The sequence below is a fragment of the Streptomyces sp. NPDC054956 genome (assembly GCF_053609185.1).
The window spans coordinates 50344-91754 of sequence record NZ_JBSGXB010000004.1 but is presented as its reverse complement, the minus strand read 5'-3'; the positions used below and the strand labels follow the sequence as shown (position 1 = coordinate 91754).

The 41411-nt window shown below is 69.6% G+C and carries 53 protein-coding genes and 1 tRNA gene; 13 read left to right on the top strand and 41 right to left on the bottom strand.

Annotated elements, in window-relative coordinates; genetic code table 11:
- Positions 1–82: 82 nt before the first annotated feature.
- Complete coding sequence (locus ACWGDE_RS01945; protein WP_453387003.1) at positions 83–391, top strand: tetratricopeptide repeat protein; 309 nt, start codon at positions 83–85, stop codon at positions 389–391.
- Between the two features lie 42 nt (positions 392–433).
- Here the strand turns inward: ACWGDE_RS01945 and ACWGDE_RS01940 are convergent, their stop codons facing one another.
- Entirely contained in the window at positions 434–1258 is an 825-nt protein-coding gene (locus ACWGDE_RS01940; protein WP_453387001.1) for an IclR family transcriptional regulator, read from the bottom strand.
- Between the two features lie 90 nt (positions 1259–1348).
- On the opposite strand from ACWGDE_RS01940, the gene ACWGDE_RS01935 reads away from it, so the two are divergent.
- Positions 1349–1993, top strand: coding sequence for a bifunctional 4-hydroxy-2-oxoglutarate aldolase/2-dehydro-3-deoxy-phosphogluconate aldolase (locus ACWGDE_RS01935; RefSeq protein WP_453387000.1), 645 nt, complete (start codon positions 1349–1351; stop codon positions 1991–1993).
- Complete coding sequence (locus ACWGDE_RS01930; protein ID WP_453386999.1) at positions 1990–3042, top strand: sugar kinase; 1053 nt, start codon at positions 1990–1992, stop codon at positions 3040–3042. The genes ACWGDE_RS01935 and ACWGDE_RS01930 overlap by 4 nt, the downstream gene beginning before the upstream one ends.
- A gap of 12 nt (positions 3043–3054) precedes the next feature.
- Here ACWGDE_RS01930 and ACWGDE_RS01925 read toward each other — a convergent pair whose 3' ends face one another.
- The 5 genes from ACWGDE_RS01925 to ACWGDE_RS01905 form a co-directional block, all read right to left on the bottom strand.
- Complete coding sequence (locus tag ACWGDE_RS01925; RefSeq protein ID WP_453386998.1) at positions 3055–3969, bottom strand: aldo/keto reductase; 915 nt, start codon at positions 3967–3969, stop codon at positions 3055–3057.
- On the bottom strand, positions 3966–5159 hold the full coding sequence (locus ACWGDE_RS01920; protein ID WP_453386997.1) for a serpin family protein: 1194 nt from the start codon (positions 5157–5159) through the stop codon (positions 3966–3968). The genes ACWGDE_RS01925 and ACWGDE_RS01920 overlap by 4 nt, the downstream gene beginning before the upstream one ends.
- A 38-nt stretch (positions 5160–5197) precedes the next feature.
- Entirely contained in the window at positions 5198–6448 is a 1251-nt protein-coding gene (locus tag ACWGDE_RS01915; protein WP_453386996.1) for a serpin family protein, read from the bottom strand.
- Between the two features lie 99 nt (positions 6449–6547).
- Positions 6548–7879: a glycoside hydrolase family 18 protein gene (locus tag ACWGDE_RS01910; RefSeq protein WP_453386995.1), complete on the bottom strand. Its 1332-nt coding sequence runs from the start codon at positions 7877–7879 to the stop codon at positions 6548–6550.
- A 151-nt stretch (positions 7880–8030) separates the two neighbouring features.
- Positions 8031–8543, bottom strand: coding sequence for a DUF4352 domain-containing protein (locus ACWGDE_RS01905; protein ID WP_453386994.1), 513 nt, complete (start codon positions 8541–8543; stop codon positions 8031–8033).
- Positions 8544–8570: 27 nt separating this feature from the next.
- On the opposite strand from ACWGDE_RS01905, the gene ACWGDE_RS01900 reads away from it, so the two are divergent.
- The 3 genes from ACWGDE_RS01900 (at position 8571) to ACWGDE_RS01890 (ending at position 9473) form a co-directional block, all read left to right on the top strand.
- A complete protein-coding gene (locus ACWGDE_RS01900) occupies positions 8571–8705 on the top strand; it encodes a hypothetical protein (RefSeq protein ID WP_453386993.1) in 135 nt (44 codons plus the stop codon).
- A gap of 54 nt (positions 8706–8759) precedes the next feature.
- A tRNA-Trp gene (locus ACWGDE_RS01895) sits at positions 8760–8833 on the top strand.
- A gap of 400 nt (positions 8834–9233) precedes the next feature.
- Entirely contained in the window at positions 9234–9473 is a 240-nt protein-coding gene (locus tag ACWGDE_RS01890; RefSeq protein WP_453386992.1) for a helix-turn-helix domain-containing protein, read from the top strand.
- Between the two features lie 248 nt (positions 9474–9721).
- Here ACWGDE_RS01890 and ACWGDE_RS01885 read toward each other — a convergent pair whose 3' ends face one another.
- Positions 9722–9892 carry a hypothetical protein gene (locus tag ACWGDE_RS01885; RefSeq protein ID WP_453386991.1) on the bottom strand — a complete coding sequence of 57 codons (171 nt, stop codon included), beginning with the start codon at positions 9890–9892 and terminating at the stop codon, positions 9722–9724.
- The gene (locus tag ACWGDE_RS01880; RefSeq protein ID WP_453386990.1) at positions 9889–10110 is read right to left on the bottom strand and encodes a hypothetical protein; all 222 of its coding nucleotides are present in this window, start codon (positions 10108–10110) and stop codon (positions 9889–9891) included. The genes ACWGDE_RS01885 and ACWGDE_RS01880 overlap by 4 nt, the downstream gene beginning before the upstream one ends.
- A gap of 191 nt (positions 10111–10301) precedes the next feature.
- On the opposite strand from ACWGDE_RS01880, the gene ACWGDE_RS01875 reads away from it, so the two are divergent.
- Positions 10302–11522, top strand: coding sequence for a transcriptional regulator (locus ACWGDE_RS01875; protein ID WP_453386989.1), 1221 nt, complete (start codon positions 10302–10304; stop codon positions 11520–11522).
- On the opposite strand, the gene ACWGDE_RS01870 is transcribed toward ACWGDE_RS01875, so the two are convergent.
- Positions 11503–12165 (bottom strand): HAD family hydrolase, encoded by a 663-nt coding sequence (locus ACWGDE_RS01870; RefSeq protein ID WP_453386988.1) that lies wholly within the window; start codon positions 12163–12165, stop codon positions 11503–11505. The genes ACWGDE_RS01875 and ACWGDE_RS01870 overlap by 20 nt on opposite strands.
- 47 nt (positions 12166–12212) lie before the next feature.
- Here ACWGDE_RS01870 and ACWGDE_RS01865 point away from each other — a divergent pair, with 47 nt between their 5' ends.
- On the top strand, positions 12213–12368 hold the full coding sequence (locus ACWGDE_RS01865; protein WP_453386987.1) for a hypothetical protein: 156 nt from the start codon (positions 12213–12215) through the stop codon (positions 12366–12368).
- Positions 12369–12378: 10 nt separating this feature from the next.
- Positions 12379–12603 carry a hypothetical protein gene (locus ACWGDE_RS01860; protein ID WP_453386986.1) on the top strand — a complete coding sequence of 75 codons (225 nt, stop codon included), beginning with the start codon at positions 12379–12381 and terminating at the stop codon, positions 12601–12603.
- A 431-nt stretch (positions 12604–13034) separates the two neighbouring features.
- On the opposite strand, the gene ACWGDE_RS01855 is transcribed toward ACWGDE_RS01860, so the two are convergent.
- The 28 genes from ACWGDE_RS01855 to ACWGDE_RS01720 form a co-directional block, all read right to left on the bottom strand.
- Entirely contained in the window at positions 13035–13520 is a 486-nt protein-coding gene (locus tag ACWGDE_RS01855; RefSeq protein WP_453386985.1) for an endonuclease domain-containing protein, read from the bottom strand.
- Between the two features lie 86 nt (positions 13521–13606).
- The gene (locus ACWGDE_RS01850; protein WP_453386984.1) at positions 13607–13711 is read right to left on the bottom strand and encodes a helix-turn-helix domain-containing protein; all 105 of its coding nucleotides are present in this window, start codon (positions 13709–13711) and stop codon (positions 13607–13609) included.
- Between the two features lie 22 nt (positions 13712–13733).
- On the bottom strand, positions 13734–14441 hold the full coding sequence (locus tag ACWGDE_RS01845; RefSeq protein ID WP_453386983.1) for a recombinase family protein: 708 nt from the start codon (positions 14439–14441) through the stop codon (positions 13734–13736).
- Positions 14442–14565: 124 nt separating this feature from the next.
- Positions 14566–14898 carry a hypothetical protein gene (locus ACWGDE_RS01840; RefSeq protein WP_453386982.1) on the bottom strand — a complete coding sequence of 111 codons (333 nt, stop codon included), beginning with the start codon at positions 14896–14898 and terminating at the stop codon, positions 14566–14568.
- A gap of 424 nt (positions 14899–15322) precedes the next feature.
- Complete coding sequence (locus ACWGDE_RS01835; protein WP_453386981.1) at positions 15323–15706, bottom strand: hypothetical protein; 384 nt, start codon at positions 15704–15706, stop codon at positions 15323–15325.
- 2 nt (positions 15707–15708) lie between these two features.
- Entirely contained in the window at positions 15709–16566 is an 858-nt protein-coding gene (locus ACWGDE_RS01830; RefSeq protein ID WP_453386980.1) for a glycoside hydrolase family 25 protein, read from the bottom strand.
- A 129-nt stretch (positions 16567–16695) separates the two neighbouring features.
- Positions 16696–17025, bottom strand: a complete 330-nt coding sequence (locus ACWGDE_RS01825) for a hypothetical protein (protein ID WP_453386979.1) — start codon at positions 17023–17025, stop codon at positions 16696–16698.
- A 9-nt stretch (positions 17026–17034) separates the two neighbouring features.
- Positions 17035–17613, bottom strand: a complete 579-nt coding sequence (locus ACWGDE_RS01820) for a hypothetical protein (protein ID WP_453386978.1) — start codon at positions 17611–17613, stop codon at positions 17035–17037.
- Positions 17613–18695 carry a hypothetical protein gene (locus tag ACWGDE_RS01815; RefSeq protein ID WP_453386977.1) on the bottom strand — a complete coding sequence of 361 codons (1083 nt, stop codon included), beginning with the start codon at positions 18693–18695 and terminating at the stop codon, positions 17613–17615. Before ACWGDE_RS01815 ends, ACWGDE_RS01820 begins: the two co-directional genes overlap by 1 nt.
- Complete coding sequence (locus tag ACWGDE_RS01810; RefSeq protein WP_453386976.1) at positions 18695–19747, bottom strand: hypothetical protein; 1053 nt, start codon at positions 19745–19747, stop codon at positions 18695–18697. Before ACWGDE_RS01810 ends, ACWGDE_RS01815 begins: the two co-directional genes overlap by 1 nt.
- A 10-nt stretch (positions 19748–19757) precedes the next feature.
- A complete protein-coding gene (locus ACWGDE_RS01805) occupies positions 19758–20621 on the bottom strand; it encodes a phage distal tail protein (RefSeq protein ID WP_453386975.1) in 864 nt (287 codons plus the stop codon).
- A 17-nt stretch (positions 20622–20638) separates the two neighbouring features.
- Entirely contained in the window at positions 20639–23974 is a 3336-nt protein-coding gene (locus tag ACWGDE_RS01800; protein ID WP_453386974.1) for a phage tail tape measure protein, read from the bottom strand.
- 308 nt (positions 23975–24282) lie between these two features.
- Positions 24283–24801, bottom strand: a complete 519-nt coding sequence (locus ACWGDE_RS01795; RefSeq protein ID WP_453386973.1) for a hypothetical protein — start codon at positions 24799–24801, stop codon at positions 24283–24285.
- On the bottom strand, positions 24801–25280 hold the full coding sequence (locus tag ACWGDE_RS01790; RefSeq protein WP_453386972.1) for a phage tail tube protein: 480 nt from the start codon (positions 25278–25280) through the stop codon (positions 24801–24803). Before ACWGDE_RS01790 ends, ACWGDE_RS01795 begins: the two co-directional genes overlap by 1 nt.
- Positions 25281–25341: 61 nt before the next feature.
- Positions 25342–25674, bottom strand: coding sequence for a hypothetical protein (locus tag ACWGDE_RS01785; protein ID WP_453386971.1), 333 nt, complete (start codon positions 25672–25674; stop codon positions 25342–25344).
- 12 nt (positions 25675–25686) lie between these two features.
- The gene (locus ACWGDE_RS01780; protein ID WP_453386970.1) at positions 25687–26094 is read right to left on the bottom strand and encodes a hypothetical protein; all 408 of its coding nucleotides are present in this window, start codon (positions 26092–26094) and stop codon (positions 25687–25689) included.
- Positions 26094–26480, bottom strand: a complete 387-nt coding sequence (locus ACWGDE_RS01775) for a hypothetical protein (RefSeq protein ID WP_453386969.1) — start codon at positions 26478–26480, stop codon at positions 26094–26096. Before ACWGDE_RS01775 ends, ACWGDE_RS01780 begins: the two co-directional genes overlap by 1 nt.
- On the bottom strand, positions 26477–26884 hold the full coding sequence (locus ACWGDE_RS01770; protein WP_453386968.1) for a DUF6093 family protein: 408 nt from the start codon (positions 26882–26884) through the stop codon (positions 26477–26479). Before ACWGDE_RS01770 ends, ACWGDE_RS01775 begins: the two co-directional genes overlap by 4 nt.
- On the bottom strand, positions 26881–27435 hold the full coding sequence (locus tag ACWGDE_RS01765) for a hypothetical protein (RefSeq protein WP_453386967.1): 555 nt from the start codon (positions 27433–27435) through the stop codon (positions 26881–26883). Before ACWGDE_RS01765 ends, ACWGDE_RS01770 begins: the two co-directional genes overlap by 4 nt.
- 81 nt (positions 27436–27516) lie before the next feature.
- Complete coding sequence (locus ACWGDE_RS01760) at positions 27517–27909, bottom strand: hypothetical protein (RefSeq protein ID WP_453386966.1); 393 nt, start codon at positions 27907–27909, stop codon at positions 27517–27519.
- Between the two features lie 51 nt (positions 27910–27960).
- Positions 27961–29256, bottom strand: coding sequence for a hypothetical protein (locus ACWGDE_RS01755; RefSeq protein WP_453386965.1), 1296 nt, complete (start codon positions 29254–29256; stop codon positions 27961–27963).
- Between the two features lie 2 nt (positions 29257–29258).
- Positions 29259–29447 (bottom strand): ribosomal-processing cysteine protease Prp, encoded by a 189-nt coding sequence (locus ACWGDE_RS01750; protein ID WP_453386964.1) that lies wholly within the window; start codon positions 29445–29447, stop codon positions 29259–29261.
- Positions 29444–30115 carry a hypothetical protein gene (locus tag ACWGDE_RS01745; protein WP_453386963.1) on the bottom strand — a complete coding sequence of 224 codons (672 nt, stop codon included), beginning with the start codon at positions 30113–30115 and terminating at the stop codon, positions 29444–29446. The genes ACWGDE_RS01750 and ACWGDE_RS01745 overlap by 4 nt, the downstream gene beginning before the upstream one ends.
- A 58-nt stretch (positions 30116–30173) precedes the next feature.
- Positions 30174–31199, bottom strand: a complete 1026-nt coding sequence (locus ACWGDE_RS01740; protein ID WP_453386962.1) for a hypothetical protein — start codon at positions 31197–31199, stop codon at positions 30174–30176.
- Positions 31199–32620: a phage portal protein gene (locus ACWGDE_RS01735; RefSeq protein ID WP_453386961.1), complete on the bottom strand. Its 1422-nt coding sequence runs from the start codon at positions 32618–32620 to the stop codon at positions 31199–31201. The genes ACWGDE_RS01740 and ACWGDE_RS01735 overlap by 1 nt, the downstream gene beginning before the upstream one ends.
- An 8-nt stretch (positions 32621–32628) precedes the next feature.
- Positions 32629–34245, bottom strand: coding sequence for a hypothetical protein (locus ACWGDE_RS01730; RefSeq protein WP_453386960.1), 1617 nt, complete (start codon positions 34243–34245; stop codon positions 32629–32631).
- Positions 34235–34705: a hypothetical protein gene (locus ACWGDE_RS01725; protein ID WP_453386959.1), complete on the bottom strand. Its 471-nt coding sequence runs from the start codon at positions 34703–34705 to the stop codon at positions 34235–34237. The genes ACWGDE_RS01730 and ACWGDE_RS01725 overlap by 11 nt, the downstream gene beginning before the upstream one ends.
- 199 nt (positions 34706–34904) lie before the next feature.
- On the bottom strand, positions 34905–35162 hold the full coding sequence (locus tag ACWGDE_RS01720; protein ID WP_453386958.1) for an HNH endonuclease: 258 nt from the start codon (positions 35160–35162) through the stop codon (positions 34905–34907).
- Between the two features lie 799 nt (positions 35163–35961).
- On the opposite strand from ACWGDE_RS01720, the gene ACWGDE_RS01715 reads away from it, so the two are divergent.
- Together ACWGDE_RS01715 and ACWGDE_RS01710 are read left to right on the top strand one after the other, a co-directional pair.
- The gene (locus ACWGDE_RS01715; RefSeq protein WP_453386957.1) at positions 35962–36195 is read left to right on the top strand and encodes a hypothetical protein; all 234 of its coding nucleotides are present in this window, start codon (positions 35962–35964) and stop codon (positions 36193–36195) included.
- Positions 36196–36217: 22 nt separating this feature from the next.
- Positions 36218–36544 (top strand): hypothetical protein, encoded by a 327-nt coding sequence (locus tag ACWGDE_RS01710; protein ID WP_453386956.1) that lies wholly within the window; start codon positions 36218–36220, stop codon positions 36542–36544.
- Positions 36545–36592: 48 nt separating this feature from the next.
- On the opposite strand, the gene ACWGDE_RS01705 is transcribed toward ACWGDE_RS01710, so the two are convergent.
- Together ACWGDE_RS01705 and ACWGDE_RS01700 are read right to left on the bottom strand one after the other, a co-directional pair.
- A complete protein-coding gene (locus ACWGDE_RS01705; RefSeq protein WP_453386955.1) occupies positions 36593–39214 on the bottom strand; it encodes a hypothetical protein in 2622 nt (873 codons plus the stop codon).
- Positions 39215–39232: 18 nt separating this feature from the next.
- Positions 39233–39478, bottom strand: a complete 246-nt coding sequence (locus ACWGDE_RS01700) for a hypothetical protein (RefSeq protein ID WP_453386954.1) — start codon at positions 39476–39478, stop codon at positions 39233–39235.
- 139 nt (positions 39479–39617) lie between these two features.
- Between ACWGDE_RS01700 and ACWGDE_RS01695 the strand changes: the two genes are divergently transcribed.
- Entirely contained in the window at positions 39618–40127 is a 510-nt protein-coding gene (locus tag ACWGDE_RS01695) for a DUF6221 family protein (RefSeq protein ID WP_453386953.1), read from the top strand.
- 51 nt (positions 40128–40178) lie between these two features.
- A complete protein-coding gene (locus tag ACWGDE_RS01690; RefSeq protein WP_453386952.1) occupies positions 40179–40382 on the top strand; it encodes a hypothetical protein in 204 nt (67 codons plus the stop codon).
- On the opposite strand, the gene ACWGDE_RS01685 is transcribed toward ACWGDE_RS01690, so the two are convergent.
- Both ACWGDE_RS01685 and ACWGDE_RS01680 read right to left on the bottom strand, forming a co-directional pair.
- Entirely contained in the window at positions 40383–40844 is a 462-nt protein-coding gene (locus ACWGDE_RS01685; protein WP_453386951.1) for a DUF6197 family protein, read from the bottom strand. It abuts the gene before it with no gap.
- Complete coding sequence (locus ACWGDE_RS01680; RefSeq protein ID WP_453386950.1) at positions 40841–41287, bottom strand: hypothetical protein; 447 nt, start codon at positions 41285–41287, stop codon at positions 40841–40843. Before ACWGDE_RS01680 ends, ACWGDE_RS01685 begins: the two co-directional genes overlap by 4 nt.
- Positions 41288–41411: the final 124 nt, after the last annotated feature.

Genomic DNA, 41411 nt, shown 5'->3' with positions numbered 1-41411 from the left:
TACCGAGCGGGTTGTGGCGGGGCTGCTCGCGGAGGCGGAGGCCACCGCGGGGATGGGGCCCGACTAACCGCACACCCTCGCCATCGGGGGGTGCTGGGGGGCGCTGGCCGCCCGCGCCGGGCGCACCGCCGAGGCGGCCGAGGCCTGGGCCGCGCTGACCGCCGACCGGACCAGGGTGCTCGGCGCGGACCACCCGCACGTCTTCTACTCCCGGCTGGAGTGGGCCCGGGCCCTGACCGCCCAAGGCCGTACCGCCGAGGCCCGGGCGCTGCTGACCGGCGCGCTCGTGCGGGCCCGGAGCGTCCTGGAACCCGGGCACCGGCACCTGCGGACCGCCCGCGAGCTGCTGGCCCGGCTCGCCGAGGAGCCGGCCGGGCGCGAGGACCCGTAGGGCATCACCGGTGGCCTCCCCGGCGGTTGCCGGCCCGGCGGCTCAGAGCAGCGGGGTCAGTGCCAGCGTGGCCGCGCGCAGGGCGGGCGCGTAGGTTTCGATCTCCTCGCGGGAGACCAGGAAGGTGACGGTGGTGACGCTGACGCCGCCGATCGGGCGGCCCGTCGGCCCGAGGACCGGGGCGCCGATACAGCGGATGGTGGACTCGTTCTCCTCGTCGTCCAGCGCGAACCCCCGCGCCCGCACCGCCGCCAGCTCGGCCTCCAGGGCGTCCGCGGTGGTGATCGTGTTCGGTGTCCGGCGCGGCAGCCCCGTGGCGGCGACCAGCCGGCGGACCTCGGCCTCGGGCAGGTGGGCCAGGATGCTCTTGCCGATCGCGGTCGTGTGCAGGGGCATCCGCATGCCGATGCGCGAGGCGGTCCGGAACGGCTGGTCGCTCTCGAGCTTCCGGATGTAGGTGATGGTCTCCCCGCTGTGCAGGGCCAGGTGGACGGCCTGCCCCGTGGCCTTCTGGAGCTCGCGCAGGATCTGCTCGACACCGGCCGGCTCCCCGCCGCTGACCAGCGCGGACAGCGCGCGCAGCCGGGGGCCCGCGCCGTAGCGGCTCTCGCCCTCGGAGCGTACGAAGCCCTGCTCGATCAGCGAGGCCAGGATGCGGAAGGTGCTCGACTTGGGCACCGCGGCCGTCGTGGCCACGTCGGTGAGGCGGTGCGGGCCGCCGGGTGCGGCGACCGCCTCCAGGATGCGCATCGACTTCTCCAGGGCCGTGCCCGCCGCCGAGGTCCGTCCGCCGCGCGTGCCGCTCGCGGCATCCGAGCGCAGGGCCTCCGGGTCTCCCGGCTCCGCGTTCAGGTGCTTCTCGGGCATGGCCACGTGATCTCCGTCTGGGTAAGGTCTGCACCACGAGTTCCGGTACACGATACCAAGTTCCACTACGTGGAACAACGGGAGGGTTCTGTGTCCTGCCATCCGTACGCGGTCATCACCGCGCAGTGCCTGTTGCCGGTCCTGCGCGACGCCGACGCCGACGAGGCCGTCCGGCACACCACCGCCCTGCTCGCCGCCGGCTGCCGCGCCGTCGAACTCACCACCTCCACGCCCGGCTGGGCCGAAGCCGTCGCCCGCACCGCGCCGCTCGCCGACGCGCACGGCCGCCCCGCGCTCATCGGCGTCGGCACCGTCACCACCGCCGAGGACGCGGAGACCGCCCTCGGCGCGGGAGCCGCCTTCCTGGTCTCTCCCTACCCGGCTCCCGAGGTCCGCGAGGTCGCCGCGGCACGCGGGGCCGTCTTCATCGAAGGCGGCTTCACCCCCGGCGAGATCGCCCGGGCCGCCCGTTCCGCCGGCGCGGCCAAGGTCTTCCCCGCGCACGTCGGCGGCCCCCGGTTCATCCGCTCCCTCAAGGCCGTCCTCCCCGACGCCCTGATCATCCCGACCGGCGGCATCGCACCGGACGAGGTCCGCGAATGGCTCGCCGCCGGCGCCTCGGCGGTGGGCATAGGAAACGGCCTGCCGGCCGACCCGGCCCAACTGGCCTCCGTCTTCGCCGGCCTGGCCCGCCCGTGCTGCGCCGCCTGCACCGAGCCGGAGGGGCGACCGTGAGCGGGGGGTACGACGTCCTGGTGCTCGGGGAGGTACTGGTCGAGATCCACGCCGACACCGGCCCGCGGGGCGCCGTGGACGGCACGCCCGCCCGGATCTCCTACTCGGGCGACGCCCTCAACGCCGCGGCCGCCGCCGTCGCCGCAGGCGCCCGTACCGCCCTGCTCGCCGTCGTCGGCGAGGACGAGCTGGGCGCCCCGCTGCTGGCCCGCGCGGCCGAGCTGGGCGTGGACGTCTCCCACGTACGCCGCTCCCCGCGCCCCAACGGCGCCTACCTGCTCTCCTCCGACACCGAGGGCGACCGCGCGTTCGTGTACTGGCGCACCGGCAGCGCCGGTTCGACCCTGTCCGTGGAACACGTGGAGTCCTGGCGGGAGTTGCTGACCGGCTGCAAGGCCCTCGTCACCAGTGGCATCACCGGAGCCCTGTCACCGAGCAGCCGGGACGCCGTACTGGCCGCCGCGCGGGCCGTGCACGAGTCCGGCGGACACCTTTCCTACGACCCCAACTTCCGCTCCCGGCTCACCGGTCGGGCCGAGGCCCGCGCACTCCTGGCCGACATCGCCCCGCTGACCGGGCTGCTGAAGACCTCCTGCCCGGCCGACGCGCTGGCGCTGGTGGGCACCGACGACCCGGCCGAGGCCGCCGCCCGCTACCGGGCGCTGGGCGCGCGCAGCGTCGTGGTCACCGCGGGCGCCGGGCAACTGCTCCTGGCCGACGGGAACGCCGGCGGCGCGGACGGCGGCGGGCACGGCGGCTCCGGGGCGAGGTACCTTCCCGTCCCCGTCAATCCGGACCCCGTCGACGCGACCGGCGCCGGAGACTGCTTCACCGGCACCACCACGGCCCGGCTCGCACTGGGCGACAGCCTCGCGGACGCCGTCGCGTACGGAACGGCGGCCGCCTCCCTCTCGGTGTCCGGCCGAGGCGGCACCGGCCGCGTACCCGCCTTCACCGAGACGGCCGCCCTGGCCGCCGCCCACCGCGCCGGGCGGGCGAGCCGTGCCACGCGTGCCGAACGCGGCCCGTCTCCGCGACGGGCGCCCTGACACGGGGCACGGTCACGCCGCTTCGAGCAGCGCGATCTCCTCGGCCGACAGCCGCAGCGACCCGGCGGCGACGTTCTCCACCAGGTGGTCCGGGTTCCCGGTGCCCGGGATGGCCAGTACGTGCGCGCCCCGGCTCAGCGTCCACGCGAGGCGGAGCTGGGCCGGCGACACGCCGTGGGCCCGCGCGAGCTCCCGTACGGCCGCACCGTCCTCGGAGACCACACCGGCCTCCTTGCCCGCGCCCGCGATCGCGAAGAAGGGGACGAAGGCGATCCCCTGCTCCCCGCAGGCGTCCAGGAAGGCGTGTTCCTCGGCCGGGGAGTCGATCCCGTACGCGTTCTGCACGCACACCACGGGCGCGATGGCCCGTGCCTCGGCGAGGTGGTCGGGCCGTACGTTGGACACGCCCAGGTGCCGGATCAGCCCGGCCGTGCGCAGCTCGGCGAGGGCACCGAAGTGCTCGGCGATCGAACCGGTCTCCGCCTGGCGCGGGACCCGCAGGTTGACCACGTCCAGGTGGTCGCGGCCCAGCTGGCGCAGGTTCTCCTCGACCTGCCCGCGCAGCTGCCCGGGCGTGGCCCACCACCAGTCGCCGGACGCGTCGCGGCCCGGACCGACCTTGGTGGTGATCACCAGCTCGTCGGCGTAGGGGGCGAGGGCCCGGTTGATCAGCTCGTTGGCGGAGCGGGTCGGGGAGAAGTAGAACGCGGCGGTGTCGATGTGGTTGACGCCCAGCTCGACCGCCCGCCGGAGCACGCCCGTCACCCGGTCGCGGTCGCTGGGGGAGCCGTCGGCGAGGTGGGTGAGCCGCATCGCGCCGAAGCCGATGCGGCGGACGGCGAGGTCGCCGAGCAGCCAGGTCCCGGAATCGGCCGCGGAGACCCCGTCCGTGCTGCTCCCGGTGGTGGTGATCTTGTCGGATGTCATCGGGTGAGCGTAGCCGGGTCGGTGACCCACCCCGCGAAGAGCACCAGGCCGGAGCTCCGGTCGACGGCGAGGAAGCCGAAGGGCCGGGAGATTTCGAACTCGGCTCGGCGGACGCGGTACGGCAGCTTCCGCGGCGCGCCGCCCCGGAGCATGCCGACGGAGGTGACCGCCGCGCCCTCGAACCCCTCCGCGTGGAAGCGGGCCATGGCCGCCTGGCGGGCCGAACCGACGGCCAGCGGAGCCGCGGAGATGCCGGGGAAGTGCCCGGCCCCGCCCGCCGCGGACCGCAGCCCGAAGAGTTCGGCGTGCTCCAGCAGGTCGTGCTCCGCCTTGATCTCGAAGGCCACCGTGACGATCTGCACCACGGGCTCGGGCCGCGCCGAGTCCACCGTCCGGAGCGACAGCCCGGGCCCCGCGTCGCCGTCGGGGAGCTCGGCCGCGGTCGAGGAGGCCAGGGCGCCGGTGACTTCGGCGATCCCGGTCGTCAGCACCTCCGCCGGGCAGGCCCCGGCCTCACCGAGCAACAGGTGCACGTCCGCACCGCAGGTGCCGGGCGCGCTGGGTACGGCGAGCAGGGTGACCGGGCCGGAGCGCCCCCGGGCCACCCGGACGCGCTCGGGGAAGGCGTGGGTGACGGTCAGCCCGCGCAGCGCCCGCCCGTTCCACGGGCCCCGCAGCGGCCGGACGGGCCGTTCCGTGAACGGCTTCTCCCACTTCAGGCGCAGCGCGAGCGCGGAGGCGAGGACCAGGTCCGTGCTCCGGTCGGTCTTGACCGGCATCCTTCCGATCAGGCCGGCGGTGTGCTCGGCGGCCCAGCCGTCCAGGGCCTCGCGGTCGGTGTCCGCGTCGCCGGTCAGGGTGCCGTGGGCCCCCTCCGGGAGCCCGGCCAGCCACCGCTCCTCCAGGGGGAGGTCCCGCCGCGCCCACAGGCCGGTGGCCGCGCGCAGGCCCCGTACGCCGTCCAGCGCGGCCAGCAGCTCCCGGGCCGCCCCGGCGGCGGTGTCCGCGGGTATCCCGAGGGCCTGCTCCAGCTCGGCGCGGGCCGGTCCGTCCGCGCCGTCTGCGAGAGCGGCCAGCAGCGGCCAGACCCCGGCCGCCGTGAACACCGTGCCCTCGGCCGTGTCCGCCGGCCACTTCGCCGCCCAGCGGGCCGTCAAGCGGTTGACCGCCTCCACCGTCGAGTTCCTCATGGACGGGAGCGTACGGCGTCGATCGGAGCCGGACCGGATCAACTCCGGTCCTCCAGCTCGGCGTTCGCCCAGGCCTCCGCTTCCTCCGCCTCGTGGTCCCATTCCTCCTCCACGTACGGGAGGGGGTCCGCCACCCAGCCCGCGGCGAGGACCAGGCGGGAGGTCCGGTGGACGGCGACGAACCCGAAGGGGCGGTGGAAGGCCACTTGGGCCCGGCGGACGGTGTACCGCAGCCGGGGGATGCCGCAACCGGCAGCCATGCCGAGCGCGGTGACGGCCGCGGCCTCGAACCCCTCCGCGTGGAACCGGGCCATGGCCGACTGGCGGGCCGAGCCGACACACAGGGGATCGGTGCTGATGCCCGGGAAGTGGCCGTGCCGGTCGTCCGAGGCGGTCCGCAGCCCGAACAACTCGGCGCGCTCGAGGAGATCGTGCTCCGCCTTCACCTCGAAGGCCACCGTCTCGATGCGCAGCCAGTGCTCGGGGGACTCCGAGCGGACCCGGTCGATGCGCAGGCCCGGCCCCGGGTTCCCTTCGGGGAGCGCGCTCGCGCCCGTCGAGGGGATCGCCCGGGTGACGGCCGCGATACCGGCCTGGAGGGTCTGGGCCGGTGTGGCCTGCGGCTCGCCGAGGACGAGGTGGACGTCGACGCCGCCGTCGCCCACGACTTCCAGCAGGGTCACCGGGCCGGTAGGCGCCTGCGCCACGCGGACCCGGTCGAGGATGCTCGTATTGCGGCTCAGGCCCAGCACGGGGCCCCCGGACCAGGGGCCTTCCTCGATCCACGTGTCCCAGGAGGCGAACGGGCGGATCCACCGCATGCGCAGAGTCAGCGCGGAGGCGAGCACGAAGCGCGTGTCCTCGTCGATCTCGACCGGCATCTTCTCAATGAGGCCGTCGGTGCGGTCGGATGCCCAACTGTCCAAGGTCTTGCGATCGGTGTCCTCGTCGCCGGTCAGGACGCCCCGGGTGCCTTCGGGAAGCCGGTCCGTCCACCGTTCCTCCAGGGGGAGTTCCCGTCGCGCCCACAGGCCCGTGGCCGCGCGCAGGCCCCGTACGCCGTCCAGTCCGGCCAGCAGGTCCCGTGCTGCCTCTGCGGCTTCGTCGGCGGATATGCCGAGCGCTTCGGCGAGTTCGGTGCGGGCGGGGCCGTCGGCGCCGTCGGCGATCAGGGCCAGCAGCGGCCAGACCCCCGCCGCCGTGAGCACCGTGCCCGTGCCGTCCGTCGCCGCGTGTCCGGCCCAGCGCGTGGTGAGCGAGTTGACCGCCCGTACCGTCGAGATCCTCATGAGCGGGAGATTACGGGTTGGGGCGCCGCCGGGACGGGTCAATTTCCGCGGCCCGGCGGCGCTGTTCGGGGGTTCGGCGTGCGGTGCGTACCGAACCGGTCAGTGACCGCGCAGGCCCTGGTCGACCGCGGTCATCAGCTCGCCGTCGGCGGTGTCCGCGTCCAGGGACCAGAACATCGCGCCGCCGAGGCCCTGTTCGCGGATGTAGCGGGTCTTGGTGCGCAGCACCTGCGGGTCGTCGTACGTCCACAGGGTGGTGCCGTCGAACAGCCAGGCGCTGCCGGCGCGACGGTCCCGGTACACCTTGTAGGTACCCGAATCCGCCAACTTCTTCAGTGCCTTGTAGTCCTCGTACCCGGCCGACCAGGTGGCCGGGGCCGGGCCCGTCGCGGGCTGGCCCATGCCGTCCCCGCCGCCGCTGACACCGGTCCAGCCCTGTCCGTAGAAGGGCATGCCCATCACCAGCTTGTGCGCGGGCGCGCCGCGCCGCTTCCAGGCGTCGACCGTTCCGTCGACGCTGAAGTCGTCGCGGGCGTACAGCGCGGACTGCTGGGCGGTGGTCTTCTCCCCGGAGACGTGGAAGTCGTAGCCCTGGAGGGTCACGAAGTCGAGGTCGCGCATGATCCGGCGGACGTCGAAGCCCGCGTCGATCTTGGCGGGGGCGGTCGGGACGAAGGCGGTCAGCTCGTACGTGGACTTCCGCTTCTGGCTGCGCGCGTAGGCGTCGAGCTGGGTGCGGAACTCACTGACCAGTGCCGCGAAGTTCTTCTTGTCCTCGGGGCGGTAGGTGGTGTCGGAGTCGCCGGCCGAGCCGGGCCACTCCCAGTCCAGGTCGATGCCGTCGAAGATCCCTGCGGCCGAACCCGCGCCGCCGCGGGTGCCGTCCTGCGGGAGGTTGCCCTTGATGTACAGGTCGATGCAGGACGCGACGAGCGCCTTGCGGGAGGCCGGGGTGAGTGCGGCGTCCGAGAAGTGCGTGGACCAGCTCCAACCGCCCAGCGAGAGCAGGACCTTGAGACCCGGGTGCTTGGCCTTGAGCTCGCGCAGCTGGTTGAAGTTGCCGGCGACCGGCTGTTCCCAGTCGTCGGCGACCCCGTCCACGGAGTTCTCCGCGTCCAGCGGGCGGACGTAGTCCGCCCAGGCGTCGGCCTCGCCGGGGATGTTGCCGGTGAAGCACTTTCCGTCCGCGCTGATGTTGCCGAAGGCGTAGTTGATGTGCGTGAGCTTGCTCGCGCTGCCGTTCTTCTCCAGGTCCTGGACCTGGAAGTCGCGCCCGTAGACGCCCCATTGGGTGAAGTAGCCGACCCTCTTGTACGAGCGGTCGTGCCCCTGGCCGTCGTGGCCGGAGTCTTCGTGGGCGGGGGCGAAGGCGGTCAGCAGGGAGAGGGAGCAGGCGGCGACGGCCAGCCTGCCGAGCATGCTGCGGCGCATGGGCTTCCTTTGCGGATGCGGTGAATGGTGCCGGGGCGCGTGCGCTGTGCATGCGGAAACTATTGGTCTGGACCAGAGCGGGTCAAGGGGGCGGGGGAGATCGGCCGGGGGCTGCGGCCGGCCGGGCGGCCCGGTGGGCGGCGGGGAGCGGTCAGGACAGGCTCCAGTGCCCGACGTCGTGGGCGAGGCCGCGGTTCAGCGCGAACTGGACCGCGGCGAGGGCCGCGTCCCGCGGCAGCCGGAAGGTGACGAACCCGTCCGCCGAGTCGCCGGGGTTCAGGGTCACGGTGTCGGGGAAGGCGGCGCCCGCGTCGGTCGACCTGTTGAGGCCGGTGAAGCGCCGGCCCCGGGAGTCCAGCAGATGCGCGGCGGGCGCGGGGTTGTCCTCGTACACGGCGGTCCCGGTGTTCTCCAGGAGCAGCCGTACGGAGACCAGCCGGTCCGTGTCGCCGGGCGCGGGGCCGCTCGCCGGGTCGACCACCTGCGTGAGGGTCACGTCCAGCCGCTCGCCCGGCGCGTCCCCGGAGAGGGAGACGGTCTCGCCTGAGCCGTCCGGTCCCGGCCCCGGGCCCGCGCCCGCTCCCGGCGGGGCGGGGCCGAGGAGCAGGGCCGCCAGGAGGAGGGGAAGGGCGGCCCGGACGCGTGCGGAGGCTCCACGGCTCACACCGCCCACGATCCTCCGCGCGGGCCGGTGCCGCCACCGATACCGACCGCCCTCGGCCTCGCCGTGGACTGGCCCGCGCACCACCCGCGCACCGCCGAGGTGATCCGCACCCTCGCCGTCGCCGCCGACCCGGGCGCGGACGCCGAATTTCCCCACCGTTGACCGCTGAATTGAGTGGATCTTTGGTGCGCGTCATGGCATGGTTGGTCCCACCGAAGGGGTGTAGCTCAGCTGGTCAGAGCGCTGGTCTCCAAAACCAGATGTCGCAGGTTCGAATCCTGCCGCCCCTGCATCGTTGAACAGCGGTTTCGTGGATAACGCCCAGGTGAGAGCCAGTCTCTCGTCTGGGCGTTGTTGTTTGCCTGGAATCTGCTGGTGGTCTGCCGGACTCTGCCGGAGCCTGTTCGGCGAGTCTCATCCCCTAAATATCGCCTATGGAATCCGGCGATACGTGCAGGTCGGCCCAGGTGTGCGACGGCCCCCTCGATGCGTCTCGAGGGGGCCGTCGTGTGCCGGGTCGCGGGCGATGGCCCCACAGCCTCCCGACGCCCGGCACGTTCTTGAGAGGTCCCAGCGGACCCCGTGTGGGTTGATGGACAGGTCGCCCTTTCGCTCGACCGATCCGTATTGATCACAAGATGCTTCAATTCTGCTGCTGACAAGTTGATCTTGTTGAGCTGACCTGGGCTGGTGTCAGGTGATCAAGATCAATGGATTCGTGAAGCTCAGATAGCCCTGGGCGACCGCGTCCGTGTAGCGCGGCTTCAGGAGAACCTGACGCAGGAGCGACTGGCCGAGCGGGCCGGCGTCGACAGGTCCACCATCCAGCGCATCGAGCGCGGCACGACGGACGCAAAGTTCAGCAACCTCATGCGCATCGCCTGCGTCCTCCGCGTCTCGGTGAAGAGTTTGCTGCCGCCAAACACGTAAGTGACCTTTCGGCCACTCGGTGTGATTGCCTCAGTCTGCCTGTCTCATGCACGTGTCGCCAGGGGCTTCGCAGATATATGCATGAGCATCCGTCCCGCGACCTGCGAATACGTCACCAACAGTCAGGCTCTACCGGGTGGTTGAGTCGTGACGGATCGAACAAGTGCCCGAAAGTTTCGCACAGTGAACGTGGCGTGACTGGCTGGTACCCGCCTCTCCCGCTGCCGCCGCGGCAGGAGAGGCGGGAGCTAGGGGCGGCGACGGGGCTTGGCCGTCAGCTTCTTCTCCGGTACCGGGCACTGGCCAACTGGGTGCGCGAAGTCGTTGGGACGTACCCCGCTCGCACTGTGCCGCACGATCTCGTCGTACTCCCCGAAGATGGCCTGCTGGCATTCGCAGCAGATCCGGCCGGCGGTCATGGCGCGGTCCCGTGCTGGGGGCAGGCGCGAGGAAACCAGCGGATGATGCTGCCGCCTCGTTTGGCGGGGCGCTCGCCGAGGTCGATGGCGTTGCCGTTGTCGAGGCGGACGGCGCAGTAGACGCAGGCGGCCCCGCGGACTTGGTCTTCGGAAAGGCCGCCTATGGCGGGAAGGGGCGGCGTCTGGGTGTCGGTGGGCTTGTCTGTGCGGGTTGCCACGGCGGTCTCCCTGCCGGTGTCAGCGGGTGGTGGTGCAAAGCGTGGCCTCTAAGCGGACCCAAGGCGAGGACATCGAGCGGCCTCTTCCTGGCCGCAATGCGGACGTTTGAGGACTCGTGTGGGTGATGCGTGGCCTGGTAGCGGTCCGGCTGCCAGACTTGCCACCGCCCCTACGACGTATGGAGGTTGGGATGTCCCGACCGCAAGGCAATGCGCGCCTCAGGGCGGCGCGGCAAGCAGCCGGGTACCGGTCGCAGCAGGATCTGGCTGACGCTCTCGCAGCTCGAGGCCTGAGCGTCAGCGCTCGCCAGGTGCGGCGCTGGGAGTCCGACGCGCCGCCACTTCCGTACCCAGACCTGCAGCGTGCCCTGGTCGAGATCCTTGGGGTGGCCAGCCTTGAGGAGCTGGGCTTCGCCGGGCCGCCAGCCGCTGCTGATGCTGGCCGTATCCTGCGGACTCCGCCGTCGGCGCCGATGGCCGTGCCGAATGCGGTCCAGCCTGCGAGTGCGGCTTCGGCGTTCGCCGCGGTGACCCGCGCGCACCGGCGCCTGTACTGGACGGTGGCCCCCGCGACGCTGCACCCGTCGGTGGCGGCACATGCTGCGCTGGGTGCCGCGCTGCTGCCGGCGACGTCGGGGGTCATCCGGCGGACTGTCGGGTCGGCGCTCGCCGAAAGCTACCTCCTCGCCGGCCGCATCGAGTTCTTCGACCTCACCGAGCACGGCCGGGCGCGGGACACATGGCTTCGCGCACTGCAGGCGGCCGGGGATGTAGACGACGCGCTGCTCGGGGCGGCGATCCTCGCCCACACCGCGTTTGTCCCGGGCTGGGGCGGCGACCGTGCGGGTGCCGTGGAGCGGATGGCGATGGCCCGGACGTCCGCCCGCCGCGGTCCGGCGTCCGCCGAGCTGCTGGCCTGGCTGGACGCCGTCGAGGCCGAGTGTGAGACCCGATGCGGCAATACGCGGACGGCCCTGAACCTGTACGCGCATGCTGAGGACATCCTGGCTGCGGGCAGCGACAACAACACCCCGGAGTGGATGGACTGGTTCAGCGCCGTCCGCCTGGCCTGCTTCAAGGGGAACACCCAGTTGGTGGCGGGGCATCTGCCGCAGGCTCGGGAGACGCTCCTCGGGGTCCTGGAAGGGCTGCCGGTGGACTCTGACAAGCAGCGGACCGTCGTGCTCGGCGACCTGGCCGCCGTCGAGGCCGCGGCGGGTCAGCCGGAGGCGGCCTGCGAGTACGCGGTCCGCGCCCTGGATCTGCTTGAGGTGCACTGGTACGCGACGGGCATGGAGCGGGTTCGTGAGGTGCGGCGCGAGCTCGCCCCGTGGCAGGGCGAGCCGTGCGTCCGCGCTCTCGATGACCGGCTCTTCAGCTGGGGTGCGATGCTCAGCGCTCTCGCGAATTGAACTCTGCGATCAGCGTAGGGAGCTCGAGGAGGCTGTCGACCCGGAAGGTCGGCAGCTTCTTTGCTTCCTCGGTGTCCCACTGGATGGTGGCCCAGGGGCCGCGGCGGATGAGCGCGGTGTGCATGCCGGCCTGGGCGCCGGGGCGGAGGTCGTTGTCGACGCGGTCGCCGACGTACAGGATCTCGTCGTTGCTGTAGGGGACGACCGCGGCGACACGCTCGAAGAACTCCGGGTCGGGCTTGCTGGCGCCCCAGTCGTCTGAGGTGCCGATCAGGTCGACATCCTTGGTGAAGAGCTGGCGCAAGATCCCGCCCGCCCGCACCGTCTGATTGCCCGCGATGGCGAGCCACAGCCCGTCGGCTCGGAGCTTGGCGAGGGCAGGCCGGACGTCTGGGTACAGGTCGCTCTCGTCGAAGTGCTCGGGCTTGCCGGCGGCGGCGCGCGCCTCGCGTTCGGCGGTCAGGTCGAAGCCCGGCTTGAAGGGCTGGAAGACCTCGCGGTAGTCGCGGCCCTGGGCGATGACGGCGCCGAACATGGCGGCGAAGGTGTGGCGGGGAACGCCGAGCCAGTCGGCCCAAGTGCCGTACTCGCGGGTCTCGTCGACCAGGCACTCACCAACATCGAAAACGACAGCTTGAATCATGGCCACACCCTACGACCGTGTGGGCGCCGCTCGATATCCTGTGCGGCATGTCCCCCTCCCCTGCCGTCCCGGCTGCCGCGCGCTCTGCGGCCGACGTCAACGAGGCGATACGCCAGCTCGTTGCCGGGGGTGGGGCGGGCTCGGACGAGTACCGGGAGCTGCTTGCCGAGTGGCTGCGGGCGAGCGTCGTACCGGCGGCTTAGGATCCGCCGGGTGGCAATCGAACTCACCGACGAACTCATCCAACTCCAGCGCGCGGCCAACGAGGCCCGGAAGCAGGCGACAGCGGGCGCCTACAGTGCGGAGGCGTGGCGACCGTGGCATGAGGCTGTCGACGCGGTCCATGCCGCGGTGACCGAGCACGCGAAGGCGACCAGGCAGAACCGGTATGAGGTGGAGATGGCCGTGAAGCAGGCGGCCCGCGAGGCCGCGGCCTGACGCACGTCTGCCCCGCCGGGCGCTGTTCCGGTGGGGCAGATCCGTGCAGCGAGGCAGCCCGCCTCAACCCTTGAATGGGATTGCTCTGACTGTACGACGGGCCACTGACAATCAGGCCGGACGCGAAGAAGCCCCCACCCGAAGGTGGGGGCCACGTGGCACAGGAGTCATCCACTTGCCCGAAGGCTCGGCGGGCTACCTCTCAAACAGCGCGGAGCATGAGCGCCGGGTCTCGCACCCGGATGCCGCACCCAGTGTGGCACGAGGCGCCGACAACGGGCAGCGTGGTCGGCTTGCGGATTGAGCGCGGCCGGAACCGCAAGGATGTGCTCCTACTTGAAGCCTGCTTGCAGCTTGGAGTCTCCGAATAGGAGCGCCTCCTAACGACCCCCTGAGTTAGGAGGTGGCAGCGCATAACGTTGGGCTACTCGCTACAGGCCGATATCCTCGGACGCAGCGTCGGTCCAGGCGTCAGCTTCCGATAGCGCTGGCTGGGGCTTGGCGTAGTCCTTGGCGAAGGGGTCCCAGTACCGAAGGCGCAGGCCGAGGATGGCCGTCGGATGGCGCTCTCGGTACTTGGCGAACGGTCCTTCCGTTTCCCTCGCGTAAATACCCTCCCTGGTGTTGCAGCTGGTGCACAGGTAGCCGCGGGTCAGGCCAGTGGTGTGATCGTGGTCTTCGACGAGGTAGGCGGCGCGGCCGCATATCGCGCAGCGGTCGGCGTGCCACTCGTACAGGATCTGGGACTGCTCTACCTCGATGGTGGTGATTACGCCGACCGCAGGCCAGCGCCAGCAGGCCGGCTCCTGTTCGAAGAACCACTTCCAGGAGGCTTCGGTTCGCGCTGCGCGATCCCGGACAGCTTCGTCGTACACCTCGCGTTCTGCCGGGGTGAGGTGGGCGAGGCACGAGAGCACGCGTGGAACGCTCTTCGGTATGTCCCAGTAGGCCAGGACGTGTTGCCGACAGATTCCAGCCCGTTTGGTAAGCCTTCCGCACATCTTCACGCCTTCTCCAAGTGGCGGTAGATGGTGGGTCGGCTGACGCCGAACTCGTCGGCGATCTGCTGAACGGTGTGCTTGCGCAGTGATGAGGTGTCGTACTTCATGCCGCTCCTTCGGACTGAGAGCTCAGTTAAGGCCGGCGCGCTGGCACACGGCGCGCACGACCATGGGGTGCCACCGGTCTGCACGGCGCGGGCTATGCCCTGCGCCGTGGAGCGCCTCGCAGATCTGACGATACGACTTCCCTGCCCGGCGGAGGCTGAGCATCAGGGCGTGGGCGGCCTCCTCGTCCGGGTTGAGTCCCGCGTCGCGCTCGCGGCCTTCGCCGACGCCGTGGGTGCCGTAGGCGTATGCACCGACATGCTTCTTACCCGCGAGGCCCTTGGCCGCCCGCCCGTCGCGGAGCCGCTTAACGACCATGCGGCGGTCAAGTTCGGCAAACACGCCCACGACCTGACGCATTGCCGTGCGCATGGGGTCGTCCGGATCGTCTCGGACGATCTCGCCGGCGTCCGCAGCGAAGATGCGGCCACCGTCTCGCCAGACGATCGCAAGGGTTGCTTCCTGAACGGTGAGCGCTCGAGCAAGTCGGTCGAGTCGCGGGATGAGGAGTCCATCCACTTCGCGCTCCCGAATCGCTAGCAACGCCTCCGAGAGACCTGGCCGATCCACGGCTTCCGTGGCGCCGCTCACGCCCTCTTCGCGAATGAGGTTCAGGATGCGGTGGCCGTTGACCTTGGCCCACGCCTTGACGGCCTGCTCCTGGACGCCGAGGCCGTATCCGTCGGAGACCTGACCGGCTGTACTCACGCGGACATAAGCGACAAGCTTCACCGGCCAACTCCCCAATCCTGTCAGTCTTTCCGTGGAAAAGCTTACAGTGCAGGTCACGAGGAAGTCAGGGAAACGACAAAGACCCCCACCGCCGTAGCGGTGGGGGCTGCTCGCACTCCAGTTCTCACACGTCGATGTGGTGGAGGTAGTCGCGGACGCGCTCCGACATCGGAGGCGGTGCCGGCGGCTCCATGCCGGCCTTCCGGATGTACGCGACGAGGGAGCGGACGCGCAGCACCAGGTAGTTGAGGGCTTCGGCCTGGTCGCCGACGAGCTGCCGCTGGTCGTCCATCTCGGACTTGAGCTCGTCGATCCGCTCGTTCAGTGCGTCCTTGACGACGGTGAAGTCGTCGCGTTTCTCTTGCCTGGGCGTCCGCCGGGCGGCGCGTGCTGCCCACACGCCGCACAGTCCGGTCGCGACCGATACGCCCACCGACGTCCAGGTCTCAGCACTCATACGGAGGCTCCGCTCGCTTCCGCCGGGGCGGTTCTGCCCACCCCAGCACCACCATGATTGGGACGGTGATTGCCGCCCAAACTGCTGCTGCCGCCCAGCCGCGGGGGTAGACCCCGAGGAGCCAGGAGGCCAGATAGGTCGCCATCCAGGGCACTACGACGAGTACCAGGGAGACGAAGCCAGCAGCGTCACGGCCCGGCGGAGCCCACGCGCTTACCAATGCGATCAGTCCAGCGGCGATCCAGCACCACGCCCACACGGTGAGCGGCATCAAAGCCAGGGCGACATGCAGCCCCCGCTGGTCGGGTTGCGGCTGGACGATCTGCCCCCAGCCGACGAGCAGCCACACGATGCCGTAGCAGGTGAGGATGGTGCCGCGGCGGCCCAGCCTGCGCTTGAGCCGCCGGACCGCACGGCACCGCACCTACACCGCCTGCGGAGCGCGCGGCCCGATGAGGCTGCTCTCCTCGACCGGCAGCCGGGTCACGGGCGCCTCAACCTGACCGTGCGAGACGACGGCGAGGACTGCGGAGACGAGAGACATCCAACCGGCCTGCTCGGTCGCGGACATGTCCAGGCCGAAGCCGACGAAGAGCGCCAGGCCGGCCTGTGACAGCTGAAGGATCGCGGCCCCGGCCGCGCCCGTCTTCAGGACCACGGCGGACGCCACGGCGACGAGGCAGGCGAGGACGGTGTTGATCAGGGTCTGCTGGGCGTCCGAGACGTCCAGGCCGTAGGCGGAGGCCAGCTTCAGGGCGACCGCGATTACAGCGAGGATGTAGACGGGCTCACGTCCGAAGATGCGCATGGTCAGACCGCCTTCGGGGTCTCGACGGTGACCTTCACCTTGAGCGTGCCGTCCGAGATGGCCGCTGCGATCTGCGCCGGAGTGAGCTTGGCGTCGGCGATCGCCCTCAGGGTCTGAGCCTGGAAAACGTCCTGCCAGACGAGCCACCAGAAGGCCGACTTGGAGGAGCCGGTCGGGGATCCGTCCCCGTTGTACTCCGGCAGGTTGTAGTTCCAGACGGCTTCGGCAACGGCCTGGATTTCGGCAGGGGTCACGATGTCCTCCTGTGAGGGCGGGGTGTCGGATGAGAGGGCCCAGTCGCGGAGCGCCGCGCGGCTGGGGAGGTGACAGTAATTCGTGTCGACGGGGCTGGCCTTGTACTGGTGGAAGAGCCAGGGGGCCTTGATCCCGGGGTCGCCTGCAGGGCGGCCGGCGGTGGCGATCCACAGGAAGTCGCCGTAGTTGCCGGTAGTGTCGACGTTCTTCCAGTAGTCGACGTTGCAGTACATGCCGACGCGGTGGCGCGGCATCCGCGTCTTGACGTACTGGAGCCATTCCTCCTTGTAGGCGAGCTGGCGGGCCTTGGAGACGCCCTGGTTGGCGTTGTCGTAGCCCTCCCAGTCGAGGACGATGATGTCGTCGGCCTGCCAGCTGACCTGCCGGAGGAAGAAGTCGGCCTCCTTCGTCGGGTCGTTGGCCATGTGGGGGTAGTGGTAGGCGCCCCACATGAGGCCGGTGCTTTTGGCGTGGTCGCGCTGGCGGGTCCACCTCGGGTTGACGTAATCGAGGCCCTCCGTGACCTTGCCGATGACGAAGTCGATGCCGGCGACGCTGGGTTCGAACGGCTGGTAGGACGCCCAGTCCTGTCCATAGATGCCCATCAGGTGCCTCCAGGCGGCGAGAAAGTGATCATCGGGTCTTCTCCCGGTTCCGGCCCCGGAGCGGGGACGGCTGATGGGAGGCCGGTCCGGCGAACGGAGCCCCGGACAACGCGGTCCGGGGCTGAGTGCTCAGGTGGTGGGGATGAGGGTGGCGAGCCATTCCAGGTGGCCGATCGCAACCACTGCCGCCTGCTCGACGGCGGTCTTCACGATTTGCGGGTTCGGCGTCCACGTGGTACCGGTGTAGGCCGGCAGGGAGACCAGCGCGAGCTGCGCGGTCATGGTCCAGTCGGGGCTCATGACGACGATCTGGGCGTTCACCGTGGGAGTGTCGCGGCGGCTGGGTTCGGCGTCGGCTATCCAGACGGTCACAGACAGGCCCTGCTCGATGACCGGGTCGATGGCGCGGCCCATGTAGTCGAGGGCGATGCCCCACGGCTCGGTCGGGTCGGGGATCACGTGGTCTCCCTAGGATTGGCGGCCCCACAGGCCGTGGGACCAGAGGGTGCACGTACCCGCGCCCGCGGTCCGTTGGACCTGCAGAAACAGCAGCCCGTTCTGGCCAAAGGACAGTCCGTGGGCGACGGCGTCGACCGTGTAGCTGGCGGCCACCTCTGCGGCGGAGGCGGTCAGCGTCGAGCCGAGCTGGACCTGGACGGTTCCTACCTCGAGCATCAGCCGGGCCTGGCACGTCGTCGTCGAGGGCGCCGACAGGGTGTACTCGGCGAAGATCGTGGGGTTCTGGGCGTGCCAGGTGCCGCGGTAGACGCTGGTCCAGCTGGTGGCCGTGAAAGAGATGCTGGGCGTCATGGGAATGGGCAGCCAGGGGCGGCCAAGTCCCCACGTGTTGGCGTCCTCGCTGAGGATCGTGTTGCCCGACCGGTCGTGCCACGCCCAGGTATCGCCGATGGTGGCGGCGGTGGTCCCATCCGACCGGCGCAGTCTGGGCATGAGGTTGGCGGCGCGTTCGGCGAGCTCGCGTCGGACGCCGGCGAGGGTGCGTCCGACGTCGGACAACTGGCTGGGAAACTGGTCCTGCCTGCGCATCAGTCCTCCAGCAGGATCGGCGTGAGCTTGTCGGCGGCGGCATCCAGTTCCCACCCCCAGGCGCGGGCGGTGACAAGGACGCCGGCCGGGTGCCGCGGCGAAACTCCAGCGGCGACGGCGAGGGTGATGGAATCGCCGAGCGCCCAGTCGGTACCCAGACGCGGGGCCGCAGAGGCGGCGGCCTGCAGCGTCCATGCCCGGGAGCCGGTACGCATCAGGGCGAGGCTCGCGGCGGCGTGCGCGTCGAGCTGGGTCTCGTCTGTGACGCCGGCGCCTGGGCTGTAGCGGTACTCCCACAGCGACCAGCCGGCAGCAAGGAGGTCGTCGGCGGTGTGGACGCTGCTGGTGGCCCGGCCGCCTCCTTGGCTGTCGCCTCGGGCGATGACCTGCGTGGCGCCCCGATCATGCTCGTAGCTTTCGGTGAGGCTGTAGTCGGCGACGCAGCCTGGCATGTCAAAGACCGTCGCCGGAATTTCGGGCTGGATGCCGATCTTGGGGTGGATGCGAAGGATCAGCTCGACGCTGGTCTGTCCGGCGTCCGCCCAGGCGGTGTCGACGGTCCATTCGGGGGCGCCGTCCTGGCCGTCCAGCTCCTGAAGCACGGAGAGGACGGACTTATCGTCCTCGTCGGCCACCGCGTAGGCCATCGTTGAGCCGGTGGCGACGTCGTCGATGACGAACGGCGGCCCCTGCGTGAGCAGGACCCCGGCCACGCCGGCCATCACCGTGGACCGATCGACGCCAGTGCCGGTGTATGCGGCGTACCGGCGGCCCAAGTAGCACTCGCTGGATGCGGCGGCGAACGTCACCGTGTTGGAGGAGCCGCCGACGCGCGGCAGCGGGATGCCTGACCACAGCGGTACGGCGGTCGCCCTGTCGATGGCGACGAGCAGGGTACGGGCCGGGTCGGTTGCCGCCTCCCACTCGCGGGGGGCGCCGGCGAGGGCCAGGGACAGGCTGGTGTTGGTGACTGATCCGATCCGCCGGGAAAGGGGCCCCGTGGCCCGCATGGCTGGCAGTTCCTCCGCGATTCGGCCGGTCCGCAGATCGCACGCCAGCCATGTGATCTCGACAGCCGCCATCAGCTGGCTGCCTCATACGTGATGGACCACGTGAGGCTGTTCCCGTTCGCCGCCGCGACAGGTACGAGGTTGGTGACGTTGGAGAAGGCTTTGGCGGCGGTGTCCGTCTTCACGACGAAGGCCAGCCCGGTGGAGCCCACGGTGAGGCTCTGGCCGGCGTAATCGTTGTCGCCCGATTTGAAGTAGCTTGCGGTGCCACGCCATGCCGGGAAGCCCGCGCCTGAAGCCGCCGCGACCGGCAGAGACATCTGCCAGACGCCGGTGCCCCCGTTGGATGTGCTGCCAAGGTCTACCGTTCCCACCCAGGTGACCATGCGGCCAACGCGGGCCCAGCGGGTTGTCAACGTTCCGTTGCCCAACGTGGGGTTGGTGGTGCTCGCCGTCCACGTCGGCGTATATGCGCTCCATATGCCTTGGGGCTGCCAGACGGATCCGGACCAGATCTCCAAGACCCCGCTCACCGTGTTGTAGCGAACCTGGCCGGCGTACAGGCCTGACGCAGCGATGTCCGCGGCCAGCGAGACGGGCAGGATGCCGCCCGGGGCTACGGTCACCTGCCGCACCGCGCTGGAGACCGTAGCCGCACCAGTGCCGCCGCCGCCCGTGGAGGGGACGGTGATCGTGGCGAGGGGGATATAGATCTCGGTGGCGCCCGGCGTCGGAGCGACAGGCGACGCCGAGGCGGTACCCGCGAGATAGACCGTGTCGGCCTTCCGGAGGCCGCTCGAGTCGACAGACGTGTCCCACACGCGCAGATAGACCAAGTCGATGCGGCTGAACGTCGCGTTGGCGGCGGTCAGTGTGCCCGGCGATGTCGCGGCGAGCTGTGCCCGGTACACGGCCTGTGTCGACCGGTAGAGCGTGGCGGTGCCTGCGGTGACGTTGACGGTGGTGCCGGCCAGGCTTACGTCCAGCCCTGGGTCTCCGGGGCGAATACCCGCGCGCGAGCCGAGGGCTGTGCCGTCGGCCATGACCAGCGCCGAGTCCATCTTGCGGAGCTCGGTCTCGTCGTAGGAGAGCGACGGGAGCCAGAGCGGATCGGTGCTGGCCACAGTGGCCTCCTCACATCCAGGCAGAGCGGCAGGTGCCGGTCAGCAGCGCGGTCGGTTCGTAGACAGGGGAGGACCAGGAATAGGTGACGCTGGACCCTGCGGGGACCTCTGGCCAGGTACCGGAGAAGTAGAGGCGCCGGCTGGCGGTGCCGTTTAGGACGACAGTTCGGGCGGCGCTGTCGATGACCAGCACATCGCCCGCCTGCAAGGTGGCGCCGTAGGCGATCTGGGTCACGGCCCCGCCAGGCAGAGCGGCGACGACCGTCGGCGTGACAACCGGGCCGGTGATCGTCAGCGTCGGCCGTGTCGCTATAGACCCGGCGTTGGAGAGGGTGATCGAGCCCGAGACCATCGTCGTGGAGATGGTGATCGGCAAGGTGATCGGCAGCGTCAGGCCGCCGGTCACGGTCGGCAGCGCGGTGGACTGGGACTGCAGAGTGGTGCTGTAGCGGCGCGGGTCTGCGGCCGTGACCAGTAGGGAGTACTGGGCGATCCGATCCGTGATCGGCCGCAGGAGTGGCGAGCCAGATCGCCGCACCGTCGCCCGCTTCGGTGTCGTCTCGTACACGGTGAGCGTGGTGTCCGTGAGGGAGCCGGCCGCTATCAGCTGCTCCATCGCCGTGTCCAGGGCAGTGATGTCGGCGGCTTCGATCTTGCCCGCCAGAGTGATGGGGCGCTGGTTCAGGTAGACCGGAGCGGCCCAGGCGCCGTGGTCAGCCTCGCGAAGCGAGTACTCGGCGCGCTGGTCTGGGCCGTCCCAGCCTTCCAGTGTCTGCAGGTGCCAGGCCACGCCGGCGGCATCGACCATGCCGAGCGAGATGCCGCCGAGGTCGACCCGTCGTCCGCCGAGGCTCGCGCCGGGAATGTACGGCAAGGGTGCTCACCTGCCTCTCAGTTGGTGAAGGCGAGGTGTCGCATGACCTCGGCGACCTGCTCGGCGGAGGACTGCTTCGCGCCGTTGAGCGTCACGTTGTTGGTCTTGTTGTTGGTGACCTGGCTGGCGTTGTGACTGACGCCGTACTGCGCGGCCGGGCGCGCGGTGTAGCCCGCAGTCGATAGCTGTCCAGCGTTGAGCTGGTCGAGCATGGCCACGCCGTACTGGCGCACGCTCGCTGCTCTTACGACGTACTCCCCGTTGCTGATCCGGGCCAGGATGCTGTCCGACGTTCCAGAGCCCGGGCCGCGGACCGCACCGCCCGTGGGGTAGCCGCGGATAGCCCCGCCGCCGGCGTAGCCGACCAGGCCGCCATCTCGGCGAGCCTGGATCAGGTCCGGGATGCCATTGGCGTCCGCGTCGGAAGCGGTTGCCTTCAGATAGACGCCGACGCCGATGGTCCGGCCCTGAAGCGAGTTGATCCGGGCCTGCAGGCCATCCAGGGCCTGTACCGCACCCGACGTGGGCACCGTGATCGTGACCCGGCCGTCCGGCAGCGTCTCGACCTTGTAGCCCAGCTTCGTCAGCTCGCCGATCGCGCCGGCCGTGGGGGCCGTGACGGTCACGGACTTACCTGCCGGGGTGGCGGCGATCTTCTGTCGAAGGGCCTCCATCTCCGCCGTGGCCTGAGTCGCCCCCGGTGCGCCGACCTTCGTTTCCACGTTGGTCGGCATCTTGGCGTAGGAGCTCAGCAGGCCATCGATCGCCTGCTTCGAGAACCCCGACTGCTCCATCTGGCGACGCAGCAGAACGATGTCCTGCTCGAGGACAGCGTTGCCCGCCTGAATGCTGTCCTTCTGTTCGGCGACCGCCTGAGCGTGCGCCATCGCAGCCTGCGCTGCGTCGAGGAAGCTCGACTTGACCTTCCGGCCAGCCTCGCTCGTGATGTCGAGGCTGCGGCCGTTCTCCTTCACCGTGTCCGTGAGATCGGCCAGCGATGCCCGGAAGGAGATCTCCTTCTCCGCCGCGCTGATCGCGACCCCATTGAGGGAGGCGAGGCTGTCCTTCAGCTTGTCGGCTTCCGAGCGGGTGTCCTGCAGCTGGTCGGCGGTCATGCTGGTTGCATCGCCGAGCTGCTTCTGCGAGCCAGCGGCCAGCTTGGCCTGCGTACTGTTCGCCGCGAGGGCGCTGTCGTACTGCGGGAGCAGCGTCATCAGCTTCTCCGCCGACGTCCCGTGCTTTGCAGCCTCGGCGGCCATCCGCTCGAAGTTCTTCGCGGCCTCATCGGTGGCGCCGCCCGATACGAGGCCGGCGAGGGCTTCGTCGAGGGCTTTGATCTTCTCGCGTGCCGCTTCAAGGCTGGGGCCGGCGTCCGCGTTGGGGTCGAACGTGCTGAAGAAGTCCTCGACCCGATCGAGTCCACCCGGGTGGGCGATGCGGGCCACGGCCTCGCCGACCTTGTCGAGATTCTTGCCGAAGAGCCGGGCCATCTCGCCCGACGTGTTGCCCTTCTGGGCGAAGTCCACCAGCGATTCAGCCAGGCGGTTGACGTTGGGCGGGGCCTCCCGGAATCGCTGGGACAGCTTGTCGATTCCGTAGGCGATGGCTCCGAGCGTCGCAAGGATGACCGTGAGGCCTCCGATGCTCATCAGCGCGGCGCGGGTACGGGCGGCCGTGACCCCCAGCGCGACCAGCTCGGCGCGGACCGCCATGATGCGGGGCAGCATCAGAAGCAGGCTGGAGCCGACGAAGCCGAGAACGCCGACAAGCCCCGCGAGGATCGTCACGTTGGACTGCAGGGCGGGTGACAGCTGGTTGTACCAGTTCACCACTCCCGCCAGAGACTGGGCCATCTCGCGCAGGATCTTGTTTCCGGAAGAACCCGAGGTGATCAGGGCGGTCTCGAGGGCGCCCTTGAGGCGTTCCAGGTCGCCGGACAGGTTGTCCGTCATCGTGGCGGCGACGCGGGTGGCGTACCCGGCGTCGTTGACGGCCCCGACCCACTGGTCGATGCCCTTGCCGCCAGCCTCGTAGAGGACCGTCGCGGCACGCACGGCATCGCTGCCGAAAATCGTAGCCATGGCTGCGTTCCGGGCTTCCGGCGTGAGTTTCGAGAAGGAGGTCTTCATCATGTCGGCCAGGGCCGTCAGCCCGATGAAGTTGCCGGAGGCGTCGTAGGCCGAGAAGCCGATCTCGTGCATCATGTTGGCGGCCTCTTTGGACTGCGGCACCAGCCGCTGAAGCATGACCTTCAGCGAGGTACCGGCATCCGAGCCGACGAGGGCATTCTGGGCAAAGAGGCTGAGCGTGCCCACGGTCTGCTCCAGCGACAGCCCGGTCTGCGAGGAGAGCAGGGCTGCCTGCCGGAACGCCAGGCCCATGGCGTGCACGTTCGTCGCAGACTTGCCGGCTCCGGCGGAGATGACGTCGGCGATGTGTCCGACGTCGCCGCCTCGCAATTTGAAGGCGTTCATTGCCTGGGCGCTGATGATCGCGGACTCGCCGAGTTCGAGTTGCCCCGACGCGGCAAGGTCCAGGCTGCCCTTCAGGGCTCCGCCGATGATGTCTGCGGTCGAGATGCCCGCGCGCGCGAGTTCAGCCTCTGCGTTGGCTGCCTGCGTCGCCGAGTAGACCGTTGCCTGGCCGGCGGCCAGAGCGGCCTTCGACAGCGCCTTCATTTCGTCGGCGTTGCCGCCGGTGACCGCGCGGACCTCGCTCATGGCCTTGTCGAAGCGAGCTGCGGCGGCAGCAGCCAGTCCGAAGACCGCCACGAGGCCGAGGGACGCCGCGCGGACGGCCTTCAAGGTCTTGGTGGAGCTGTTGGCGACCTCCACCATGCTCGTGCCGACGGAGTGCGCCGCGAAGCGCATGCCCCCGCCGATCGCCGCGGCCGCCGACGACCAAGCGGATGCCAGCCGGCCTGCGTCAGCAGCTGCGGCAGCACGTGCCGCCGCCGATACCCGCGTGACCGCTCCGCCCGCGCCAGTCCACTGCCGGGCGGTCGTCGCGGCCGCCGCCGTAGCGGCGGACGCCACGGTCGTCATGCTGGCAGCCGCCTGGGCGGCGCCTACGCCGACCTGGTTCAGCGCGGCCGTGCCGTTCGCGCCAACCCGGCGCATCTGCGCCTCGGACACGGCAGCAGCACGGTTCATTGCCCCCGCGGCCCGTGCCCCCTGCGTCTCCGCCGCGCGCGCCATGTTCTGCAGGGCCGCCGACGACGAGTTCGTCGCCGCCCGCATCGACGTCTCGATTTGCCGAGAAGCCACCTGCGTGGCCCGCGCTGCCTGCTGCGTTGCGTTGATGTACGGGGTGGCGGTGCCAGTCAGCAGGACCCGCACGGTGCGAGTGGTCACGGGCTACCCCCGTCTCGTGATCGCAATGTGCAGCCCCTTGGCGTCGCCGCCGGATTCCTGGTGGGCGTGAGCCTTCCGGGCGCCAGCAGCGCAGGCGTGGCAGCGGAGGAGGGCGACGTCGTACTGGAACTCGCTTTCGGCGGCGCTCGCTTCAGACCACGGCTGGCCGCAGTCAGGGCACGAGTCCCGCTCAATCTCGGCGAGGGCCAGAGCCCAAGCCCGGTCCTCGTCGAGCCAGAGCGGCTCGCCAGTCGCCACAGCACGCCCCATGAAGACGGACCGCGGCACACCCCAGGCCCGCGCGGTCTCTACTTCGCGGCGATGATTGAGTCCAGGATTCCGGAGGCGTTCAACGAGAAAGGGATGCCCGTGGCCTCCACGTTTGCGTCGTAGGCACCCTGCCAGAGGACGTCACGCTGCCCGGCGTTGAGCAGCTCGAAGAGCTCGCGGACCTGCTCGACCGACATGACAGGGTCGACCGAACAGGCCGCGATCAGAGCGGGGGCGAACGTCTCCGGGTCCCACGCCTGCCCCTTCTCCTTCGCGGGGTGTGCGGCATGGAGGTCACTCCACTCGCGATCGCCCAGCGCCTGGAACCGGAACTGTGTCTCGCTCGCGCGCACACGCTCCCGCGCGGCGTGAACCTGCTCCGCGAGCTTGGCCCGCGGGTCAGATGCGGCGAGGCTGTCGGGCTGCCAGGCGTCGCCGAGCTTGGCGAGCTGCGCTTCCAGCCCCTCCAGCTCGGCAACCGCGTCCCCCGCCAGGCAGAGGAAGACAGACTTCTGCCGCCGCTTCGCCTTCTTGAGGATCTCTGAGATATCGGGCATCAGGCCACCGTCGCGGCAGTCGACGGCGCCGACGTGACCCGCATCGGAGACATGAACTTCATGACCTCGTTGGCGGCGGGGCTCGAGTTCGCCGGCTCGCCGCAGGTGATCGGGTAGACCTCGCACTTCTGGGAGGCCGCCCAGGCGGTGGCGTAGTCCACGCCGCGGCGCACGATCAGGTAGCCGGATACGCCGTACTTGAGTGTGGTGTACGGGAGATCCTCGCCGCCCGTCGAGCCACGCTTGAAGGTCACCTCGACGTCGAAGCCAACGCGGCCGACAGTCTTGGTGTCGAACGTCGAGGCCAGGCTCGACGTGTCGACGTCCGCCGTGGACGGGTCCAGCTTGAGCCCGTCCGGGGTGATGCGGGTCGTGAAGTCGGAGCCGGCATTCAGCTCGGTCGTGGTCGGTGCAGCGATGTTCGCGATGGACGACGCCCAGACCACCCGGGTCTTGCCGTCGCTGATGAGGTCGGACATGGGCCCTCCAGGGCATGAAAAAGGCCCCGTCCAGACGGGGCGAGCAGGACGCGGGTGAAGGTCAGATGACCAGACTGGCGACGGTGACGCTGGTCGTGCTGGAGTACGTGATCGAGGCACTGACGCCGTCGGCCGCGCTGGCGAAGAGATCGGCGGTGATCGGGCCGATCAGCTTGTCGCCGGTCGTCGCGGGCACCGTGACGACCACGTCCGCCGCGAGCTGGCCGCGGACCCTGGCCGTCGAGGTGAGCGTGACCGTCATGCTGCTGCCGTTGGTGTTCTTGACGTGGAGGAAGGACCGTTCGCCGCACGTCACCGTGGTGGACGCGGCGGCAGCCGAATAGGTCGGGGTCAGGCCGCTCAGAGCGACGACCTGCTGCGCGAGGAGCGCCATGGGAATCTCCGATCAGGACGTGGACTGCAGCCGGTACTGCACCGGCAGGAAGTAGAGCGGCGGCGAGACATCGTCATCGCGCTGGATCGACGGCCCGCCCAGTTCTTCCGGACGCCAGGCCGTGCGGCCAGCCACGGTCAGCGGGGCGTGAAGGGCCATCCGGGTGCGCTGGGCGGCCCACCGGCACTTCTCCGCTGTCGGGCCGACGGTCGTGACCTGAAATGACAGGGCGAAGTTCGTTCGCTGGTCGGCGAGGGACTCGGGGAGGGATTGGCCTGGATCGAAGTAGACCGTCGCGTAGATGCCCGTCGGGGGGATCGATCCGGCAGGAGGAGCGCCGCCGTCCCCCACAACGAGACCCGCGGTGGTCAGGGCGGCTATGACCGCATCGACGTGGGGTTTGATGTCCGGGGCCGCCACTACAGCGCCCCGAGTCGCTCGACGATCGCAGCGACCTGGGCCGCGAATCGCGGCTCCTCGGCGAGCAGGGCGCGCCCGCCATCGTTGTGCGGCCCGTTGTTCACCGAACCGAATTCGAGCAAGTTGCCCAGGGGCCCTTGCGGTTTGTCCTTGTCAGGGCCGATCTCAGCCTGCGCGCCGCCCGGGATCGGGGTGACGTCATAGCTGATCGAATTCGGGTACAGGCGAGCATGACGGCCCGCGCTCGCGCGCGCGTTGGCCCGCCAGTCGTTCTTCACGTTGAGCGCGCCCCGGGTGACCGCCGCAACCATGCCGCGCTCGGCCTCCGGAATGTTGCGCTCGAGGACCACAGCAAGCTGCACCAGCTCGCGCACGTCTGCTGTCATGACCGGTCCTCCGCGGTGATTCGCCAGGCCGTAGCCGTCGAGCTGAACTGGAGACCCGTCACCCACAGACGCCGGCCGACCATCCGGGCGTCCGGAGACGCCGAGACGTCTATGAGGTCGCCCACGGCCGGGAGCTGGTTGACCGTGGTGTCCCACGGGACGGACACCGTGTACTCGCGAAGCGTCACGTTGGCCTCGCCGGCATCGACCTCTTCACCGCGGGACTGAGCCGCCGGCTTCACCCGGGCAGGACCCGTGTACATGACCGTGGCCGGTGCCGGAGTGTCCGTTCCGGTGGTCCAGTTGAAGCCGTCGGCTCCTGGCCGGTACAGCGAGATCGTCTCCCGTTGCAGCTCCAGAGCTGCGAGCCGGCCAGCAGCGAGTGCGGCCTCGAGGGCGCTCACTGCAGCACGACCGAGAATGCAGGCCTGCGATACGAGCGCAGGTCTTCCTTGTGCGACTTGGACAAGCGGGCGCCGCCGATGGACTCGGAGGCGAACACCTGCCGGTAGTCGTCGATGGACACCTCACGCAGGTTGCCGGGGTTCGACAGGTTCATGGTCGCCAGGTCGAGCACCACGTCCACGATGTCATCAGGCACCTCGTCGTAGCCATGCGAGTAGGTCACGCGCACCTTCGGAGTCCACACCCCTTGGGCGCGATTCCAGGGCCAGCCCATCAGCCGAGTGGGCGCCTGCCAGGGGTAACCGCGGGTGAGCTCGTTGCCGAGCCGGGAGTAGTCGCGCCCCTCGATTGCGGTCCACTCGATGCCGCTGAAATCCGCGACCTCGATGACGGTCAACAGGTGGCCGTCGTCCACGACCAGCGGGTACTGCGGAAGACGCAAGACGCGCTCGCCGCCTGACAGCTCGAGGGTGTCGTCGGCCGCGAAGGTGATGTCCTGCCGGGTGTAACGGCGGACCCGGGCTGAGGCCCGCCTCAGCGCCAGATCCATGGCCTCCGCAGACCCTGAGGCGCCAGCGGCAGCGAGGTCGGCCGCCGTGGCCAGCGGGGGAAGTGCCACGACAGCCTCCCCTCACTCGCCGTCGGCGTCGGCGAGCTTCTCGAGCTGCTTGACCAGCGTCGAGCGCGGCTTGTCCTTGGCCAGCTCCGCGGCGAGGGCTGCTGCTGCCCGCTCGGAGTCCTCGCCGACCCAGGCGAGAACGTCGGCTGCAGTGGCATCGATGTCCAGTTCGGCGTCAGACGGGAAGCTGTCCGCGTCGGGGCTCTGGCCATCGTCGGAGTCTCCGTCGTCAGCCTCCCCCAGTTCCTGGCCATGGGCCTTGGCGTCATCGTCGAGTGGTTCGACGTTGGCGCCGGTCTCCAGGAGGTGCAAGGCGAGTCCGCCCTTGACTTCCTCGCCGGCTCCGACCGTCGCGATTCCGTAGTTGTAGTACAGGCTGAGCGCCTCGAGCGCCTTCACGAGCATGGTGTCTCCTTCGAGCAGCCGGGACGGATCGCGTCCGCCCCGGCGGGGCGGTTAGGCGTGCTCGAGGACCACGGCGCGCTTGAAGAGGGCAGCGTCGCTGTTGGCGAGGCTGTCGGACGGGACACCGTAGTCGCCGACCCAGGACCACGAGGTGGACAGGGTCTGCTGCAGGCGGTCCTGCGGCGGGCGAACGATCCGCGCGACCTGGACGCCCGGGGCGGCCTCGATCATCGCGATGTCCGGGACGTCATCCACTCCCGTCCCGCGGAGCAGATCGCCCATCCCCTCGAAGGGGGCTGCGACCAGGGCGCCGGCGCCGCAGACGATCGGCCGGTGCACGGTGACCGTGCCAGCCGAACCACCCAGGAGAGTGGGGCACTCGTTGTTGCGGACCCAGTCGATGCCGCCGAACCGGCCGATGGAGAGATCGGTGTAGATCGGGGAATCGACACGCCCCTGCAGCGCCTGCTTGAAGTCCGAGTCGGAGAACAGCTGCCCCTCCGTGTCGGGATCGATGTGGGCGACGTAGTAGCCGTTGACGGTCGGCACGTTCATCTTCCGCAGGCGCGTGACCGCGCTCCTGAACATGGCGAACGTGACGGTGTTGGAGCCGGTCAGGTCGTAGACGGTGTCACCCGTCGGCCGGATCGTGGTCGGCGCGTTCGCAGCCACGATGTAGTCGCCGGCGACGTCCACTCGCGTCGTGCCCAGCGTCAGCGTGTTGCCGGACACGCCGGTGACCGTGTTGGCGACGCCCTCGATGGTCACGGTCAGCGGGTTGGATGCGGAGACCGCGGTCGGGACGCCGTTGACGAGGACGTGCGTGAAGCCCGCCGAGGACTGCACGATCATCGACGTGTCGGTGGACGCCGCGGTGGTGCACCAGGTTCGGCCGCCCGCGTAGGCGTTGTACAGCTTGTTCCGGGCGATCTGGTTCAGGGACTGCCCCGCGTTGATGCCCAGGGTCTGGACGTCGGCGAGGAACTTGCTGGACAGGGCCATGGCTGATGTCAGCATGTTCGTGTCGACGGCCTGGCCGTACTGGTCCATCGTCACGGACCACTGCTCGATGCCGTAGGTGGCCGCCGAGGTGTCCGATCCGGTGATGGCCGTGGTGACCGGGGTCAGGAGGCCCTTGCGGGTCATGGTCTTGGTGTCACCGAGGCCGCCCTGCCACGGCTCGGGGTCGGCGAGGGCCGGGAAGATGAACTCCGGCCGCAGGGCCTCCAGGAAGACGCGGTCGAGGATGCCGTTCTGCATCATCGCGCGAATCGCGGCGGGGACGGTCGACCGCACATCGTGACGGCCGAGCTGGAACCACGGCCGGGCCGCAGTCAGTGCGTACATGTCTACTCCTGGGTGATTTCGACGGACACGAGGTCCGGGTGCTGAAGGGCGACCTGCTCTAGGCCCAGCAGCGCGGTTTGGGTAATGGCCGACACCGCGGCGCAGACCCGACCGGCCTCCGCGTGCTCCTCGTGGCCGTCGACCTCAATGGAGGTACGGCCGCCGCCCAGGCGGGCCCGGATGCGGATCAACGAAGTCGGAATCCGGGAACGGACTTGGCCAGTTCGGCCTGAAGCTCGTCCCGGGACGCGGTACGGAAGTCGGCGGGCGGATCGTTGGGCCGCGGACCCTGGCCCGGATCGGGCTTGGGCGCGGGCGCCTTGGGCGGCGTGGCCTCCTGGCGGCGCAGGTGGGGCTTCTTCTCCAGGAGGGCGGCAAGGTCGGCGGCGATGGCGTCGGTGTCGATCTCTCCGTCGTCGCTGGAGTAGCCGCTCAGGTCGAGGAAGGCAGCTGCATCGTCCGGGTCCGCGAAGTCGGCGGCTGCCGCCTTGACCTCTGCGGTCACCGCACGGCGGATCGCCCTGGCCTCGCGCTCGGCCGACTTCTGCGCCTTCTCGGTGGCCTTGTCGAGCTCCGTCTTGTCGCGGTCCTCGAACTCAGCGACCTTCTTGGCCAGGTCGTCGGCGCGCTTCTTCTCAGCCGCCGCGACCCTCTTGGCTTCGGCCTTCTCGGCCTTCATCCGGTCGAGGGCCTGCTTGCCCTTGTCGCCGAGCTGATCGGCGCCTTCCGGCTCCGGATCGGCCGGCTCGGGATCTCCCTGAGGCTCCGGCGGGGCGGCCGGCTCGGGGTCGTCGTGGCGGTCCAGCCGGAACCACGCGCCATGGGCAGCGGGCAGCCAGCTCTGTCGGGTGTTCTGCATTGATGTGCTCCCGTTGCGGGACGAGGCCGACGCCTTGCGCGCCAGCCTTGAAGGTCGGCTAGGTCAGATAGCCGAAGCGCCGAAGCATCGCGATGGCTTCATCGCGGCTGCTGGCGAGCTTGTAGATCTCCTCTGGGAGGAGACGTGGGGTGCGGAGCTGGAAGCCCCGCCCGGAGGCGGGCACTCGGCCGCGGGCGATGGCCGCGGCCCGCTCGGCGCGGTAGAAGGCGCCGGCGCGGGTGACGCCTTCGCGAGTCGCGGCCAAAGTCCGCCTGTAGGCGTCGGCGGTGTACATACCGCGCCTGGAGTTGACGACAGACGACATCGAAGAGCCGTCGCGGATGGCGCGCGCCCCGGCCGCAGTGAAGATCCGGTCCTGCTCAGCGGTGGAGAGCCCGCGGAAGTAGGCCTTCGGGTCGAAGGCGCCCGGGTGGTGCCTGCCGCGCTTGATCAGCTTGGCGGGCATGTGGACGCAGTCGCACTTTGGATGCCGCTGAAAGCCTGCGTTCCACCCGAATTCCTTCCCAGCCAGGATGATGCAGCGGGCGCAGGCGGGCGGATTGACCACCCTGATGTACCCGTTGATCGTTCGGCTGGCCGTGATGGCGACGCCCGTCGCGCCGCGGCCAGCGTCTGCGACCTCCGAGGCCGCCATGCGCAGGAGCTGATTCAGCCCCCGCATCATCGACTCGGTCTCGTCGAGGCCAGCAGCGATCGACTCCTTGGTCGTGATCACTGGCAGGTAGAGCAGCGAGTCCAGCGGGCGCCCATCGGCGGCGCGGCCCGCGAAGGCGGCGATGCGGACCTTGCCCGAGACATCCGGGATGTCCCCCTCGGCGGCAGCCACAGCGCTGACGTACTCGTCGGAGCCTGAGGCCGCAGCAGCCTGCCCCAGGGCGACCGTGCGCACGATCTCAGGGCCGACCAAGGACTCCCACGACCCGGTGAGGTCGCGTCGGTCCAGCTCTCGCCACAGAACCTGAACCCTGTCCGCCGTCACGCGAGCCTGCCGCGCCTGGGTCACGTAGTAGGCCTGTGCAAGTTCCTCCGGCGACAGGCGGCGCACCTGCGTGGGCGTACCCATCAGGCCGCCACCGGATCAGGCTCCAGCGCGACGGGATCATCCGGAGGAGGCTTCGGGCCAGCGTCCAGGGCCGCCAGGTCGCCGGCCAGGATCCGCTGCATGGCGTCCTCGGCAGCCTCACGGTCCTGACTCTCCATACGTGCGATCTGGGCCTGCGTGTACCCGAGGTCTTCGCGGGTCTGCCGCAACGGCACGATCTTGGCCGTGAACTTCTTGACCGCGGCGTCCGCGACTTGCGCCACGGTCGGCGTCGAAGCGTCCCGCCACAAGGTCTCAAGGGCACGCGCCCTCGGATCCCACACGCCGTTCCTGATACGGAGCACCTTGCGGTTGACCCGCTCCCAGGTGCCTCCGTCTCCGCGCTGTCGGCGCTCCGCACGCTTCACCAGCCGCGTCTCGGAAGAGCGGATGGCGTCTGCAGAAGCCGGGTTGTCGGTGGCATAGCCCATGAAGTGAGGCGGCATGCCGGTCAGAGACGCGACGAGCGTTGCAAGCTGCTTCAGGGTCTCGTGGAAGTTCGACAGGGACGCCTCGTTGAACTGAATGACGTCCGCGCCGTCTTCCTTCCTGTTCTTCTCGGTCGCCCACATCCGGCCGATGATGCGCGAGAAGGCACTGACCCGACGCCCGTTGGCATCGACGAAGTCTTCCTCACCGAAACCGAAGGCGACACGCCTCGGCGTCGCGTGATACTCGGCGGACACCATCATGTCCGTGGCGATCTTGCAGGCTGCGTCCGATAGCGGGATGACGTCCTGCAGTTCGCTCGCCCCGTCCGGGCACTTCAGCCGCGGCCGGTTCGCGAGCACCTCGACCATGACCTCGCCGATCCCGTGATCGTCCCGGGCATGCTCCGGATCCTCGATCCAGTCGCCTCGTTCCTTCACCCACCAGGACGTTGCGTTCGGCCTGTACAGGGCCACGTGGTCGACCTTGCCGGTCTCGGACTCCTCGCACCAGCGCTTGATCGCCGCAGTGACTTCGCGGGTCTGTGGATCGCGCTCGGCATGCATATCGAGGGGGCTCTCCACCGTGATCAGCGGCGTCTCCTTGTCGTCGGCGCGGCTGCCAACTACCACGTAGGCGCGGCCCATTACGAGCGCATCCAAGTGCCCCTGCTGGGATTGGCCGTCCATGTCATTGGCCTGCCAGATCCGCCACAACTCCGCATCCGCCGACGGCTCGCCAGGGAAGCGGAAACCCTCCACATCAAGACGCTCCTCGAGGGAGTCGACGACCAGACGTGGCCAGTTGATGACGACCTGTCGGACGGTCTCCTGGAGCTCGGCTTGCAACTCGGGTGCCATGTACGACAGCGGCTGAGTGCCTTCGTAGTAGGCGTTCAGGCGCCGGAGCTCCGGCAGTTCCTTGTCGTGGCACTTGATCAGATGGGTGAGCCACTGCAGATCCGTGCGCTCCACGGCTCACCTCATCTCATGATCAGCATCTTGGACTTCTTCCGAGGGCGGGCCTGGCCGGCGGCCACTGCGTCACCGGCGGCCTCATGGGCGAGGATGCTCGGGATAGCGGCGTCGATCTTCTGGGAGGGGCTGGCCTTGCCGAGTACGTACCGGCCGCCCGTCCGTGCCGCTTTGCGCGCATTCCTGACGTGAGCCGCAGTCGTTACGCAGCCGTCGTGCCGGAAGGCCGAGTCGGACTTGTTCACGTCCGTCAGCAGACGCTCGGCCGCGGCGTGCATCTGGACCGTCCGGTACGTGTACCAACGGACCACGCGCTTCTCGCCGTACTTCTCGGCAGCGGTGTCGATCTCGGACTCCCAGTAGGGCGGGTCCGCGTACAGCCGCACCACCTGATACCGGGCAAACACCTCGTCGATCGCCGCCATGACCTCCAGCCGCGGGACCTGACCGCCATAGTCGGCCGGATTCCAGACCGTCGGCAGCTGATCCGGCCCAAACGTCGGAGTGAACTGGTATCCATCGAGGGTCTCAAGCCTCAGGGCCGTCCAGTCGTCGATGTCGGAACCGTCGAAGCCGCCCACGACCGCTGTACCGTCCGGCACCTCGCGCGGCTCCGCCAGGGCGTCCCAGGCGTCGCCGTTCATCCAGGAGCCGGCGCCGTACACGATGCGGTTCCCGAAGAACCTCTCCGCCTGGTCTGGGTCCTTCTCCATCAGCTCTGCCGCTTCGGCCTCGATGGCGTCGAGGTCAACGTGAGTGGAGCCCTGGTAGACGTACCGGTGGATCCGGCGACGCTCGGCCTTGTTCTTGTACGACAGGGATGCCGGCGGGACTCGATGGAAGCGGAAGATGTCCTTGACCTTCGCCTCTGACGTGCGCTGGGCGACGCTGTCCTGCGATGGATCCCAGGCGTTCGTGGTCTCCATCGTCCGGCCGCCCATGCCTGCGGCGCCGCGGCGCTGTGTCGTGGCCACTCGGTCCATCTTGTTCGCGACGGTCCACAACTGCGTCTCGTCCTGCAGGACGAACGTCACTGGATTGCCCAGTCTGGACTGGGCGCTGCTCGTAACGACGTCGATGCGGCCGTCGTTCGGCAGGCGAATGAACTGCTCACCCACCCGCATGAGCTCACCGAGCGGGCCATTTCGGATCATCGACTGGAGCGGCCGGTAGACGTTGTCCGTCTGCTCCTCAGAGAACGCCGTGATCTGCACCAGCGGTGTCGGCCACGGGATGGCCATCGGCTCGCCTGTCGGATACTCGTACTGCCAGCCGCAGCCGCAGCCATAGTCCCGGCAATCGTAGACCTCCCCGCCTTCCGCCCATCCGTCGAAGATGGCAGGACCGACGCCCTCGTTCGCGCAGATCGCCGCGGTCCACGGGCCCTTGCCCGTCTTCTGAGGTGCCACGCACTGCGAGCGCCGGTTATGGAAGGCTGGCGCGAGCTGCCCGACCTGCGCCGTGGGCTTGATCCGGTAGTGGTTCGCGGTGCACCACAGCTGCCAGTCGTACATCTCGAACGGATCGCCCTTGCGGAAGCCGTCCGGGACCCGGCAATGCGCCTCGATCCAGTCGCAGGCAACCCAGAGGGTCGGGAAGTCGACGACGAACTCGTTACTCTCCATCGCCCGGAATGACCTTCAGCCTGGACCTCGACGACCGCACGGCAGGACGGCGCCCCGTTGCCGGAGGCCGGACCGGCTCATCAGCGGTGATCCGCCAGCGGTTTGCGCGCATCCCGGGGGTTGTCAGGCCCAGGGAGTCGGCCATCTGCCGCACCAGGGTCGACAGGTTCACCCGGGAGTCCATCAACTCGGCCTCCGTCAGCCGGCGCACGTACAGCGCCACCTCGACGTCCTGACCGAACCGCTCCCACATGATTGCCTGCGGCTTCCGCCACAGGTCCGCCCACAGCTCGGCTTCCCGGACGCTCTCCTCGGTCAGCGGCCAGTCAGGCGTTGCGCCCAGGCGGCCATCGGCAGGAAGGACAGTCCATTCGCCGGCATCCCGGTCACGCCGCAGGGCGTTGGGGTCGGGCGCCGGCCCGGAGCGTGCGCGTGCTCCACCCTTCGTCATGTTGATCACTCCCACTAGCCGCATTGCGCGGCGGAGGCGCCGTCACCTTGCGTGACAACGAAGATCGTCTATGAAGATCAGAACCCGGCGAACTGTTTCCAGCCCTCCCCGGCGGTACTCGCGACCAAGATCATTGGGATATCCCCCTGGGTGATCTTGAATCAATGTCACCCTGAGTCATGATGATCTAGGGGAGTTGATCTCCAGCTCAGCTCGCGATCACCACGAGGCGATCTTGCTTGCGGCTGTTGCAACCAAGGCAGGCGGTCCTGACGTTGCCGAGCGTGTGGCTGCCACCCTTGGACAGCGGCACCACGTGATCGACGGTCGGGTAGGTCGGGCTGAACTGGGAGACGCTCGGGTCGGTCAGCGCGCGGCAGAGGTAGCAGCGATAGCCGTCTCGCCCGAAGACCTCGGCTCGGTCGAAGAGATCAACCACGGTGGCACCAGCTCGTGCCGCGCGCATCGCAGCGTCGTGCGCCCAGCTGTACCCGCTCCCGCTGCTGCCTGCCCTGCCGAACTGTATGACTGCTCGACACCGGATTGAACAGGCAGGCTGCCTGCCCTTCGTGGCGCGGTGCACCAGGGTGCCGCACGCCGTGCAAGGCACGGGCCGGGCAGCGTGGCGCTGCGGCTGGTGGCGTTGGTTGTAGTGCGTGGAGCACGGGCCGCGGGCTCGAAGCGGTCGGCCGCAGCCCTCGTCCGTGCAGATCTTGACAGATGAGTCGCTCTTGGACATTCGGTCCTCCGGGTATGGCGAAGCCCCCGACACCCGGAGTGGGTCGGGGGCTTCTGCTCGCCGTGATCAGCCGCGAGGGGCTATGTCAGGCGTTCCAGCCGCCTGGAGTTCGGGGTGCGGTGGTGCGGCTATGGCATTGCCTGCAGAGTCCGCGCATCCGGTGTGGCGCGTCAGGGTCGGGGACGCCAGCCGCCATGAGGTCGCGGCGTTCGTGCGGGTAGTGGTCGGCTACGGCCGCAGGTACAGTGCACGGCCCGTCATGCCCATGCCCCGTCTCGGGGCAGACGCAGGTCCTGTCCCGGCTGAGCACGACCTGGCGGGCGGCCTGCCAGCCTGGACCGCCGTACCCGCGCTGTCCCGCGCTGCCCCGCTTCGCCTCAGCTTGCTGCCGATGATCGGGACAGCGGCCCCCTTGGTCGGTCCACTCTGGGCATCCGGGCTTCGAGCAGACCCGCCATCCTGTCCGTCTGGCCACCGTGTCCACCTCCGTGGGTCTAGCCTGTGGCGCCTGAGCTAAGGGGTGGGCATGGACGAGCAGCAGAAGCCGAACTGGGCAAGGGGCCTGGCAGCGGTGGGGCTTGCGCTCCTGATCCTTGGTGCAGTGCTGGGCTTCGTACTGCTGCCGATGGTTCTTGGCGGGCTGATCCTGCTGTGCGTGGGCGTGGCCACGGCTGGCACGAGGGAGCCGATGGGGCCCTTGCCGAAGCCGAAGCGGGACTGGGAGCCGGGGGAACGGCCGTGGAAGCGCAAGCCCGAGTAGCCGGCGGGTGCACACTGTCTCCATGCGAGACATCTACCGCGGCCCAGCCGTCCTTGTGGGCCCTGTGACCGAGTACGAGGTGCATGCCGAGCTCTGGGACGACGTTGAGGAGGTGAACGTCATGACCAGCGACGCCGTTGTGCGACATGTCGATGGCCGCCGCTCCTGGGGTGGCGAGCTGGTCCTCTCCACGTCGGACACTGCTCAGGGTTTGGATGACGGTGTACTGCGCCTGCCGGATGGCTGCGAGGGGGCGATCCTCGTGCAGGAGTACAGCGTGGCCGGCGTTGGGGATCGGCTGCAGGTTCTCGGCCGAGGCCGGGCCCCCTCGATCGGCAACGAGGGTTAGGTCTTCAGCTCTTGCAGTGCTGACGCCGCGCCGCGGCTGGCCACTCGCTTAGACCGCGTACCAGCCCCAGCTAGTGCCGTTGTAGAGGGCCTGTACGCGAAGGGTCTGCCCGGTGGTGACGGTCGCCGTTGCGGCTCCGGTGCCGCTGGTCGTGTAGATGAGCTGGCTGCTCGTCGTTGCCACGGTCAGGTTGTTCGAGCCGATGTTTTTGAAGACGTACTCGACGGGATTGAAGTCGGCGGCGGGCAGGGTGCCGGTGAAGGCGCCTTCCGTGGTGTCACAGACGAGGGTGCGGTCGATCGGACTGCAGGTGAACGCGCCTATCTTCCGCTTGATTGCCCGGGGCACTTGGCCGTTGACGATCTCGATGCCGGTCGGGTCGGAGGTGCTGACTCCGGACTCCGTAAAGAGACCTGTGAGTCGGATCGTCCCCAGCGCCGCGTTCATGGCGGCGGTCGAGTTTCCGGCGATGTTGGGCGTCCCGGACTCGGTGCTGAGCTGGATGATGTCGATGATCGGACCGATGCCGCTGCTGCCAGCGCCCATGATGTAAACGTCGTTGGTGCAGGCCTCGATGCTGGCGGAGAGCACCAGCATCGCGTGGACGGAGCCGACGGACCCGGCGTAGGTGCCGACCGCGACGAGGCCGGCCCAGCAGTAGAGCGCCATGTAGCGGTCGACGACGGCGTGCTCGGTGATGAACATGGCGTAGGTGTAGCCGCCGCCTACCGACACGTTCTTCGCGATGATGTTGTCGTTGTTTCCCGGTGCGGGGAGCAGGAGGCCGACGCTGAGGCCGGTCCCGAAGACACCCGGTGAGGTGTAGTCGGTGGACGGGCTGGCCACGGTGCCCAGGGTGCCGATGCCGAGGTTCTCGATGTGCGCGTTGGCGCAGCCGTACAGGTTCGCGGCGCCGTAGGTCAGCCCGAATGAGCTGTGGGTGGTGAGGATGGTCATGTTGCGGATGACCGGCATGACGTTGCTGTACAGCGCGGCCTGCCCGTACCCGAAGCCTTCGTTCGGCCCGCTCAACACGCCTGGGTTGCCGTCGGCGTTGATGTTGTTGATCTGCGCGGATGTCGAGGCGTACACGCCGGCGGACACCCAGCAGCTGCCAGCGAGTTGGGGAACGGTCTGCTGCCAGTGCCGGACTGCTGCGGCGCCGTCGCTTGCGCCGCGGAACTCAAGGATCGGCTTGTTGGCGGAGGTCGCATAGACGCCGAAGACGATCTGGCCGTTGCCGCTCTTGCTGTTGTTGAGCGGTCCGGCGATCAGGTACGGGCGCGGCGGCGTGTAGACCTGCGCGTAGCGGTTCCCGGCGGCCAGGTACGCCTCAGCCGCGTCAGTCGCAGCCTGGATGGCGGTCGTGTTGTCCGTGCCCCAGACGAGGAGGGCGCCGGTGACGGTGGTCGCCGCATTGCTGGCGAGGGTGACTTGGGTGTCGCTCTGCCTGCTGGCGATGGTGGCGATGTGGCTGGTCACGCCGGTTGCCGCAGCGCCCTTGACGATGACGTACTTTCCAACGGGGCTCGAGGCAACGGTGAACGGTCCGGAGGCGCAGGTGAGTACGGCGCTTCCGGAGGTCATGGCGGCGTCCGTCGCGGTCCGGACGTCACCGACAGCGCCGTAGCTGGCGATGTCGAAGACCCAGGGTGTCGCGGAGGGGAACCGGGCATCATCGCCGGCGGCGACGGTACCCGCGGCGGTGCCGACCGAGAGGGTGGCGGCGCCGCCGAGGCCAAGGCTGGTGCGCGCTGTGGCCGGGCTGGCGAGGTCGGACAGGTTGGCCGTCTTGGCCAGGTACTTGCTGGCCGCGTCCGCGCGATCCCCGTGCGGGTCGCCCGCTGCGGTATGGGCGCCGACTTTCGTCGTGGCGTCGGCTGCAGCCGTGGAGATGGCGGCGGCCTGGGCGGCGTCCGCCTTGCTCTGTGCGCCGGCTCCGGTCTCGAGGAGGGCAGTGTTCGCGATCCCGTGGACCGCGGTGGTGTCCGCCTCGTGAGCAGCAACCTTGGAGGTGGCGTCCGCGGCTGCCGTGACTGTAGCCGCCGCCTGAGCTGCGTCAGCCTTGGCCTGCGACCCCGCCTGTGTCTCCAGTGCCGCGGTGTTGGCGATGCCGTGCACGGACGTCGTGTCGGCCTCGTGGGAGGCGAGGGATGCCGCGGCTGCGGCCCGGTCCCCGTGCGGGTCTGTTGCTACGGCGTGCGCCGAGACGGCGGTCGCCGCGGCCCCCTCCGGGTCGGCATCGACGTCGTCGGCATCGAGAACCACGGCGCCGATCATGCCGTTGACCGAGGAGACCGCACTGCCTCCGCCGCCCGGCCCTCCACCTGGCGCCGGAACGGGCGTCAAGGTGTCGAAGTACACCGTGCCGGTGCCGACGATGTTGGCGTAGAACTGGATCCTCCGGCCGCCCTTGGGCTGGAGGTCGAGGTGCCATCGCCAGCCTTCGGGCTGCACGCCGGCTGCATCGCACGGCAGCAGGACAACGGAGAAGGTGCCGTCGCTCGCGAAAGCGACCTTGCCTCCCCCGGGGTATACCGCGTGCCGAGTCGAGTCGACGAGGTAGGCGCTCGGCCTGCAGTCGATCAGACCCGCGTAGCCAACGCCGGCGACGGCGGACGGAATCCTGCCGACCAGGGTGACCGTCGGGGTGCCAGAAGGAAAGCTCATGGCGGCACCTCCTCGCGGTCAGACTGCCTTGGGATTCCGCTGCGGCATCGGCCGGTAGCTCGCGGCCCGTTCCTGGATCTCGGGGAGCGCGTACATCGTCTTGTGCTCGCGCCCGTTGCCCGCGTACTCGCCGGGCCGTCCTGGGAACCGCCGGATCTTGCCGCGGCGTGCCCACTGACGAATGACCGGGCCCGGCACTCCCGTGGCCTCGGTGGCTTCGTTCTCGAAGACGAAGTCGTCGGGGTACAGCTCGTGGAGTTCCATGCCACCCCCAGGAACGCGAAAAGCCCCCGGCGAGGCTGGGGGCTTAGAGGATGCGGACACACGAGTATCTCGCTGAGGGCACTGTGACATATGCGAGATCTTGGAGTCAAGGAAGGTGCGTTCGAGCCACAATGCTGGCATGGACGACCTCGTGCAATTCCTCCACGCCTGCTTCGATGCCGACGAGCGGTCCGCAAAGCGCATGGCCGAGTTCTATCCGACGCCGTGGGATGTGGCGGACCGGGGATGGATGGCCCATGTCATGGCTGACGGTCCGGACTTTCGGGAGGTCGTCCACCTTGAGCAGTGGGCGGGGATGCCTGACGGCAAGGGGACTCCCGACCTCGGAGAGATGATCGAGCACGTCGCCCGCCATAACCCAGCCCGGGTCCTCGTCGAGGTCGACGCCAAGCGGCGCATCCTCCTCCTACACAACATCCCCGCAGTCGTCTCCCCCAAGATGGCCGCCTTCGGACTACGGGATGGGGAGGCGCCGGAGGATGACCGGCGCTGCGCCGGGTGCGGCCTTTACGGCGATGACGAACCGATCGTTCCGGACGTCAGCGAGTGCCCGATCCTCCGCGCGCTCGCCCTACCCTACGCCGACCACCCGGACTACCTGCCGGAGTGGGCGCCCGATCAGGCGTAACTCCCGTCGTCCGTACACCCCGAGACCCCCGCGCCCGGCACAATGCCGAGCATGGGGGTCTCCTTCGGCATCGCGGCTGACTCAGCACAGGAGTGCGCGGAGGCTCTGGCACTGCTCGGCCTGCTCCGCCAGCACGGCGTCGAGGTGACGGTCACCCTCCGGCCGGCGCAGGTGGGCGGTACCCGCTGGGTCGCGCGGGCCGTACCCACGCCGCAGGCCCCCGCGGGCGGCGAGGGCCTGTCGGTGGAGCGGTAGCTAGCCGAGCATCCGAAGTACCGGCGTCGGCCCGGCCTGGCTGTCGTTCCACTGGCCGACCGAGATCGCTTCGGGGAACTGGGCGCGGATCCGCTCGAGCATGAGCCCCTCGGCTGCGTCCTCCAGCGCGCGGTTCCCGCCAGCCGCCTTCCGGATGGCGCCGATGAGGCAGTAGCCGGTCTCCGCGCGGCCGACGTACTGGCGGATCCAACCGTGTGCAGCGATCAGGCGGCGGGCTTCCCGCAGGACGTCGTCGACCGTGACCGGCTGCGGGGCCGAGGCCAGCGCCGGTGCGGACAGGATCTCGGGCGCTTCGGCAGGGATGCTGGCCGTGTTCACGTCGAAGGTCAGCCCGGCGAAGTCGAGGCGGGCGTCCATGGCGAGCGGGGACAGTGCGAGCTTCTCGTCGAAGGTGAGAGCCGCCGCCCTGGTCGGGGCGGGGGCGAGCAGGGCCCGGGTCACCAGAACCGCCGCTTGGCCTTGCGGTCCTCGTCGTACTGGCCCTTCGCCTCTGCCTCGCGCGTGTGCAGGTTCCTGTACTCGGCGCTGTTGAGCCTCCGCGTCTCCTTCTCCCAGGTGCGGGACGGCCCGTATCCCTCGTCGCGGACGTCCATCATCGGGTCGGAGTGGTGGGGAACGTGCTCAGGCTGGTCTTCGTAGACGGTGCCGTGCCAGCCGAGGAAGCCTTCGGCGGTGTTGCTGGCGTCGGTGCCGAAGTACCACTCGCCGAGGAGGGGGTGCTTGCCGCCGACCGTGTGGGCGGTCCAGGTCTGGGCGTGGTTCCAGAGGTGGGCCTGGCCGGCGTGCTGAGGGGTGTCGATGACGTAGACGGTCTTGCCCTTGCGAAGCGAGCGGATGAAGTCCTTCCGATCGCGCCGGTTGCCGTAGCTCCAGGTCTTGCCCATGACGACTCCTTCGATGGTTGGTTCATCCTGGTTTGTCCGCCTGCTCGACGCAGCTCGGCGCTGCTCCGTTGCAGGTCAGGGGTTGCTCACGGTCTGCTCGCGCCCTGCTCGGTAGTCGCCGCGA

Excerpts from the sequence above, each read along its gene's own strand:
- ACWGDE_RS01870 (WP_453386988.1), bottom strand. The coding sequence starts at position 12,165 with ATGATTCAAGCTGTCGTTTTCGATGTTGGTGAGTGCCTGGTCGACGAG.
- ACWGDE_RS01785 (WP_453386971.1), bottom strand. The coding sequence starts at position 25,674 with ATGGCGCTCCTCGCGCAGCAGGTCGTCGCTCTGAGCGGCCTGACCCCG.
- ACWGDE_RS01875 (WP_453386989.1), top strand. The coding sequence starts at position 10,302 with ATGTCCCGACCGCAAGGCAATGCGCGCCTCAGGGCGGCGCGGCAAGCA.
- ACWGDE_RS01700 (WP_453386954.1), bottom strand. The coding sequence starts at position 39,478 with ATGGAACTCCACGAGCTGTACCCCGACGACTTCGTCTTCGAGAACGAA.
- ACWGDE_RS01830 (WP_453386980.1), bottom strand. The coding sequence starts at position 16,566 with ATGGGCATCTATGGACAGGACTGGGCGTCCTACCAGCCGTTCGAACCC.
- ACWGDE_RS01910 (WP_453386995.1), bottom strand. The coding sequence starts at position 7,879 with ATGCGCCGCAGCATGCTCGGCAGGCTGGCCGTCGCCGCCTGCTCCCTC.
- ACWGDE_RS01850 (WP_453386984.1), bottom strand. The coding sequence starts at position 13,711 with ATGAAGTACGACACCTCATCACTGCGCAAGCACACCGTTCAGCAGATC.
- ACWGDE_RS01690 (WP_453386952.1), top strand. The coding sequence starts at position 40,179 with ATGGGGGTCTCCTTCGGCATCGCGGCTGACTCAGCACAGGAGTGCGCG.
- ACWGDE_RS01915 (WP_453386996.1), bottom strand. The coding sequence starts at position 6,448 with ATGAGGATCTCGACGGTACGGGCGGTCAACTCGCTCACCACGCGCTGG.
- ACWGDE_RS01775 (WP_453386969.1), bottom strand. The coding sequence starts at position 26,480 with ATGACAGCAGACGTGCGCGAGCTGGTGCAGCTTGCTGTGGTCCTCGAG.
- ACWGDE_RS01715 (WP_453386957.1), top strand. The coding sequence starts at position 35,962 with ATGGACGAGCAGCAGAAGCCGAACTGGGCAAGGGGCCTGGCAGCGGTG.
- ACWGDE_RS01925 (WP_453386998.1), bottom strand. The coding sequence starts at position 3,969 with ATGACATCCGACAAGATCACCACCACCGGGAGCAGCACGGACGGGGTC.
- ACWGDE_RS01710 (WP_453386956.1), top strand. The coding sequence starts at position 36,218 with ATGCGAGACATCTACCGCGGCCCAGCCGTCCTTGTGGGCCCTGTGACC.
- ACWGDE_RS01705 (WP_453386955.1), bottom strand. The coding sequence starts at position 39,214 with ATGAGCTTTCCTTCTGGCACCCCGACGGTCACCCTGGTCGGCAGGATT.
- ACWGDE_RS01835 (WP_453386981.1), bottom strand. The coding sequence starts at position 15,706 with ATGCGCATCTTCGGACGTGAGCCCGTCTACATCCTCGCTGTAATCGCG.
- ACWGDE_RS01755 (WP_453386965.1), bottom strand. The coding sequence starts at position 29,256 with ATGTACGCACTGACTGCGGCCCGGCCGTGGTTCCAGCTCGGCCGTCAC.
- ACWGDE_RS01695 (WP_453386953.1), top strand. The coding sequence starts at position 39,618 with ATGGACGACCTCGTGCAATTCCTCCACGCCTGCTTCGATGCCGACGAG.
- ACWGDE_RS01740 (WP_453386962.1), bottom strand. The coding sequence starts at position 31,199 with ATGGGTACGCCCACGCAGGTGCGCCGCCTGTCGCCGGAGGAACTTGCA.
- ACWGDE_RS01940 (WP_453387001.1), bottom strand. The coding sequence starts at position 1,258 with ATGCCCGAGAAGCACCTGAACGCGGAGCCGGGAGACCCGGAGGCCCTG.
- ACWGDE_RS01815 (WP_453386977.1), bottom strand. The coding sequence starts at position 18,695 with ATGGCGGCTGTCGAGATCACATGGCTGGCGTGCGATCTGCGGACCGGC.
- ACWGDE_RS01680 (WP_453386950.1), bottom strand. The coding sequence starts at position 41,287 with ATGGGCAAGACCTGGAGCTACGGCAACCGGCGCGATCGGAAGGACTTC.
- ACWGDE_RS01820 (WP_453386978.1), bottom strand. The coding sequence starts at position 17,613 with ATGCGCAGGCAGGACCAGTTTCCCAGCCAGTTGTCCGACGTCGGACGC.
- ACWGDE_RS01795 (WP_453386973.1), bottom strand. The coding sequence starts at position 24,801 with ATGCCCGATATCTCAGAGATCCTCAAGAAGGCGAAGCGGCGGCAGAAG.
- ACWGDE_RS01760 (WP_453386966.1), bottom strand. The coding sequence starts at position 27,909 with ATGCTCGTGAAGGCGCTCGAGGCGCTCAGCCTGTACTACAACTACGGA.
- ACWGDE_RS01840 (WP_453386982.1), bottom strand. The coding sequence starts at position 14,898 with ATGAGTGCTGAGACCTGGACGTCGGTGGGCGTATCGGTCGCGACCGGA.
- ACWGDE_RS01865 (WP_453386987.1), top strand. The coding sequence starts at position 12,213 with ATGTCCCCCTCCCCTGCCGTCCCGGCTGCCGCGCGCTCTGCGGCCGAC.
- ACWGDE_RS01765 (WP_453386967.1), bottom strand. The coding sequence starts at position 27,435 with ATGGATCTGGCGCTGAGGCGGGCCTCAGCCCGGGTCCGCCGTTACACC.
- ACWGDE_RS01745 (WP_453386963.1), bottom strand. The coding sequence starts at position 30,115 with ATGCAGAACACCCGACAGAGCTGGCTGCCCGCTGCCCATGGCGCGTGG.
- ACWGDE_RS01730 (WP_453386960.1), bottom strand. The coding sequence starts at position 34,245 with ATGGAGAGTAACGAGTTCGTCGTCGACTTCCCGACCCTCTGGGTTGCC.
- ACWGDE_RS01885 (WP_453386991.1), bottom strand. The coding sequence starts at position 9,892 with ATGACCGCCGGCCGGATCTGCTGCGAATGCCAGCAGGCCATCTTCGGG.
- ACWGDE_RS01720 (WP_453386958.1), bottom strand. The coding sequence starts at position 35,162 with ATGCGCGCGGCACGAGCTGGTGCCACCGTGGTTGATCTCTTCGACCGA.
- ACWGDE_RS01790 (WP_453386972.1), bottom strand. The coding sequence starts at position 25,280 with ATGTCCGACCTCATCAGCGACGGCAAGACCCGGGTGGTCTGGGCGTCG.
- ACWGDE_RS01920 (WP_453386997.1), bottom strand. The coding sequence starts at position 5,159 with ATGAGGAACTCGACGGTGGAGGCGGTCAACCGCTTGACGGCCCGCTGG.